The organism is Paraburkholderia sp. Cpub6, assembly GCF_014201065.1.
GTDB lineage: Bacteria > Pseudomonadota > Gammaproteobacteria > Burkholderiales > Burkholderiaceae > Paraburkholderia > Paraburkholderia tuberum.
In genome coordinates, this window is the sequence record NZ_JACHDM010000028.1 from 1 (window position 1) to 57,671 (window position 57,671).

44 protein-coding genes and 8 pseudogenes (1 of these 52 running past the window's edge) are annotated in these 57,671 nt (G+C 62.8%); 36 read left to right on the top strand and 16 right to left on the bottom strand.

The window, feature by feature from the left end; genetic code table 11:
• Positions 1–164 precede the first annotated feature (164 nt).
• Genes HDG33_RS30775 through HDG33_RS30785 form a run of 3 tightly spaced genes read right to left on the bottom strand, consistent with a single transcriptional unit; the run spans position 165 to position 4,724 of the window.
• Positions 165–1,424 carry a lipocalin-like domain-containing protein gene (locus HDG33_RS30775; RefSeq protein ID WP_409259097.1) on the bottom strand — a complete coding sequence of 420 codons (1,260 nt, stop codon included), beginning with the start codon at positions 1,422–1,424 and terminating at the stop codon, positions 165–167.
• A complete protein-coding gene (locus HDG33_RS30780) occupies positions 1,424–4,003 on the bottom strand; it encodes an FtsX-like permease family protein (RefSeq protein ID WP_184038224.1) in 2,580 nt (859 codons plus the stop codon). Before HDG33_RS30780 ends, HDG33_RS30775 begins: the two co-directional genes overlap by 1 nt.
• On the bottom strand, positions 3,993–4,724 hold the full coding sequence (locus tag HDG33_RS30785; RefSeq protein ID WP_184038227.1) for an ABC transporter ATP-binding protein: 732 nt from the start codon (positions 4,722–4,724) through the stop codon (positions 3,993–3,995). Before HDG33_RS30785 ends, HDG33_RS30780 begins: the two co-directional genes overlap by 11 nt.
• 686 nt (positions 4,725–5,410) lie before the next feature.
• Here HDG33_RS30785 and HDG33_RS30790 point away from each other — a divergent pair.
• The 8 genes from HDG33_RS30790 to HDG33_RS30825 all read left to right on the top strand — a co-directional run bounded on the left by HDG33_RS30790 (position 5,411) and on the right by HDG33_RS30825 (position 18,288).
• Positions 5,411–6,967, top strand: coding sequence for an NADH-quinone oxidoreductase subunit M (locus tag HDG33_RS30790; RefSeq protein ID WP_184038230.1), 1,557 nt, complete (start codon positions 5,411–5,413; stop codon positions 6,965–6,967).
• Positions 6,968–7,358: 391 nt separating this feature from the next.
• Positions 7,359–8,252 (top strand): ubiquinol oxidase subunit II, encoded by an 894-nt coding sequence (gene cyoA, locus HDG33_RS30795; protein WP_184038233.1) that lies wholly within the window; start codon positions 7,359–7,361, stop codon positions 8,250–8,252.
• A gap of 3 nt (positions 8,253–8,255) precedes the next feature.
• A complete protein-coding gene (gene cyoB / locus HDG33_RS30800) occupies positions 8,256–10,277 on the top strand; it encodes a cytochrome o ubiquinol oxidase subunit I (RefSeq protein WP_184038236.1) in 2,022 nt (673 codons plus the stop codon).
• The gene (gene cyoC, locus HDG33_RS30805) at positions 10,277–10,882 is read left to right on the top strand and encodes a cytochrome o ubiquinol oxidase subunit III (protein ID WP_018425052.1); all 606 of its coding nucleotides are present in this window, start codon (positions 10,277–10,279) and stop codon (positions 10,880–10,882) included. The genes cyoB and cyoC overlap by 1 nt, the downstream gene beginning before the upstream one ends.
• Positions 10,883–11,224, top strand: a complete 342-nt coding sequence (gene cyoD / locus HDG33_RS30810; protein ID WP_090805900.1) for a cytochrome o ubiquinol oxidase subunit IV — start codon at positions 10,883–10,885, stop codon at positions 11,222–11,224.
• Between the two features lie 461 nt (positions 11,225–11,685).
• On the top strand, positions 11,686–13,872 hold the full coding sequence (locus tag HDG33_RS38145) for a rhamnan synthesis F family protein (protein ID WP_184038239.1): 2,187 nt from the start codon (positions 11,686–11,688) through the stop codon (positions 13,870–13,872).
• A 4-nt stretch (positions 13,873–13,876) separates the two neighbouring features.
• The gene (locus HDG33_RS30820; protein ID WP_184038242.1) at positions 13,877–15,538 is read left to right on the top strand and encodes a glycosyltransferase; all 1,662 of its coding nucleotides are present in this window, start codon (positions 13,877–13,879) and stop codon (positions 15,536–15,538) included.
• A gap of 59 nt (positions 15,539–15,597) precedes the next feature.
• Positions 15,598–18,288, top strand: a complete 2,691-nt coding sequence (locus tag HDG33_RS30825; protein WP_409259098.1) for a glycosyltransferase family 4 protein — start codon at positions 15,598–15,600, stop codon at positions 18,286–18,288.
• Between the two features lie 128 nt (positions 18,289–18,416).
• On the opposite strand, the pseudogene HDG33_RS30830 reads toward HDG33_RS30825, so the two are convergent.
• A pseudogene (locus HDG33_RS30830) lies at positions 18,417–18,626 on the bottom strand (IS5/IS1182 family transposase); the annotation flags it as partial.
• Positions 18,627–18,869: 243 nt separating this feature from the next.
• On the bottom strand, positions 18,870–20,087 hold the full coding sequence (locus HDG33_RS30835) for a sulfotransferase family 2 domain-containing protein (RefSeq protein ID WP_184038245.1): 1,218 nt from the start codon (positions 20,085–20,087) through the stop codon (positions 18,870–18,872).
• An 82-nt stretch (positions 20,088–20,169) separates the two neighbouring features.
• Here HDG33_RS30835 and HDG33_RS30840 point away from each other — a divergent pair.
• From HDG33_RS30840 to HDG33_RS30855, 4 pseudogenes are all read left to right on the top strand, one after another.
• Positions 20,170–20,379 (top strand): annotated as a pseudogene (locus HDG33_RS30840) (UDP-3-O-acyl-N-acetylglucosamine deacetylase); the annotation flags it as partial.
• 23 nt (positions 20,380–20,402) lie between these two features.
• Positions 20,403–21,719, top strand: a pseudogene (locus HDG33_RS30845) (aminotransferase class I/II-fold pyridoxal phosphate-dependent enzyme).
• Positions 21,720–21,747: 28 nt separating this feature from the next.
• Positions 21,748–22,272: pseudogene (locus HDG33_RS30850) on the top strand (N-acetyltransferase); the annotation flags it as partial.
• Positions 22,273–22,274: 2 nt separating this feature from the next.
• Positions 22,275–23,186 (top strand): annotated as a pseudogene (locus HDG33_RS30855) (sugar phosphate nucleotidyltransferase); the annotation flags it as partial.
• A gap of 475 nt (positions 23,187–23,661) precedes the next feature.
• Here HDG33_RS30855 and HDG33_RS30860 read toward each other — a convergent pair.
• The 4 genes from HDG33_RS30860 to HDG33_RS30875 all read right to left on the bottom strand — a co-directional run bounded on the left by HDG33_RS30860 (position 23,662) and on the right by HDG33_RS30875 (position 28,243).
• Positions 23,662–23,916 carry a hypothetical protein gene (locus HDG33_RS30860; protein WP_184038248.1) on the bottom strand — a complete coding sequence of 85 codons (255 nt, stop codon included), beginning with the start codon at positions 23,914–23,916 and terminating at the stop codon, positions 23,662–23,664.
• 208 nt (positions 23,917–24,124) lie between these two features.
• On the bottom strand, positions 24,125–24,811 hold the full coding sequence (locus HDG33_RS30865) for an HAD family phosphatase (protein WP_184038250.1): 687 nt from the start codon (positions 24,809–24,811) through the stop codon (positions 24,125–24,127).
• 99 nt (positions 24,812–24,910) lie between these two features.
• On the bottom strand, positions 24,911–26,356 hold the full coding sequence (locus HDG33_RS30870; RefSeq protein WP_184038253.1) for a cytochrome-c peroxidase: 1,446 nt from the start codon (positions 26,354–26,356) through the stop codon (positions 24,911–24,913).
• A 162-nt stretch (positions 26,357–26,518) separates the two neighbouring features.
• Entirely contained in the window at positions 26,519–28,243 is a 1,725-nt protein-coding gene (locus HDG33_RS30875) for a phospholipase C (protein WP_184038256.1), read from the bottom strand.
• 292 nt (positions 28,244–28,535) lie between these two features.
• On the opposite strand from HDG33_RS30875, the gene HDG33_RS30880 reads away from it, so the two are divergent.
• The 6 genes and pseudogenes from HDG33_RS30880 (at position 28,536) to HDG33_RS30905 (ending at position 33,379) form a co-directional block, all read left to right on the top strand.
• Positions 28,536–28,853: a YXWGXW repeat-containing protein gene (locus tag HDG33_RS30880; protein ID WP_184038259.1), complete on the top strand. Its 318-nt coding sequence runs from the start codon at positions 28,536–28,538 to the stop codon at positions 28,851–28,853.
• 244 nt (positions 28,854–29,097) lie between these two features.
• Positions 29,098–29,688 (top strand): annotated as a pseudogene (locus tag HDG33_RS30885) (RNA polymerase sigma factor); the annotation flags it as partial.
• A complete protein-coding gene (locus tag HDG33_RS30890; protein ID WP_184038265.1) occupies positions 29,685–30,101 on the top strand; it encodes a hypothetical protein in 417 nt (138 codons plus the stop codon). The pseudogene HDG33_RS30885 and the gene HDG33_RS30890, both read left to right, overlap by 4 nt.
• Positions 30,098–30,610 (top strand): periplasmic heavy metal sensor, encoded by a 513-nt coding sequence (locus tag HDG33_RS30895; RefSeq protein WP_184038269.1) that lies wholly within the window; start codon positions 30,098–30,100, stop codon positions 30,608–30,610. The genes HDG33_RS30890 and HDG33_RS30895 overlap by 4 nt, the downstream gene beginning before the upstream one ends.
• A gap of 82 nt (positions 30,611–30,692) precedes the next feature.
• A complete protein-coding gene (locus HDG33_RS30900; RefSeq protein WP_184038272.1) occupies positions 30,693–32,225 on the top strand; it encodes a DUF1800 family protein in 1,533 nt (510 codons plus the stop codon).
• A 5-nt stretch (positions 32,226–32,230) separates the two neighbouring features.
• Positions 32,231–33,379, top strand: coding sequence for a DUF1501 domain-containing protein (locus HDG33_RS30905; RefSeq protein ID WP_184038275.1), 1,149 nt, complete (start codon positions 32,231–32,233; stop codon positions 33,377–33,379).
• Between the two features lie 463 nt (positions 33,380–33,842).
• Here HDG33_RS30905 and HDG33_RS30910 read toward each other — a convergent pair whose 3' ends face one another.
• A complete protein-coding gene (locus HDG33_RS30910) occupies positions 33,843–34,421 on the bottom strand; it encodes a DUF1349 domain-containing protein (RefSeq protein WP_184038278.1) in 579 nt (192 codons plus the stop codon).
• A 45-nt stretch (positions 34,422–34,466) separates the two neighbouring features.
• Entirely contained in the window at positions 34,467–35,447 is a 981-nt protein-coding gene (locus HDG33_RS30915; protein ID WP_184038389.1) for an AraC family transcriptional regulator, read from the bottom strand.
• Between the two features lie 426 nt (positions 35,448–35,873).
• On the opposite strand from HDG33_RS30915, the gene HDG33_RS30920 reads away from it, so the two are divergent.
• From HDG33_RS30920 to HDG33_RS30935, 4 genes and pseudogenes are all read left to right on the top strand, one after another.
• Positions 35,874–36,680, top strand: coding sequence for an SDR family NAD(P)-dependent oxidoreductase (locus HDG33_RS30920; protein WP_184038281.1), 807 nt, complete (start codon positions 35,874–35,876; stop codon positions 36,678–36,680).
• A 108-nt stretch (positions 36,681–36,788) separates the two neighbouring features.
• A complete protein-coding gene (locus HDG33_RS30925) occupies positions 36,789–37,085 on the top strand; it encodes a YciI family protein (protein WP_184038284.1) in 297 nt (98 codons plus the stop codon).
• Positions 37,086–37,195: 110 nt separating this feature from the next.
• Positions 37,196–37,969 (top strand): SDR family oxidoreductase, encoded by a 774-nt coding sequence (locus HDG33_RS30930; RefSeq protein ID WP_184038286.1) that lies wholly within the window; start codon positions 37,196–37,198, stop codon positions 37,967–37,969.
• A 216-nt stretch (positions 37,970–38,185) separates the two neighbouring features.
• Positions 38,186–39,633, top strand: a pseudogene (locus HDG33_RS30935) (Tn3 family transposase); the annotation flags it as partial.
• A 32-nt stretch (positions 39,634–39,665) separates the two neighbouring features.
• Here the strand turns inward: HDG33_RS30935 and HDG33_RS30940 are convergent.
• Together HDG33_RS30940 and HDG33_RS30945 are read right to left on the bottom strand one after the other, a co-directional pair.
• Positions 39,666–40,229 (bottom strand): flavin reductase, encoded by a 564-nt coding sequence (locus HDG33_RS30940; protein WP_184038289.1) that lies wholly within the window; start codon positions 40,227–40,229, stop codon positions 39,666–39,668.
• Positions 40,230–40,276: 47 nt separating this feature from the next.
• Positions 40,277–41,671: an LLM class flavin-dependent oxidoreductase gene (locus HDG33_RS30945; RefSeq protein WP_184038291.1), complete on the bottom strand. Its 1,395-nt coding sequence runs from the start codon at positions 41,669–41,671 to the stop codon at positions 40,277–40,279.
• 294 nt (positions 41,672–41,965) lie between these two features.
• On the opposite strand from HDG33_RS30945, the gene HDG33_RS30950 reads away from it, so the two are divergent.
• The 3 genes and pseudogenes from HDG33_RS30950 (at position 41,966) to HDG33_RS30960 (ending at position 43,199) form a co-directional block, all read left to right on the top strand.
• Complete coding sequence (locus HDG33_RS30950) at positions 41,966–42,256, top strand: nucleotidyltransferase family protein (protein ID WP_184038294.1); 291 nt, start codon at positions 41,966–41,968, stop codon at positions 42,254–42,256.
• Positions 42,257–42,498: 242 nt separating this feature from the next.
• Positions 42,499–42,615, top strand: a pseudogene (locus tag HDG33_RS37745) (recombinase family protein); the annotation flags it as partial.
• Positions 42,616–42,629: 14 nt separating this feature from the next.
• The gene (locus HDG33_RS30960) at positions 42,630–43,199 is read left to right on the top strand and encodes an XRE family transcriptional regulator (RefSeq protein ID WP_184038297.1); all 570 of its coding nucleotides are present in this window, start codon (positions 42,630–42,632) and stop codon (positions 43,197–43,199) included.
• A gap of 18 nt (positions 43,200–43,217) precedes the next feature.
• Here HDG33_RS30960 and HDG33_RS30965 read toward each other — a convergent pair whose 3' ends face one another.
• Together HDG33_RS30965 and HDG33_RS30970 are read right to left on the bottom strand one after the other, a co-directional pair.
• The gene (locus HDG33_RS30965; RefSeq protein ID WP_184038300.1) at positions 43,218–43,595 is read right to left on the bottom strand and encodes a BON domain-containing protein; all 378 of its coding nucleotides are present in this window, start codon (positions 43,593–43,595) and stop codon (positions 43,218–43,220) included.
• Between the two features lie 245 nt (positions 43,596–43,840).
• Positions 43,841–44,263, bottom strand: coding sequence for a hypothetical protein (locus tag HDG33_RS30970; protein ID WP_184038303.1), 423 nt, complete (start codon positions 44,261–44,263; stop codon positions 43,841–43,843).
• 281 nt (positions 44,264–44,544) lie between these two features.
• Between HDG33_RS30970 and HDG33_RS30975 the strand changes: the two genes are divergently transcribed.
• The 5 genes from HDG33_RS30975 to HDG33_RS30995 all read left to right on the top strand — a co-directional run bounded on the left by HDG33_RS30975 (position 44,545) and on the right by HDG33_RS30995 (position 49,395).
• Entirely contained in the window at positions 44,545–44,856 is a 312-nt protein-coding gene (locus HDG33_RS30975; RefSeq protein WP_184038306.1) for a hypothetical protein, read from the top strand.
• Positions 44,857–44,923: 67 nt separating this feature from the next.
• Positions 44,924–46,051 carry a VIT1/CCC1 transporter family protein gene (locus HDG33_RS30980; protein ID WP_184038308.1) on the top strand — a complete coding sequence of 376 codons (1,128 nt, stop codon included), beginning with the start codon at positions 44,924–44,926 and terminating at the stop codon, positions 46,049–46,051.
• A gap of 260 nt (positions 46,052–46,311) precedes the next feature.
• On the top strand, positions 46,312–47,487 hold the full coding sequence (locus HDG33_RS30985; protein ID WP_184038311.1) for a glycine betaine/L-proline ABC transporter ATP-binding protein: 1,176 nt from the start codon (positions 46,312–46,314) through the stop codon (positions 47,485–47,487).
• On the top strand, positions 47,480–48,382 hold the full coding sequence (gene choW / locus HDG33_RS30990) for a choline ABC transporter permease subunit (RefSeq protein ID WP_184038314.1): 903 nt from the start codon (positions 47,480–47,482) through the stop codon (positions 48,380–48,382). Before HDG33_RS30985 ends, choW begins: the two co-directional genes overlap by 8 nt.
• A gap of 20 nt (positions 48,383–48,402) precedes the next feature.
• Positions 48,403–49,395, top strand: coding sequence for a GlxA family transcriptional regulator (locus HDG33_RS30995; protein ID WP_184038317.1), 993 nt, complete (start codon positions 48,403–48,405; stop codon positions 49,393–49,395).
• Between the two features lie 31 nt (positions 49,396–49,426).
• Here HDG33_RS30995 and HDG33_RS31000 read toward each other — a convergent pair whose 3' ends face one another.
• Positions 49,427–50,509 carry a GlxA family transcriptional regulator gene (locus HDG33_RS31000; RefSeq protein ID WP_184038320.1) on the bottom strand — a complete coding sequence of 361 codons (1,083 nt, stop codon included), beginning with the start codon at positions 50,507–50,509 and terminating at the stop codon, positions 49,427–49,429.
• Between the two features lie 325 nt (positions 50,510–50,834).
• On the opposite strand from HDG33_RS31000, the gene HDG33_RS31005 reads away from it, so the two are divergent.
• The 6 genes in view from HDG33_RS31005 to HDG33_RS31030 are tightly spaced (at most 39 nt apart) and all read left to right on the top strand, a layout consistent with a single transcriptional unit that may run on beyond the window.
• On the top strand, positions 50,835–52,229 hold the full coding sequence (locus HDG33_RS31005; protein ID WP_184038323.1) for an L-serine ammonia-lyase: 1,395 nt from the start codon (positions 50,835–50,837) through the stop codon (positions 52,227–52,229).
• Positions 52,230–52,268: 39 nt separating this feature from the next.
• Complete coding sequence (locus HDG33_RS31010) at positions 52,269–53,513, top strand: sarcosine oxidase subunit beta family protein (protein WP_184010042.1); 1,245 nt, start codon at positions 52,269–52,271, stop codon at positions 53,511–53,513.
• A 17-nt stretch (positions 53,514–53,530) separates the two neighbouring features.
• Positions 53,531–53,866: a sarcosine oxidase subunit delta gene (locus HDG33_RS31015; RefSeq protein ID WP_184038326.1), complete on the top strand. Its 336-nt coding sequence runs from the start codon at positions 53,531–53,533 to the stop codon at positions 53,864–53,866.
• Positions 53,863–56,865, top strand: coding sequence for a sarcosine oxidase subunit alpha family protein (locus HDG33_RS31020; protein ID WP_184038329.1), 3,003 nt, complete (start codon positions 53,863–53,865; stop codon positions 56,863–56,865). Before HDG33_RS31015 ends, HDG33_RS31020 begins: the two co-directional genes overlap by 4 nt.
• Positions 56,855–57,511 (top strand): sarcosine oxidase subunit gamma, encoded by a 657-nt coding sequence (locus HDG33_RS31025; protein ID WP_184038334.1) that lies wholly within the window; start codon positions 56,855–56,857, stop codon positions 57,509–57,511. Before HDG33_RS31020 ends, HDG33_RS31025 begins: the two co-directional genes overlap by 11 nt.
• Positions 57,512–57,542: 31 nt before the next feature.
• Positions 57,543–57,671, top strand: the 5' end (the start) of a protein-coding gene (locus HDG33_RS31030) for a hypothetical protein (protein ID WP_018425089.1). It continues 135 nt past the right edge of the window; the window shows 129 of its 264 coding nt (coding positions 1–129); its start codon is at positions 57,543–57,545; its stop codon lies off the right edge, out of view.

Below are 57,671 nucleotides of genomic sequence, written 5' to 3' on the forward strand. Positions count from 1 at the left end.
TCCCACCCCTTCCCATCCCGAACAGGACCGTGAAACGACTCCACGCCGATGATAGTGCGGATTGCCCGTGTGAAAGTAGGTAATCGTCAGGCTCCTCCCCAGTCAGAAACCCCACCCGCCGCGGTGGGGTTTTTGCGTTTACGCGGCCGACTTTGCGCGCTTCACTACTTTCCGATCCGCAACGCATCCGCGTAACCCGTCAGTTCCAGATAGGCTCGCCCTACATCCGCATTCTGTTGACTCACCCGTACCGCGCCTTCCCAATACACGGCACCGGTCGACTGTCGTGAGTCGAGTTCCTGATCGTCCATCAGCGGATCGAGTTGCCATGTCAGCGTTCCCGCTCTAACCGTCATCGAGACCGGATACGAAGTATTCGTGTGCGGCGAGCGCCACATGCGACGCGGCGTGAAGTCGACTTCACCGGGGTCGAAATTCGTTACCTGACCATCGGGTCTGCGAAGCGTCGCGTGGGCCCATATTGCATGTCCGTCGCGGCTGCGGATCTTGAATGCCATTAGCGCCGAGCCGTCCGTCAAATTGGCCCCGAGCCAATCCCAACCGACCGCATTGGCGGCGAGCAACGTGCTCGACCACTCGTGATCGAGCCACGCGGTCCCCGTCACTGCTGCATCGCGCGTCGTGTCGTTTCCACCTCCGGCTGGGCGCACCACAGTGCCCGTCACGCGGAGTTGCGGTTCGCTGTAGTAATAGCTCGCCTGTTCGGGCCGCGGTCCTTTGCGCGAGTAACCGCGCTCGCCCTGAATCAGCGGAGGCTGCGTTGGCGTGAGTTGGAGGTGTAGCGAGAATCCACTTGCATCGACGGTGACGTCGTAGTGGCCGTCCGCGGCGCGAATCATTTTCCAGGCGTCGAGTTTGACGTCGGTGTTGGCGGTCTTCGCGTAGGCGAGCCCGAGACCCTGCCGAGCGATGCGTTGATCGTGAACGAGGTGTCCGATGGCCGGATCGCTCAGCGCAGCGTGCGCGATGATCAGTTGCGACGGGGCGAAATCGCTTGGATCGGCGGCATCGTGACCAGTCGCCGTACGGAAGAACGTGATCTGGAATCCGAGCGGTCGGTTGTCGGGCGTCGTGAGCCAGCCTGTCGCGTACCACCATTCGGTGCGGAAAGCCGGATGAGCACCGCTGTCCCGCGGAAACGAGATCGGATGGTCTGGCGTGACTGCCGCGAAGGCGACCGGGGTGGATCCAGTGGAGTCGCTACTAGCGGCGAAAGAGGGCGACACAGCGGCTATGCCAATCCAAAGTAGCCCTCGGAAAAAAAGCTGAAGGCGCCGCGGAGGTGACCCGCCGTGTCGGCGCGCGATGCACGTCGCGCAGCCATCAAGCGCAGAGCAAAGCTCGCGAATGGCCGCGCTATCCCGGATCAACCGCATTTTCCACGCACGCCGCGCAGCTGGCATCACCAGTCCTCCTTCACCGCGCGCACTGCATCCACCGACACCGCGCCGCGTCCCGCGACCACCGCCGTCGTACACGACAGCACCAGCATTACCAACGCGACTGTGCCCAGCACGAACCACGGTACATGCAGCGACATGCTCCAGTGAAACGACTGCGGATTGACGACGAACACGAGAATCAGGCTGATCGCGAAACCAAGCGCGAAACCGAGCGCAATGCCGCATGCGGTGAGCAGACCGCCCTCCGAAGCGAGGATCGCGAGAATCTGCGCGCGCGTCACCCCGACGTGGCGCAACATCCCGAACTCACGGGCGCGCGCGAGCGTCTGCGCGGAAAACGTCGCTGCGACGCCGAACAATCCGATCACGATCGCCACCGCCTCGAGCAGATACGTGACCGCGAAACTGCGATCGAAGATCACCAGCGTGCGCGCTCGGATCTCGCCCGGTTGCGACACCTCGAGCGAAGCGCCGAACGGCAGCGCCTTCAAACTTGCGACGACGCGTTCGACATTCACGCCCGGCTCGACGGTCACGGCGACATCGGTTGCGGTGGAGTCGCCGGTCAGCCGCCGATAATCGGCAAGCCGTATCTGGATCGCGCCGCTCTGTCGCGCGTAGTCGCGCCAGACGCCGGCTACGACGAACGTCTGGCCATGCTCGCCGAGCGACAACCGCACACGTTGACCTAACTCATACCCATACAGGTCGATCATTGCTTCGGAAACCCAAATAGGTATGTCGCCGGCGCGAAGCGCGGACGGCGGCAGCACCGCGCCGGTCATCTGCAGAGTCGCGCCCGGATCGTTCGCGTCGATTTCGCGGGCGAGCAGCGCGACATCCGGGCGCGCGGGATCGAGCGTCAGATGTGTGATGCGCGCGAACGCGGCGTTGCCGATGCCGGGCACCGTCGCGATGCGCGTCTGTTCGTCGGGCCGCAAGCCGCCACTGTCGCCGCTATTGCCGCCCGACGCTACGCGCACATACAGATCGGCGGACAGCAGATGCGTGATCCAGTCGTCGACAGACACGCGGAAGCTGGCCACCATGATCGCCATCGCGACGATCAGCGCGAAGCTCGACAGCACGCCGCCCATCGCGATTGACGCCTGCCCCGGCGCATTCGCGAGACGCGCAATCGCGAGCGTGCCCGTCGCGCCCGCGCGGCGTCGCGTGCCGCGCGCGCGGCCTGCCGCGCCGAATATCAGCGCGGTCACGCGCGGCATCAGCGCAATGCCGCCGACGAGCAGCAACGCGACCGCCAGATAACCGGCGATCGGCGCATCGAACCACGGCGGCACGCGCGTCAGCGCGGCGGCCGCCAGCAAACAGCCGAACGCCGGCCACGGCGTGGCGAGCCGCGCCAATGCGCTTTCCTCGGCACCGGCCTTGAGTGCCGGGGCAGGCCGTGCGCGCGCCGCGTCGATAGCGGGCGCTACGCTGCCCAACACCGACACCGCGACCCCGAGCGCGAGAAACACGGCGCTCGCGAGCGGCTCGAAACCGACTCGCGGTTGCACGCCCGGAAAATAGCCGCCGCCGAGATCGCTGCCGAAGAAGCGCAGCGCACCGCTGGCCATCGCGTAGCCGAGCGCAAGTCCACACAACGAGCCGAGCAACCCGAGCAGCGCGCCTTCAAGCAGGATCTGCCGCAATAGCTGAGCGCGCGTGAGGCCGAGCACGCGCAGCATCGCGAATTGCGATCGGCGTCGCACGACACCGAGTGCCTGAGTCGAAAACACGAGGAACGCGCCCGTGAACAGCGCGACCAGCGCGAGCACGTTCATGTTGATCCGGTAAGCACGCGACAGGCGATCGGTGCGGCTCTCAGTGTCGCGCGTCTCGGCGACTACCCATGTGCTGCCGAGCAGCTGTTGCAGATCGCGTTTGAAGCGTTGCCGATCGACGCCGCGTGCGAGTTGCACGTCAACGCGCGTCAGCTTGCCCACCTTGCCGAATCGCCATTGCGCGGCGGCGATGTCCATCACGGCGAGCCGTTGACCCGGGCGCGTGCGCACGAGCCCACCCGCGACGCGCAGATGCAGATCCGACGTACCGCTGCGTAGCGTGACGTCGTCGCCGGTCTTGACGTTCAGCCATTGCTGCGCGGCCGTCGACAGAAATATCGCATCGGAGGCGAGCGTGTCGAACGGGCGATCGGGCGAGGGCACGCCGATCAGATCGGGCGTGATCGACCTCGCCTTGAAGACGTCGATGCCGAGAACGGGCAGTGCACCGGTGCGGCCCGGCACCGCGACGTCGAGCGCGAGCACGGGACTCGCCAGCACCACGCCCGGTTCGTTGGCGAGTCGCGGATAGAGGGACTCGTCGACGAAAGGCTGCGCGCCGCGCACCTGCAGATCCGCTTCGCCTGACAGACTGCGCGCGGCCGCCGAGAATTCGTTGAAGGCGGCGCTGTTGATCAATTGCACCGCGTAGCCGAGCGCGACGCCTAGCGCGATCGTCGCGATGGCGACGAGTGCGCGTCCGCGATGACTGCGCCATTCCGCGACCATCAGCCAGCGCGCGAGAACACGATATCCCGGCGCGCGCGGCAGTGGACGAAGGTCAACGGCCATCGTGGGTCGAGCGGGCCGCGGCGTGCGCGACGTTCGCGGCCTTATCGCGCGCGCCATGCAAGCCGCCCTCGCTGAGGATCAACACGCGGTCCGCCACGGCGGCCGCGGCCTCCGAATGCGTGACCATGATCGTCGCCGCGCCGGTCGCCTTGCTTTGCGCGCGGAACAGGCCGAGCACGTCGCGCGCGGTGGCAGGGTCGAGGTTGCCGGTCGGTTCGTCGGCGAGAAGCAGCGTCGGACGATGCACGAGTGCGCGTGCAATGGCTACACGCTGCAACTCGCCGCCGGAGAGATCGCGCGGAAAGTCGTCGCCGCGTCCACCGAGGCCGACCGCCGCGAGCATGTCGAGCGCGGCGGCCGTCGGTAGATCATTGAGCAGCAGTGGCAGCGCGACGTTCTGCACGAGCGTCAGATGCGGCAGCACGTGAAACGCCTGGAACACGAAGCCGAGCTTCTGGCGCCGCAGTCGCGTCGCGGCGTTGTCGTCGAGTTGTTCGACCGGGCGTCCGTCGATTAGCACGCTGCCGCTATCGGCGCGGTCGAGCCCGGCGATCAGGTTGAGCAATGTCGACTTGCCGACGCCCGAGTCGCCCATGATCGCGACGAACTCGCCCGCAGCGAGTGTGAAGTCGAGCTGCGCGAGCACGATGCGGCCGGTGCCGTACCGCTTGCTCAGGCCGCGGCATTCGAGTGCGGGTACGACGTCGTCACGAAGCGCCATGCGAGGAGGTCCGGAAAAGGAGTCGGGCGAGGGGAGCCCGTTGCGCGAATTGAGTGTGCCTCGCCGCGCGAGTTTCTGCAGCAGTTACAATCGCGCGGCGCTGGTCTGCGTAAGGAAAATGGAAGATTCGTGCGCCTGGAGCGGAACAGTTTCGGCGCACCTTGATCGAGGCGCGCGGCACCGCTAGCGACCTCCTCGCCGGTCGGTTTAGACCGCCCGCACTAAAATTTTTTTATCGCCGGCGAGGCAAATTTTTGTTTGGCTGCCGCTCGTGCCCGACCGTCAAAAAGCACTCGACCGCACGATCCGTTCCAGTCGAACCAGCCCCATAAACAGCGAATGTCTAACAGCGGCCAACCTCCGGCTAATTGCCAGCTTTTGCTGCCAAACTGCCAAGGCCTAACGACGCCTTTGTAACAATGTGCAAGCGCACATTTCGATGCATTTTGCAAGCGCCCACGTCGCAACAATGTATTGTGGCGCGGATTTCGCGGCTGTTGCGATGCAAAATTATTCTTATCTTGGTAATCTCCCACCCTTGGTCAGTTGGCTGCGGGTAAACGTGTAGCGGGAATCCCCTCCACGCGTCAATTTCAGCGAACCCAAACTTACATTTCCATTTCAATGTCTGCTTGTTTCAGGGGGCGTTGACGCGGCGTTTTGTACTTCAAGTTTTGACAGAGCACATGCCATTGCCTCTCCTAAGTCTTCTCATCTGGATCCCCATCGTCGCCGGGTTCGTCGTTCTGCGCGCCGGGTCGGACGCGGCGCGTGATCGCACGCGCTGGCTCGCGCTGATCGGCGCGGTGGCGGGTTTCTTGCCGGTGATCCCGCTCGTGGCCAGTTTCCGTAACGACGTGACCTCGATGCAGTTCGTCGAGAACGTCCGCTGGTCGCCGACGTTCGATATCGCATGGCATGTGGGAATCGACGGGATTTCGCTGTGGCTGGTCGCGCTGACCGCGCTGACGACGATCATCATCGTGATCGCATCGTGGGAGTCGATCACGCAGCGCACCGCCCAGTACTTCGGCGCGTTCCTGATGCTATCGGGCTTCATGCAGGGTGTGTTCACGTCCCTCGACGGCATGATGTTCTTCATTGCGTTCGAGGCGACGCTGATCCCGCTGTATCTGCTGATCGGCACCTACGGTCACAAGAACCGCACGTATGCGGCGGTGAAGTTCTTCTTCGTGTCGTTCCTCGGTTCGCTGATGATGCTGATGTCGCTGCTCTACCTGTATAGCCAGACGCATAGCTTCGACCTCGCCGTGTGGCGCGAAGCGCACCTCGACATGGTGCCGCAGGCGCTGATCTTCCTCGGCTTCCTTGCCGCGTTCGGCGTGAAGGTGCCGATGTGGCCGCTGCACACGTGGCTGCCCGACGTGCACCTCGACGGCCCGACGGGCGCCGCGGTGATGATCGGCATGCTGAAGATCGGCGGTTACGGTCTGCTGCGTTTCGCGCTGCCGATCGCGCCGCAAGCGAGCCATTTCTTCGCGCCGATGATGATCACGCTGTCGCTCGTCGCGGTGATCTATTCGAGCCTGCTCGCACTCGTGCAGACCGACATGCGCCGCCTGCTCGCGTATTCGACGGTCGCGCATATGGGCCTCGTCACGCTCGGTCTGTTCGTTTTCAACCGCTTCGGCCAGTCCGGCGCAATCGTGCAGATGATCTCGTACGGCGTGGTGTCCGGCGCGATGCTGTTGTGCACCGGCATGCTCTACGACCGCACGAAATCCGCGTCGATCGCCGAATACGGCGGCGTCGCCAACACGATGCCGCGCTTTGCCGCTTTCGTGATGCTGTTCTCGATGGCCAACATCGGTCTGCCGGGCACGTCGGGTTTCGTCGGCGAATTCATGGTGCTGATGGGCGCGATCCGCTTCAACTTCTGGATCGGTGCGATCGCCGCGACCACCCTGATTCTGAGCGCGGCCTACACGCTGTGGATGTACAAGCGCGTGATCTTCGGTGCGATTGCCAACGCGCGCGTGGCGAAGCTGAAGGACCTCGGCAAGCGCGAGTTCGCGCTGCTCGGTGCGTTGGCGCTGCTGGTGCTTGCGATCGGTCTCGACCCGAAGCCGTTCACCGATGCGATCGATCCGTCGGTCGGCACGCTGCTCGCACAATCGGAACGCTCGCCGCTGCCTTCGGACTCCGTGCCGACGGAGGGCGGCGAGCATCTGCAGGCAGCGGCGCCCGGACCGGCTCCCGTCGCCACGCAGACTCCGGGTTAAAAGAACAGAGCGCAAGAGTCGTTGTCGCATCCGCGCGTCAGGATGCGGCGACGCTCTTGCGCTTTTGCGCGTCGTTATCAATCCCTTTGTGAATGCATGCGTGTTGCAGTACGTCGAAAACCGCTGCGCGTCCAGCGATTTTTAGCGCTTATTTCAGGGGACTTTTGCGATGCGTCAGCTTTTCGATGCTTCGTTTCGAAGCGTCGCAAACGACGCTGGTGAATAGGGTGCGCGGGGAAATGCGGCAACGTGTCGCACTGCGTCGCGACGCAATAGTTCGTTGCTAAATCGAGTGTTTATTAGCATCCGTTGCCCCCCTATTATGCGAGCGCTTATTAATGGAGAGCCGTCGAATGACGTTCGTTGAAGTCAAAAAAACGAGGCAGTGGATATGAAAGGACGGACGCTGAGAAGGCCGGCAAGTTTCATTTCCGCCGGCCTCATGTTGCTGCTTTCGGGTTGCAGCAACCTCGATATTCTGAATCCGAAGGGGAGTGTGGGACTCGCGGAGCGTGATCTGATCGCGACTTCGGTGTGGGCCATGCTGATCGTCGTGGTGCCGGTCATTCTGATGACACTGTTTTTCGCGTGGCGTTATCGCGCGTCGAACAGGAACGCCGACTACCAGCCAGGGTGGACGCACTCCACCGCGGTTGAAGTCGTCGTCTGGACGATTCCGACTTTGATCATTCTGTTCCTCGCCGTGTTGACGTGGCGGACGACGCATGAACTCGATCCGTATCGTCCGCTCGAATCGCAGGTCAAGCCGATCAACGTCGAAGTCGTTGCACTCGATTGGAAGTGGCTCTTCATTTATCCGGACCTCGGCATCGCGTCGGTGAACCAGCTCGCGATCCCGGTCGGTACGCCGGTGAACTTCCGGATCACGTCGGACACGGTGATGAACTCGTTCTTCATCCCGCAGCTGGGCGGCCAGATCTACGCGATGGCGGGCATGCAGACGCGCCTGCACCTGATCGCCGATCACGCCGGCGACTACGCGGGCACCTCGGCAAACTTCAGCGGCAAGGGCTTTTCGGACATGAAGTTCCGCACGCTCGCCAGCTCGCCTGAAGACTTCAACGCGTGGGTCGCTAAGGTTCGCGCTTCGTCGGACCGTCTCGACATGGACCGCTATCACGCGGTGTCCGAGCCGAGCGAAAAGGACCCGGTGCGGTACTTCTCGACGGTCGATCCGAAGCTCTTCAACAACATCATTGCCCGCTACAACAACGGCAACGTCATCGACAACATGAAAGACGCCAACTGTGCGCCTAAGGGGTAACTCATGTTCGGAAAACTAACGCTCGATGCGATTCCGTATCACGAGCCAATCATCGTTACGGCGGGCGCGGGGATGATCCTCGCCGCGCTGGCTGTGCTCGGCGCAATCACGTATTTCGGCAAATGGCGCTACTTGTGGACCGAATGGCTGACCTCGGTCGACCACAAGAAGATCGGTGTCATGTATATCGTCATTGCCTTCATCATGCTGCTGCGCGGCTTTGCCGACGCGATCATGATGCGTATGCAACTGGCCCTGTCGTACCTCGCCCCGGGCTTTTTGCCGCCGCATCACTACGACCAGATCTTCACCGCGCACGGCGTCATCATGATCTTCTTCATGGCGATGGCGTTCATGGTCGGTCTGATGAACCTCATCGTGCCGCTGCAGATCGGCGCACGCGACGTCGCGTTCCCGTTCATCAACTCGCTGAGCTTCTGGATGACGGCAATCAGCGCGATTCTGATCAACATCTCGCTGGTGATCGGTGAATTCGCGCAGACGGGCTGGCTCGCTTATCCGCCGCTGTCCGAATTGCAGTTCAGCCCCGGGGTCGGCGTCGACTACTACCTGTGGAGCTTGCAGCTCTCCGGTATCGGCACGTTGCTGACCGGTGTGAACTTCTTCGTGACTATCGTGAAGATGCGCGCGCCGGGCATGTCGTTCATGAAGATGCCGGTGTTCACCTGGACCGCGCTGTGCACGAACGTGCTGATCATGGCGTCGTTCCCGATCCTGACCGTCACGCTCGCGCTGCTCGGTCTGGACCGTTACCTCGGCATGCACTTCTTCACGAACGATGCCGGCGGCAACGCAATGCTGTACCTGAACCTGATCTGGGCATGGGGACACCCCGAGGTGTACATCCTGATCCTGCCGGCGTTCGGTATCTTCTCGGAAGTCGTTGCGACCTACGCGAAGAAGCCGCTGTTCGGCTACAAGACGATGGTGTGGGCGACCTGCGCGATCATGGTGCTGTCGTTCCTCGTGTGGTTGCACCACTTCTTCACGATGGGTTCGGGCGCGGACGTGAATGCGTTCTTCGGTATCGCGACGATGATCATCTCGATCCCGACCGGCGTCAAAGTATTCAACTGGCTGTTTACGATCTACAAGGGCCGTCTGCAGTTCACGACACCGGTTATGTGGACGATTGGCTTCATCATCACTTTCACGATCGGCGGTATGACCGGCGTGATGATGGCGATTCCGGGCGCGGACTTCATGCTGCACAACAGCCTGTTCCTGATCGCTCACTTCCATAACGTAATTATTGGTGGCGTGCTGTTCGGCTATCTGGCCGGCTTCAACTACTGGTTCCCGAAGGCGTTTGGCTTCAAGCTGAACGAGAAGCTCGGCAAGGCCGCGTTCTGGTTCTGGCAGATCGGCTTCTGGGTTGCGTTCACGCCGCTGTACGTGCTCGGCTTCATGGGCATGACGCGTCGTCTGAACCACTACGACAACCCCACCTGGCATCCGTGGCTGATCGCCGCCGCGTTCGGCGCGGTGCTGATCGCAATCGGTATCGCTTGCCAGCTGCTGCAACTGGTCGTCAGCATCCGCGATCGCAACCTGAAGGAAAACCGCGACTTCACGGGCGATCCGTGGGACGGTCATACGCTGGAATGGGCGACGAGTTCGCCGCCGCCGGCTTATAACTTCGCGCACATCCCGGAGGTCCGCTCGCTCGACGCATTCACCGAAATGAAGTCGCGCAAGGGCGGTGTGAAAGTGCCGGCGTATCGCGACATTCACATGCCGTCGAATACGTCCGCGGGTCTGTTGGTGGGTCTGTTCTCGCTGGTGCTCGGTTTTGCCGGTGTGTGGCACATCTGGTGGCTTGCGATCGTTGGCGCGGTCGGCGCGATCGCCACCGTGATCATCTACAGCTTCATGGACAACGACGGCTATTACATTCCTGCCGACACTGTCGCGCTGATTGAAGAGAATCGCAACGGCGGTGCTGGTGCCGTGGCCGGTGTCGGCGCAAGCGCCGGCAAGCAGGTCGCGCTGGAGGTGGACTGATGTTACAGAAGACAATTGCGGTTGAGCCGCAACTCGCGCCGGACCACGTGCCGTCGCACTCGGTGTTCGGTTTCTGGCTGTACCTGATGACCGACTGCATCATCTTCGCGGCGCTGTTCGCGGTGTTCGCGGTGATGAGCCACCAGTTCGCGGGCGGTCCGAGCGGCAAGGACCTGTTCGAGATTCCGGGCGTCGCACTTGAAACGACGATGCTGCTGCTCTCGAGTATCACGTACGGCTTCGCGATGCTCGGCGCGCACAAGAACCGCAAGGGCGTGCTGCTCGGTTGGCTCGGCGTGACGTTCCTGCTGGGCCTCGCGTTCCTCGTGCTGGAAATGCGCGAGTTCTCGCACCTGATCGCCGAAGGCGCGGGTCCGAGCCGCAGCGCGTTCCTGTCGTCGTTCTTCACGCTGGTCGGCACGCACGGCCTGCACGTGACGTTCGGCCTGATCTGGATGGTCGTGCTGGCGCTGCAGGTGATGCGTCATCGCGACCTGACCGAACGCGACATGATCCGTCTGACGTGCCTGAGCCTTTTCTGGCACTTCCTCGACGTCGTGTGGATCGGCGTTTTCACCTTTGTCTATCTTGCGAGCGTGATCTAAATGGACCATAGTCATAGCGCCCATGGCGCACACTCGGAAGGCGGTCACGGCAGCTTCGGCAGCTATACGGCGGGCTTCGTGCTCTCCGTCATTCTGACCGTCGCGGCCTTCGCGATCGTGATGACCGGCACGTTGACGGGCCAGAGCGCGTTGCTCGCGATCGCGGGTCTCGCGTTCGTGCAGATCCTCGTGCATCTGGTGTTCTTCCTGCACATGAACACGTCGTCGTCGCAGCGCTGGAACGTGACGGCGTTTGCGTTCACCGTGCTGACCGCTGTTATCGTGGTTGGCGGGACGTTGTGGGTGTTGCATAACGTCAGCATGAATATGATGTCGCGGTAGGCGGATAACGCTTTAGCGTCAGCCTCGAAAAAAAGCCCCGCAAGATTTCGATCCTGCGGGGCTTTTGTTTTGTCTGGACGGTTTATTTTTTTACTAATTAAATTCAAATGATCTCTTGGTCAATTCGAGCCTATTGATATCATTGAGAAAATTTAAGAATGGTATTCCAGATCTTTTTGTTCACCACTGGTGACTGGCGGCCGTAAGGTTTGGAAGGCGGGACTATTGGAGGTTGCTTCTTGAGAGTTGGAAGAGGTTTGTCGGTGATTCGATCGGCAAATTTAACTGGTGACCGACGGATGCCAGTTGGCCCACTGCGGTCGCGTTTGAAAATCTGCAGCAGATCCTCAGGTACAATGCAGCCGGCCTAATTGAGTTGGGGGTCGTTGACTCTTGGGCGGCCGGTCTTGCATCAGGCCATACAGTTTCGGTCTCGCATATTCCACAACTTTTGCTATCGCATGAATTCGATTACAACGGAACAGGATCCTGTGTTCTCCTCGCTTGCAGTAGCGACTGAAGAGCGCCCGGACGCGCCAAATACCGTCACAAACACGGGATCCTTAGATACAGCCCAGCACTTCTGGCGCAAAGACGAGAACCGTCTAATGCTGCGCGACATGATTCTGGACGAGCGGCGCAGAATCAAAGCGATCGAAAGCCGATATCGCGCGATCGCGGATGCGGCAGCGGCCGAAGTGGCGACAATGCGCGAGACATCTGCGCAGTCCATCGCAGGGCCACGCCGTTCATGGACGCGATTCCTGCATCCTCTGACCAAGCACTTGAAGCGGGTCATGCCGTCCGTTCAGTTAGAAGGCGCTCCACTGCCGCCGGTGACGCCTCCGGAGGCAGGTCGTGCTATCGAAGTCGACTATAGCGTCAAGGTTCCGTTTCAGTTTCCGACGTTGAATCAGATAAAAACGGAGCGCGTCGCTGCGATCATTCATTTGTTTTATCCTGAACTCGCGCCAGAGTTCCGTGTGTATCTAAACAACATTCCGGTCGGTGTCGATGTATATATATCGACCTGTGATTTATTCTCGGCCGGATTAATCCAGAATGCTTTCAAGGGCTGGACGAAAGGCACGGTCGAAGTTTGTGTTGTCCAGAACCGCGGTCGCGATATCGCGCCAAAATTGCTCGCGTTCAAGAGCGTTTTCGAGCGCTATGACTTCGTTCTATGTCTGCATGGCAAGCGTTCACATCATGCAAGTGCATTGGCTCAATGGCGTCACTTCCTTCTCGAAAGTCTTTCCGGTTCAGCCGAAGTCGTCAGCAGTGTCCTTTACGCATTCGAGCATGATCCCAACCTGGGGATGGTCGCCGCCCAGCATTTTGAAACAATGCGGCACTGGACCAATTGGGGGGGCAACTTCGACGGCGCGCAGGGGCTTGCAAACCGTCTCGGTTTCGCTATAGACAAATCGACACCGCTCGATTTTCCATCGGGATCGATGTTCTGGGCGCGGACGGCGGCCCTGAAAAATCTCGTCGAGTTGAATCTGAGTCTCGAAGATTTTCCGGCTGAAGCAAATCAGACGGACGCCACGCTCGCGCATTCAATCGAGCGGCTTTTCTTCTACGCTTGCGAGGGTGCAGGTTTTCATTGGATGAAAATTGCGCGGCCCGAGCTGTATGAGAAAACTCCGGCGATGATCGCCATTGCCTCCGCGCGGGAGTTGAAAGCTTTTGCAAAGCATTATGTTTTTCATCTTCTTGACCCAAAGGGTGTCAAGATCCGCGCCGTTCGGCCGACACCGATCGCAGAACCGCCTCGACGATTGGCCGACATCATTCAGCAACGCGCTCTCGGTCTGCAGGTCAAAACGCCACACAACGCAAAGGTCGTTATCGGGATCGTTACCTATAACAATGACCGGGCGGAACTTCAGCGTACGGTCGAAGCGGCTCGTATCTCTCTCTCCGAGGCCGACCTGCCAGTAGCGAACAATCTCTTCCTGCTCGATAACGGTGACCCCACCGAACATTACGATTTAGACCGCCGCTTCCTGAGACGTTTTCAATCCGAGGGCAATGTTGGCTTTGGCGCTGGTCACAATAGGTTGATGCGTGCGGCTTTCGACGACGGTGCTGACATCTATATTTGCCTCAATCCGGATGGAGTTTTGCATCCGGACGCGATTGGCAGCCTAGTTAAAGCCGTATTGACGGCAGACGGAAGATCATTGGTCGAAGCACTTCAATTTCCTTCAGAACACCCAAAACCCTACGATTCATTGACGCTCGAAACTCCTTGGGTTTCGGGTGCGTGCCTGGCAATTTCCAAGACGTGCTTCGAGGAAGTGGGTGGGTTCGATGAGAGCTTCTTTATGTATTGCGAGGATGTCGACCTTTCCTGGCGTGCCAGAGCGCTTGGATTCAGTCTGAAAACTTGTCCGCAGGCACTTTTCCTTCATCGTGTCACCAATCGCAAGATGAGCGCGTCGACGGTAGAAATGATCTACACAGCTGCTTGCCTGTTGGCGAGGAAGTGGCGTGGCGCGGAGTTCGAGCAGTGGTTGCAGAGCGAAATGGATGGCTTGGGGAAGCAATTACCTCAGCATTATCCAGAGCCTGTTCCCGTTGAGTGGAGCAAGATCGCCGATTTCACCGCACACACAAGCTTCGCGAAACCGCGTTGGTAAAACCATGATTGAAGATCAAGTAGACTGTATCGTTAGGCTTCACGACGTCAAGCGCCTTAATGAGCTGGAACGTTGCGTTTTCTCGCTTGTCGGTCAAACCTATCGTCCACTCAATATTATTGTGGTGTTACAAAGGTTCTCGCCTTCTGATATCGCACAGGTCGAGGCATCGCTTGCTCGCTTGCTCAAGATGCACGACGCTCCTTCGCTGGAGTTAGTGAATTTCACTTCGGAAGAACCAAAAGATGCGCGAACAGAACTGTTGAATCTGGGCCTATCCAAGGCTAGCGGTCAGTATGTCGCTTTTCTTGACTACGATGATGTGTTGTATCCGGAGGCTTACAGTCTTCTGGTCGACCGATTGAAGACAAGCAACGCCGCAATTGTCTTCTCATCTGTCAGAGTGGTGCACGCCGATGTATCCCCGCAATTTATCGTGGCTACGCGCGCAGATTCTGCGGTTTTTCCTGGCGAAGGTATCGAGGATCTGTTCGTGGCTAACTTCTGCCCGATTCATTCCTATATGATCGATAGATCGATTACTTCTGCCGAACTCTATTTCGATCCTCTGCTGACTTGGGAGGAAGATTACGATCTTCTGCTACGCATTACGGCCGCATATCCCTCAGATTTCAAATTGGTTGGCACCATCGTCGGTGACTATTACATCAAATCTGATCTGAGTAATTCGACAGGCGTTGCAGGGGCGGAAGGCAAGCTGAGTGGCGAGCGCTTACGCGAATACGAGCAGGTCGCCGCGTTGATTGAGGCTCGACGCAGAATTACCCGACTCAGTGAGACTGTTAAAAATCAGCTGGGTCTGCGAGACCGTGCCGAAAATATGACAATCCGAAATGCTCTGAAAGAATTAGGTGTCGATGAGGTATTCGCCGAGTCTGTCGCCGCCGGCGCCGCCGATAGACCGAAAGTCGAAATCGCAGTTGCGGCACCGATCCACCCCAACGACGACGTGTTCGAGGGTTCTATAGCCCACTATGAATCGGCCGGTTCGCAGATGGCGGAATTTGTGGAGCGAGCTGCCAGGTTGGTCGGTAGCACAAACCCGACAATCCTTCAGCTTCCCTGTGGTTACGGACGCACCACCCGGCATCTCGTTAAGAAGTTCACGTCATCTGATGTCCACGTTGCAGATATCGTGGCACCGGCTGTCGACTTTTGCCGTTCGACCTTCGGCGTACACGGGCATCACATCATTGCCCCGCTCTTTGAATTTGCCTCAATCGAAAACGCAAAGTTCGACGTCGCTGCACTGGAGTCCCTCGTCACCCATCTGTCGCTGGCAGACGGCCGATCTGCAATGAAGCATTTGTTCGGCAAGCTTCGGTCTGGCGGCATTGCTGTCGTAACCACACACGGCGCGCGGTCGAGAGAGCGGCTAAGTGAAACCGATTGCTATTCGGTAGGAGAAGAAGCGCGAAAACGCCTGCTTTCTTCTTACGATGCTGGAGAATACGCTTTTGTTGAATCTCAACCTAAAAATTCGTCGCGAGCCAGAGTCGCCAAAGATTTCGGGGAAAGTTACGGTGTTTCGATGATTCCGGAACGCTGGTTTCGGACTTTCTGCGAAGAAAACAAACTTACGATCGTGGAACGTATCGTTGGCGGCTGGGACGACAACCAGGACGTTTATTTCATTCGCAAATAACTACTCGGCGCTGAAATAATCGCATCACGCTGGCGAGCACGGCCCACTTCGTCCGCCTGATGAACAACGACATCGAAGTCATCAACGCCGACTGGCTCGAAAAAATGATTTCGTTGTCGCTGCAGGCGAACGAGGGCGCGAATCGGGCGTACCCGGTTCAGCACAGCAGCGTGGTGCTCGGCGTCGGCGATTTGCGAACCCATACGCCGAAAAAAATCAGCCGCTTCAATCAGGAACCCGAGTTGGTCCGGCAGCGCCGGGGCGATCTGGTATTGAGCGCCCACCATTGCTCGCCCAAACTGACGCTGACCGCCGACGACTTTCCTTCGCATGGCCTTCAGGGATTGCAAAACTTGATTAATCTGGGACCGAAAAACAAGACAGAGTGGCTGGCAGAGTACTGGCACCCGTCGCCGGCAGAGCAGTTCTGCCTGCCGAGCGCGATCTACTTTCTGGTGAAATTCAGAGCCGACCTCGCGCCCTTCGATTCGAATACGCTGGACGATCGGGTCACGCTGTACTTCTGGTGGGAAATGACGGCGCGTGAGACATACCCGGATTTCCACTGGGCGCTTCGTCAGGAAGATCTTGAATATCTGCATCAACTCGATAACGATACGCTGATCGATCAGCATCCGGACGCAGTTACATACTGGCTGGCCGCGACCGCACCGAGCGTGCTCGACACAAAGCACCTCGCCGAAACCTTGCTCGAACCGATTTCCTGGCCCGAACTGCTGGAGCCGATCGACTCGCCCCAGTCCAGCAACATACCGTTTCCGCGCTTTCTCGCGCTCATTACGACCGGGCGCCCCGATCTGCGCAGCGCCTTCGACCTGACTACGCTGACCGGCCGGCTCGCTTGCCTGAGCTGGTGGGCGGAGCACGGCCACCTCGAGTACAAGCGGATCAAGTGGACCCAGCCGCCTATCGGCGGCGGGCTACTCGAACCCACGCAGCCCGCCGTCGACGACGGCCCGCACGTGCCGCGCTTTCTGTCACAGATCGTCGGGGAACGGTCGGACCTCCACGCCGCGTTCGGTTCGCTGCACACTTTTGTCGGTCGGCTCAATTGCCTGTCGTGGTGGCTCGAACATGGTCAGTCCCAGTATCGCGTGATCAAGTGGGTACCGCCCACGATGCCCGCGTCGCTGTTCGAGATGGAATGGGGCGAGCATCCCGACTGGCTGCCGGTGCCGCGCTTCCTGCGAATGATCGTCGAGGAGCGAACGGATCTGCAAGAGTTCTGCTCGCTGGACAGCTTCGTCGGACGCATCAAGTGCTTGTCGTGGTGGGACAGAGACGGACAACACGAGTATCGCGCCATTAAATGGTCGGCTGTCCGTCTAGCCGACGTGCTGTCCAGCATCGACAACGAGCAGCAGGCTGATACCTCGTTGCTGCCGCGCTTTCTGATTCTGATCGCGAATGACCGTGCCGATCTGCGCAGCGTCTACGACATGAACACGGAAGCGGGTCGCGCTCAGCTCGTGAGCTGGTGGAACGAGTGGGCCGAAGTCGAATATCCGTTGCTTGGATCGCTCAAGATACGGCGGGTCGAGAGCGCCGAAGACGACAGCGATGACCACGAGCGCGAGCCGGCCCGCTATCGCGCGCGTCTCGAAGGGGTCGGCTATGACCACGGCGTGAACGTGATCGGCTTCCCGCAAGGCGTGCTCGGCCTGGGCGAAGATGCCCGCATGGCCGGGCGCGTGCTGCAACTGTCGTCCACGCCGGTCACGCTGATCAACGCGCCAATGGCGGGACCCGCGCGCCTCGAACACTCGGTCGATCACCTGATCAGCGACGAGCTCAGATATCGCATCAGCCTGATCTGCCTGCCGGCGCCGGAAATGGTGCGCCTTGCGCTGGAGGGCGGCCGTAAATTGATCGACGCACCGACGTACAAGATCGGCGCGTGGCCGTGGGAACTGCCTCGCTGGCCGAGCGCGTTCGGCAAGGTGCATCAGATGGTCGACGAGATCTGGGCGCAGAGCCGGTTCGTCCAGAGCGTCTACAGCCCGCTCGGCGACACGCCCGTCTATCACATGCCGATGGCGGTCGAGGTGCCGGCGCCTGTCGAGCCGAAGCGCGAGCGCTTTGGCCTGCCGACCAACGGATTTTTGTTCTACCTGATGTTTGACGGCAACTCTTGGCTCAGCCGCAAGAACCCGCTCGCCGGCGTGCGGGCGTTCAAGTTGGCGTTCGGCGATCATTCGGCAGGCGTCGGGCTCGTCATCAAGGCGATGAATGTGCGCGACGACGACACGGTGTGGCGCGCCGTGCTCGATCTGGCTGCGGGCGACAGCCGCATCCACATCGTGTCCGAGCGCCTGAGCCGCCAGGACTCGACCGACCTCATGGCCTGCTGTGATGCCTACATTTCGCTGCACCGTAGCGAAGGCTTCGGCCGCGTGATCGCCGAGGCGATGGCGTTGGGGCAGCCCGTGGTGGTCACGAACTTCTCGGGCAACGTCGACTTCTGCGAACCCGACACCGCGTTCCTCGTGGATGGCGAACTCGTGCCGCTGCGCCCCGGCGACTACCTGTTCGCCGAAGGTCAGTACTGGTGCGATCCGGAGGTATCGATCGCGGCGGAACAGCTCAAACGCATGATCGACGATGCGCCACTCCGTGAGCGCATCGCACTGGCGGGGAAGGCACGCATCGAGCGCGACTACTCAGTTGAGGCAGTCGCACGCGCGTATGCGCGACGGTTGGCCGACATTGCGGAGGCGAAGACGATATGACGCTGCGGGTATGTGCTCCGGACATTTTCTCGGGCGATGCGGTGAGTAACCACCGCATCGGCTTCGTTTGAATGGCTGAGCGTCTTGGCTTCCAGGCCGAGCTGTATGCAATTGGCTTCGATGCCCTAGATGTAGATCCTAAGCAGCACGCCAAGATGGTAGGACGGGCGTCCGGTGACTGCCGGAGTGGTACCGTTAAAACCGAGGTCGTCAAGGTTTAGCTCGTCGACAAAAGCATCTATGACCCTGACCGGATTGTCCTGTCGGATGTAGCCATCGACGCATTCGGGAAGCAGTGCGACCTGCTTGCGGTCATCGCCTTCAACAAATCGCTTCATGACTCACCCGGTCTCAGTGCGTTGATTCAGTTTAGGCGATCAATGCGTTTTCGCACACTCTGGGTCCGGCTACGGTCGACCGCGTGGGGCGACAGTTGGCCAGAAACGGTTCGGTGTCCGATTGTCCTTGGAGAGGCCGACAAGCCTCATACCTCGCGTGGCGAGCGGTACATCAGCGCGCTTTGAGGATGATTCGTTGAAGTGCTCAAACGCGAGTGGGCACGACCGGACCAGGACGGCGTCTCACGCCATATGCCAACCCCGCTGCCAGGTCCCCGCACATTGTATCGTTTGCACAGATCCTGCAATCTTAACCCTGAATCCCTCCTGCGCCTCCTCCGGTAACCGAACAGCAAAGCCACAACGATCGGACCCATAGCCCGCAGCAGCCACATCCGGCCGCGGGTTGCCAGTCAGCGTCGTCGCAACCAGCTTTTCCCGTACCCATATTTCAATCGGTACGGATTTGTCCGGTACGCTCAGATTCACCGCCCAGCCGTGCACCATGTCGTCATTCACTGCGTCCACGAAACCATCGAACAGGTCGCCGCATTCGCGGCGACGCGAATGCGCCAGCTCGATATATGCATCGATCGGAGAGAGATCAGCCGAGGTAGCGACTTCGCGCACCATGCGCAAATGATTTTCGTCGAATCCGAACATGTTCGACTTACCGGTATAAATATAGGGATTGTCGAGAGCATCGATCCGCCGCTGAATCAGGCGAACAGCGTCTATGGCCCGGGTATAAACAGCGCCGTACGACTCCCTTTCCCGTGTGATGTCATCGCACACATATTGGTACAACTCGTAGTCCAGTTGGTTGTCTTCGACAAATTTTTTACGGGCTCGTTCGGACAGCGGCGAGCGCTCCTTGGGCACGCCTTCCGTCACATTCGTCCGGATGAAGAACGGCAAACGCATTCCGGTTCTACTGCAAAGACGAAGCAGAAAATCGCTCATGTCTTCACAGAGACCGACTGTCGGGATATGTTGCCGGACGTTCTCAATCGCGATTTCGAGGCTTTCACGGTTCACGCGGCCATGACCGCTCAGCATTTGCACGAACAGATTCTTGCCGCTGCACGATTCGCTCACCCAGTCGTCCAGCGACAATTCACCGCCTTGCGCCAGCGCTTCAGCCTCGGAAACCGAAACTCCGCGCGCGACGCCCCCGTTTTTTCCATTACGCGCGAACCAGTAATGCGAGGTCTGCCGACTGAGCGGGTTGCGCAAAATACTGCAATATTCCAACGGCATCTTGAGGTCTCGATGAATGCCGATAGGATCATGACCGCCGCCGATTCCGCTTGCCAAAAATCGCTCTCGCGTTTTTTCCCGAGATACCCCACTCCACACGAAATTGATGAATTTATCGCGATCGAGATTAAGGTCAAAAAATGAAATGACAGTGGAACCGCCGCATTTCGGCGGATGTATGAAGAACAGAGGTTTGTTCACGTAGGACATCGGTATGTGTTGGGGAGCCTCAATCTTAAATCCAATGGCGGACTCAAGGTGTAACAACCAATTGTGACATGAGGTCGGCAATCGGGTGCTCGGCGGCATGCGCGTGCCCGACGAGTTCGTGCGGCACCGCGTGCTCGATCTGGTCGGCGACATGGCGATGGCCGGCGCGCCATTGCTGGGCCGCGTCAGCGCGTTGCGGCCGAGTCACGAAATGAACTACCGGCTCGTCGCCGCGCTGCTCTCGGATCGCGACGCGTGGGAAGGGGCCGAATTCGCGGGCTGAACGTACAGGATTAGCGGAACACTATGGGACTGGGCGATCACCTTCGCCAGCAACTCGCCGCGAAGGCATTGATGAGGCTGCTGGAGCGCGTGTCCGACGAGGCGCGCGAGCCAGGCGCGCCGCTCGCGCCGAGCAGTGCAGCTTCGAAAGCATGCCGGGTTATCAGCAGTTCGAGATACTGCGGCAGATGGGCGACAAGCTGCAGGTTCAGTCACCGTTTTTTCGCGTGCATGAGGGCGTGGCCGGCGCGACGACGCGCATCGGCGGCGCCGAGTATCTGAACTACGCGAACTACAACTATCTCGGCCTCGCCGGCGATCCGCACGTATGTGCGCGGTCGAAAGAGGCGATCGACCGCTATGGCACGTCGGCGTCCGCGAGCCGCATGGTGGCGGGCGAGCGGCCCGTGCAGCGCGAACTCGAAACGGCGCTCGCGTCGTTCTACGAGGTCGACGATTGCGTCGTGTTCGTCAGCGACCACGCGACCAATGTGACCGTGATCGGCTCGCTGTTCGGTCCCGGCGACCTGATCGTGCACGACTCGCTCGCGCATAACAGCATCGTGCAGGGCGCGCAATTGAGCGGCGCCAAACTTGAGCGGCGCCAAACGGCCGAGCTTTGCGCACAACGACTGGCAGGCACTCGATGCACTGCTCGCGCGCGTGCGGCGCGACTACCGGCGCGTGCTGATCGCCATCGAAGGCCTGTACAGCATGGACGGCGACATTTTCGATCTCGCGCAATTCGTCGACATCAAGCGCCGTCATGCGGCGTTCCTGATGGTCGACGAAGCGCATTCGCTCGGCGTGCTCGGCGAGCGCGGCAAGGGCGTGCGCGAGCATTGCGGCGTGGAGAGCGGCGACGTCGATATCTGGATGGGTACGCTCAGCAAAACGCTGGCCGGTTGCGGCGGGTTTATCGCGGGCACGCAGGCGTTGATCGATATCCCGCGGCACCTCGCGCCGGGCTTCCTGTATAGCGTGGGGCTCGCGCCTGCGTTGGCGGCGGCGTCGCTCGCGGCGCTCGAGCGTCTGATCGCCGAACCCGAGCGGGTCGCGCGCTTGCGCGCACGCGGGCGGCAGTTCATCGACGAGGCGCGTGCCGCCGGTCTCGATACCGGCAAGAGCGCGGGGTATGCAGTCGTGCCGATCATTTCCGGCAGCACGCTGAAGGCCGCGCAATGGGCGAACGCGATGTTCGGCGAAGGCATCAACGTGCAGCCGATCTTCTATCCGGCCGTCGAGGAAAAGGCGGTGCGCCTGCGCTTTTTCATCTGCTCGACGCATGAACCCGAACAGATCAGCCGCACGATCGTCGCGCTCAGGCGCATCGCTCGCTAACCACACCGCAAACACGGTGCAGCCTGTCATGTATGCCGTAGATCCCGCGCGCCCGGACTCGCCAGATCGCGAACACGAACCACCCGCGCTGCGCTGTCGTGCCGCGCGCGCCTACGATGCCGAAGCGTGCGCGCCGCTGATCTTCGCATCGGGCGTTCGCGAATTCGGTTTCTTTCTCGGCGAGCCAGCCGATGCGTGCACCGAGTTTCTCGCGTTTGCGTTTGCATCGAAGCTCGGGCGCTTTTCGTATCGACGCCACCGTGTGGCCGTGACCTGGGACGACCAGCCGGTCGCGGTGCTCGCACTGCATGACGGAGGCCGCACAGGGTTCGACGATCCACACGTCGCGCTGATGCTGCTGCTGTTCTTCGGCTTGCGCCGCACGGTTCGCATGCTGTTGCGCGGCCTCGTGCTCGAAAGCGAATTGCCGGCGCCGAAATCGTCGCAGACGCTGATCGCTCACTGCGCGACGCATGAGCGCCTGCGCGGCACGGGTGTTTTCAGCACGCTCTTTGCGGATGCGATGCGCACGGCAGAGCTGATGAGTGTGCAGACTCGCGCGGCGGCTACCCGAAGCAGTACCTAGCACTAACCGGCGAACACACGCTCGTCCAGCAAACCGCGTTGCGGCTTCGTGGCATCGATGGTGTGACCGCGCTGATCGACGGCACGCAGACGTTCGCGGTCGACTCGTTGGTCGAGAAGCCCGATGCCGCGACCGCTCGGCGCTTCATCGATGAGGGCCGCTACTACTGGAATAGCGGCATGTTCATGCTGAAGGCGTCGATCTATATGGACGAGCTGCGCCGCTACGAGCCGGAGATCGCGCGTCAGGCCGAGCTGTCGCTGCAGAACGCGAAGCAGGACTACGATTTCGTGCGTCTCGATGCCGAGGCGTTCGCCGCCTGCCCGAACATTTCCGTCGACCACGCTGTGATGGAGAAGACGCAGCGCGCGGCCGTCGTCGCGGTCGCCGATCTTGGCTGGAACGACATCGGTTCGTGGACCGCGCTCGCCGACATCGCCGAGCGAGATGCGCAGAACAACACGCTGATCGGCGACGTGAAGAAGATCGTCGCGCAGCTCAATGCGATGGGGCGTCACGAGTCGGTCACGCATCGTCGCGTGGTGCAGCCGTGGGGGTCGTATGAAGGCATCGATAGCGGCGAGCGCTTCCAGGTCAAACGCATCGTCGTCAATCCGGGCGCGCAGCTGAGTCTGCAGATGCATCATCATCGCGCGGAGCACTGGATCGTCGTGAAGGGCACCGCGCTCGTGACGAACGGCGACAAGGAAATCATGCTGACCGAAAATCAGTCGACCTACATTCCGCTCGGCGTCACGCACCGGCTGCTGAACCCCGGCAAGATTCCGCTCGAGTTGATCGAGGTGCAGTCGGGCGCGTATCTCGGCGAGGATGACATCGTGCGGTTCGAGGATACGTACGGGCGTGTGGCGAAGGTTTAACGCCGTCGACGTTTAGCCTCGGCGACGTGTTTCAAAGGCCACTGGTTGAAGGACCGGTGGTTTTTTTCATTTGCGTGAGCGCATCCGGAACCCGACTTACCGCACGCGAAGGGGCAGTGTCGAACAGATTATCTGCGTGCCGAAACGTAAGCAGACTTATGCAATAGAAATGATATGGTTGAAACCATCAGAATCGCCTGAACAGGTCAGCCGTGTCGAGATTGAGCTATCTCCCGGTTGTCCTGGCAATTGCTGCGACGGAAAGTAAGGTCAAGACTCCCGGCACAAGGCGCGCTCTTCAAGATCCGCTGTCGGGTTGCCTAGCGAAACGAACCGGCTTGCGGTCGGCTATCGCGTGCCGATCGATTCGGCCTTCGAGTAAGCAGACGAAACGCGATGCGGCCCGATCGTACCAACCCGGGCCGCAACCCATGCATGATTGCGCCGTCGTCCGCAGCGGCGCTGAGCCTCGTGCTTACAGCGGCACGATTTTGCCCGGCTCCGGATGGCAGACCGGAGTGTAGACCGGCCCGCAGCCGTAATGCACGGGCTGGCAGGGATTGTAGGAGGGCGGGTTGTAGTACGACGGGCCGCGAACCGGCGGTTTTTCGCCGTAACACGAAGGCGGGTATTCGTGCGGGAAACACGAGTGGCCGCCGCGCACGGACTGTGCAGCTGCGTGGTCGAGGTCGTCGCAGCGCGACAGGTCGGCAAGGGTCAAGTTCGACATGATGAATCTCCGGCAACGTTGGATGGGTAGCGAGCGCGCAAATGCTTTGCGCCCGGGCGTTCCAGTTGCACGCACCGTGCCATGCGGCGGGATTCAACGTCTGTGCTGGGTCGAGCGCTGATCGACCGTATCTGCGCAGTCGAAAACTGATCGGCGCTGGCCAACTTGCGGGAAGCCGGTGTCGTTCAACCGCCAACACGTCGGTCGATCAGCGCATGCCCCATCCCGCGAGCAACGCCGGTAGCTCGGCCATCTCCCTGAACACGTGCACCGCGCCCGCGCCATGCAACGCGGTCGCGCTGCTATGGCCGAGGTGCGTCGGGCAATAGCCGAATACCGTCGCGCCGGCCGCGACGCCCGCAGTCGCGCCCGTCACCGTATCCTCGATGACCGCACAGCGTGTCGGCTCGACGCCGAGTGCCGCGGCCGCGGCGAGGTAGACGTCGGGAAACGGCTTGCTGCGCGGCGTTTCGTGGCCGCTGAAGATGCGTCCGTCGAAGCAGTCGAGGATGCCGGCCTTCACGAGCTGCAATTCGATCTTGATGCGATCCGCGCCCGACGCCACCGCGATGCGTCCATTCAACCTCTGGTGCAGCGCGCGGATCGCGAAAGGCGCGCCGTCGATCGCGCGCAACTCATTGTCGAGCGCCACGTTGCGACGCGCGCGGAACTGCGCCAGCCACTCGGCCGTGATCGCGAAGCCGGTGCGCGCCTCGATCAAGGCGGCTTCGTCCCTGACCATCTTGCCGACGAAAATGCGCATCGTCTCTTCGACGCTCAAATGCCAGCCGAGCTCGCCGAGCATCTCGGTGAGCACGCGGTTCGTGATGGGTTCGGAATCGACGAGCACGCCGTCGCAGTCGAAGAGCACGGCGTCGAAAGGAAAATCGGCCATCGGGGATGGGTAGGGATAAGGTCGCGGACCGGCAAGGATACCGCACCGCGCCGCGTGCCGCAGCCTGGAAGCTGCTGCGGCGGCGTCCAGCGCGGCTGCTCAGTCCTTGTACCCGTCGCTCAGCGTCTTCATGAACGCGATGATGTCCTGGATGTCTTGATCGGTCATCGCGGGCTGGTCGCCGAACTTGCGGTCGAACGGCGCATCGGCCACATCCACGTTCGCATGGTATTGCGGCGGCAGATCGTCGTACTTCTGCACCTTGCCCGACGCATCGCTCGGATAGATTCTGTCCGGCGACGTATTGCGCTGGTTGTAGAAGTCCAGCACCTGCTTGAGGTCGTGATACACGCCGTTGTGGAAGAACGTCTTGCGTTCGGCGGCATTGCGCAGTGTCGGCGTCAGGAACATGCCGCAATACTGCGTCTGCCTGGCCATGTCGGTCCGGAATGGCCCACAAATGCCCATGTCGTAGAACTTCGGATTCCTGTTCTGCGCAAGTTCGCGATTGCGCGGCACGCCGAGCGCTTCATACTGCGTGTCGGTAAAAAGAGGTGGAAGGCCGTCCGACGTCGGCTGGCTCAGGTGGCAACCCGCGCAATTGGCCTTGTCCTTGTCGTTGAACAGACGCAAGCCACGTAGTTCGGCTTGCGTGAGGCGTGCATGTCCTTCGAGCCAGGCGTCGTATTTGCTCGAGAATGGATGGAACGCCGGGTCTTCGAATTCATACCGGCCGATCGCGAACATGGCTTCCGACACGAGCAGATTGGGATCGTTGACGACGTGCGGACCGAAAAGTTGTCTGAGCGTATCGATGTGCTTCGAGTGCCTTAGCTTGTCGGCGACCGAAGCCAGATCGGGGTTCGCCATCTCGACCGGGTTGGTCAGCGGCCCAAGCGCCTGGTCCTGCAGCGTGCTTGCCCGGCCGTCCCAGAAGAGTCCCCCTTGCGGCACCATGGCCGGCGCGGCAGGCGCAACGCCCGCGGTTTTCTGGGCGCGCTGCACGCCTAGCGCGGCCGATGCCTGCGTATCGAGGCTGACCGGTGCGGCGTCGGTATCGCCCTGATCGGGACCGATGCTGAACGGCGCCTGGCGATACAGGTACGCGAGCGATGGCACCGGCCGATAGCCCGCTTCCGTCATGTGAAGGCCGCCTGGTTGTACCGTCAGGTCGTTGGGAGGCGAGAAAGCGTGCGCGGCGCTGTGGCACGACGCGCACGACTGTTTGCCCGACGCCGAAAGCGACGGATCATTGAACAGGTCCCTGCCGAGTACCGCGACCGCGCTAAGGGGCGCGACGGGGGGACGCTGGAGCTTGACCGGATGGGCGTTGAGGCCCGTCAGATTCTCGACCGTATCGCCGATCGGCGCGGGCATACGCTCGGGATAGATCAGCGCGTAGCCAACCAGAGCGGCGCCCAACAGCACGATGCCCAGCACTATCCGGAGGATCAGGCGACGCCACGCGCTGCTCGCAGCGCGAGGGGACGGGCCGCTTCCGGTGGGTAGTTGCGAAGACAAGATGGCGTTCGAACGACGATTCATGGCGATAGCGGTAGTCAGGCTGAACTGCAAACAAGCACGTCGAGCCACCGTACCGGCTGGCTCGACGTCATCACTGATTGACGGGCATCAACAGCTCCGTTCCCTGAACGTCACACCGCGTACTTCCCTGTGCGGCAGAACGGACGGATAAACGGTGGCTCCTTAGTTCGTTGCAGGAGGAGCCGACAGCTTGGTGCCAAGGTTCGTGTCGAGGTACAACGCCGGCGTTTTGCCACCGTTGGTGAAGTCGAACAGCGACGCGATGCTCCCCGTCGTCGCATCGTGCGATCCGTTGCCGATGCGGGTGCCGCCGAGCCAGTTGTCTTCGATGAACCTGACAACCGAAGCCTGAGTGATCGCCGTGTGGTCAACGTAGTTGCTACGTGCGTACGGCGAGATCACCAGAAGCGGAACACGCGTTCCCGGGCCGCAACGGCCGTTGACAGCCGCGCCTGTCACGCCGACGCCTTGCTTCGCGCCCGTCGCGTTGCAGGTGCCCGTGTTGTTCAGCTGGTCGGCGGTGGCGTCAAACGACGAAGTCGTCGGCGTCGCATAAGCGTGGTCGTACCAGCCATCCGAATCGTCGTACGTGATGATGACGGCGGTGTTCTTCCAGTCCGGCTGTTGCTGCAGGAAGTTGACGACCTTCGTGATGAACGCCTGCTCGTCGATCGGATCCGAGTTGCCCGGGTGCGCATCGCCGACGGCCGGTGCCTTCAGGTAGCTGACCGACGGGAAGTTGCCCGCCGAGACGGCCGTGAAGAAGTCGTTGACGTCGTATTGATGGTGCACCGGCGTAGCCGTCGAATCGAGCGGGTCGGTCTGTCCAATCTGCGCGGTCGACGTCGGGCGCGTGTGCGCCAGGTTGGCCGTCGTAGCGTAGTACTGGAACCAGTTGTGGTGAGGTATGTAGTCCGTCTTCGTTGCGCCGAGGACCGACGAGTAGGTACTGCGCTTGCACGCCGTGGTGCCGTTCGAGTTGGTGGCGCTCAGGTCGAAGCCGCCCATGAAGCCGCCCCACGTAATGCCTTTCGCGTTGAGGAGGTCACCGATGTTTTTGTTATTCGAGCTCAGCGTGGCCTGGCCGCTCGACGTCGAGGTGTTGCACACGTCCCCGGTCGGGTCGGAATCGCCGTTCATCGTGAAGCTGCCCGCGCCGTCGCCAATCACGTTGTCGCCTTGAGCGATACCGTTCGCAGGAATAGCGCCGTTGGTCTGGCCGGAAACCACCTCGAGCGCGCCCGGTGTCGACGGACCGTACGTGTCGGTGTACATGTTGTCGCTCATCGCGAAGTTCTGCGCGTAATTCCACAGCGCGGTGACCGTGTTGCCGTCGAAATAGCCCATCACGAGACCCGGCGTGCCGAACGTCGAACCGCTGCCGGCGCTGTTGTTACCCGTGTACTTGGGGAACAGGTCCGCCGCGCCATTGTTGTAGGCGAGCTGTTCCTTCATGTAGTCGTGCGACTGGCCGTTGGTGTTGGCCTGGCTGCGGTCGAGGCGGAACGGATTGATACCGCTGCCTGCGGAGGCCGCGTTGTTCGCCGTGTTCAGGAAGTTCGGGTTGCTCGTCAGAAGCGAATTCTGATTCAGATTGTTGATCTGGGCCGGCGTGTTCGCCGCCGTGAACGCCGGTTCACCGGCCGGGTTCTGCGCGTTCGGATAGGTGCCGAAGTAGTGATCGAAAGAACGATTCTCACCGAAGATCACGACGAGGTGCTTGATCGGCGTTGCCGTGGCCAACGCGTCCTGGGCGGATACGGTAGCAGTCGGTGTGGAGGCCGGCGCGGATGCAGTCGAAGGAGAGCTGACGCCGCTGTTTCCGCATGCGCTCAGCACGAACAGTGCGGCGGCAAACGGAATGGGCAAAAGGGCTTTACGAAACATTCTTTGGTGGCTCCACATTCGCGGTCCAGCCCTTCCATCGATAGGTATGAACGGTGCTGGAAATTGTTGTTAGAAGCGTAACGGCCGACGCCAGTGATTGCAGCCCGGGCATTGGACCATCAAAAAATGAAAATTTTCGGGCGAAACGCCGACTATTGCCTTACGTGAACCCGACTGTATTCGTGCATTTTTTTCGCAAATAGCGCGACGGATTTCTCCCGCTGCCGCGTTCAAGTAGAAACGGGGCCGTCCTGGGCGCCGACTTGTCCCAGCCTTGAAGGGAGAAATCGACATGAACACCAACCGCATCAGTCGCTTGCTCGGTTCCACGCTGAGCGCCGCGCTGTGCTGCGCGGCCACGCTGACGGCCGCGCCCGCCTCCGCACAAGTGATGATCGCGCCGATGGCACCGCCGCCGCCGCGCGTCGAAGTCGTGCCCGCGCCACGGGACGGCTATGTGTGGGATCAGGGCCGCTGGCGCTGGGAGCACGGCCGCTATGCGTGGGTGCCGGGCCACTGGCAGCCGGTGCGCGTCGGCTATCACTGGGTGCCCGGGCATTGGGCGCAACGTGGGCCGCACTGGCGCTGGATCGAAGGACATTGGGCTTGAACGAGGCTTGCGATGAAAACACTCGTGATGATTCTGCTGGCGGCCTCGCTCGCCGGCTGTGTGGTCTATCCGGCACGCCCGGCCTATTACCGGCCGGCGGTCGTCGTATATTGACCGCGTACGTGATACCTGGCCGGATAGCGGCGTAGCGGCACGACAACATAACGACACGACAGCTGAAGGAGCGGCGGCAAGTGAACGACGTTGATCCCGTGATGCGGTCCTCACGCGAAAGCGCGCGCGTGATGTCGCGACCGAGCCGCACGCCTTGAGCGACGCACCAGCCGATCCGGACGCCGAGCTGATCGCGCGGGTGGGCCGCGCGGAGCCCGGCGCGGTCCGCTCGCTGGTCGCGCGCAAGCTGCCGCGGCTACTTGCGCTCGCCACGCGCATGCTCGGCGATCGCATGGAAGCGGAGGACATCGCGCAGGAGGTCTTCGTGCGAATCTGGAAACAGGCGGCCCGCTGGCGTGAAGGCGAAGCGAAGTTCGACACGTGGATGCATCGGGTTGCGCTCAATCTCTGCTATGACCGTCTGCGCGGCCAGCGCGAAGACCCGAGCGACGAACTGCCCGATTCGGCCGATCCAGCCGCGCCGCCCGACGCGCGGCTCGAAGCACGTGCCGACCACGCGCGCGTGCGCGCGGCGCTCGCCGCGCTGCCGGCGCGACAGCGCGAGGCACTCGTGCTGACCTACTACCAGGAGATGTCGAACCTCGACGCTGCCGCCTTGATGGGCGTCAGCGTCGATGCGCTGGAGAGTCTGCTGAGCCGCGCGCGCCGCGGTTTGCGCGCCCAACTGGCCGGCTGCGGCCTTAGCAAGGACAAGTCATGACGCCCGAAAGATTCCATCAGATCGTTGCAGCGTACGGCGCCGACGCGCGCCGCTGGCCGGAGCGCGAACGCGAAGCTGCGCAGGCGTGGGCGCGCGCGCATCGCGACGAAGCCGATGCGGCGTTGAGTGACGCGGCCAGCCTCGACGCGTGGCTCGCCGCCGACGAGCTCGAGCCGCCGAGCCTCGAACTGCAGCGTCGCATCATCGACCGCGCGCCGTCGCGACGCCCAGCCGCGCGCTGGCGTTTGTGGTGGTCGGGCGCGGCGGTGGCAGGTGTCGGGCTGCTCGGCGGCGTGGCGGGGGCGTTCGCGGTGTCGTTCTTCGTGCTGACCGGGAACGCGCCGGTCGTGCATGAATCCTCGTATCTGACTTCGAGCTTCGGCGGCAGCTCCGCCGATTGGAGCGGCGAATGAACGGGCGCTCGTGGAAATTTGCGCTGCTGGGCTCGGTGGTGCTCAACGTGTTTCTGCTCGGCGCGATCGCCGGCGGCGCGTATCAATGGTTCGCCGCGCACGGTGCGAATCCGCCGGCGGCGGCGCAGGACCAGCGCGCGCTGCGGTTTGCCGCCGAGCCGCTGTCGGCGCAGCAGCGGCAGGCGTTTATCGACGGCCTGAAGAGCGCGCGGCGCGACGGGCGCCAGTATGCGCGCGACGCTCGCGAAGGGCGTCGTGAGGTGCTGCGTCTGCTGGCCGCGCCGCAGTTCGATCGCGCCGCACTCGATGCGGCGCTCGCGCGCACGCGCGCGGCCGACGTCAGCCTGCGCGCGATGGTCGAAGCGAGCGTCGCCGATTTCGCGGCGACGCTGACGCCCGAGGAGCGCGTCGAATTCGCCGAGAGTTTGAAGTTGCGCGGGCAATGGCGCGAAGCGCAGCCGGCGCCGAACGCGAAAAAACCGGCGGTGAATGCCGCATCGAGCGATTAAAAAATGCGCGCGATGGCGACGGATTTCAGCGTGTCGGCCGTTTAACGGACATGCAGGTGTCCTACCTGCCGACGAGGAGCGTATGGCCAACTCACCGAACCTGAATGCCGCGGCGATCGCACTGAACCGCTTCGGCCTCGGCGCGCGCGCCGACGACACGCCGCCCGCCGATCCGAAGGGCTGGCTGCTCGCGCAGTTCGAGCAGTATCAGCCGCGGCCCGACGCGTGGGCGAACCAACCCGATTCGATCGCATTGTCGACACAGCTCGTGCAGCAGCGCATGCAGATGGAACAGCAGTCGAAACAGAAGGCGGGTAAGGAGACCAACCCGAGCCAGAATGCGAACCACGGCGCAAACAACAGTGCAAACAACAGCGCCAGCAACACCGCAGCACCCAGCCAGACCGACGCGCAAGCCGCCAGGCAAGCCGAAAGAAAAGCACTCCGCGTCGAAATCCTCGACATGTATCGCTCGTCGGTCAATGCGCGCGTCGCAAGCGCGCTGACCACGCAGACGCCGTTCATCGAACGCCTCGTGCATTTCTGGGCGAATCACTTCGCGGTGTCGACCGAAAAGCCCGGCGTCGCGGCGCTCGCCGGGTCGTTCGAAGCGGAGGCGATTCGCCCGCACGTGCTCGGCCGTTTCGAGGACATGCTGGTCGCCGTCGAGCGTCATCCGGCCATGCAGCTGTTCCTCGACCAGACCCGCTCGGTCGGTCCCGACAGCATGGCCGCGCTGCGCGCCGCGCAGCGCAATCCGGACAACAAACGCGGACTCAACGAGAACCTCGCGCGCGAGATCATGGAGCTGCATACGCTCGGCGTGCGCAGCGGCTATAGCCAGGACGACGTGACCGAGTTCGCGCGTGCGCTGACCGGCTGGAGTCTCGTCGGCAATCCGGGGAACGGCGGCGCCAATGCAAACCGCCGCGCGCTGGAACAGAACGGCGAACCCGGCAGCTTCGTGTTTCGTCCCGCGCTGCACGAGCCCGGCTCGCGCACGATCATGGGACGCCGCTACGACGAAGCCGGCGAACAGCAGGCGCTCGCGATCCTGCACGACCTCGCGCACGCACCGGCCACCGCGCAGCATATCGGCACGAAGCTCGCGCGCCATTTCGTCGCCGACAATCCGCCACCTGGCGTCGGCGAACGTCTGGCCGCTGCGTTCACGCGCAGCGACGGCGATCTGCCGACCGTCTATCGCGCGTTGATCGATACGCCGCAAGCGTGGTCGCCGGCCGCGGTGAAGTTCAAGACGCCGTGGGAGTGGACCATCTCGTCGATGCGCGGACTCGGCTGGCACGAGCCCGGCAATCTGCAGAGCGCGCCGATCCTCACGCAGCTTGGCCAGCCGGTGTGGCGGCCCGGTTCACCCGCCGGCTACGACGATATCGCCGCGAGTTGGGCCGCGCCCGATGCGCTCGTGCGCCGCGTCGAAGTCGCGCAACGCTTCGCCGCGCGCGTGGGTGACCGGCTCGATGCGCGCTCGCTCGGCCAGACCTTGCTGGCTGGCTCGCTCAGCGAGCCGACGGCCACGGCGGTGTCGCGCGCGGAAAGCGCATCGACGGCGATCGCGCTGCTGCTCGTATCGCCCGATTTTCAACGGAGATGAACGCCATGCTGTCACGCCGTCAGTTTCTGAGCGTCGCCGCCGCCGGTGCCGGCGCAATGCTCGTGTCGCCGCGGATTGCGTTCGCGCATGTCGCGACCGACCGCCGCTTCGTGTTCGTGATCCAGCGTGGCGCGGCCGACGGGCTGAACATCGTCGTGCCGTACGCGGACCCCGCGTACGCGACGCTGCGCGGGCCGCTCGCGATCGATGCGTCGAACGCGCCGCATCTGGACGGCACGTTCGCGCTGCATCCGGCGCTCGCGCAGATGGCAAAGCTGTACGCGCAGCGCGAGGCGTTGTTCGTGCACGCGGTCGCCTCGCCGTATCGCGACCGCTCGCATTTCGACGGACAGAACGTGCTGGAAACCGGCGGCACGTCGCCGTATCAGACGAAGGACGGCTGGCTCAACCGGCTCGCGGCGCAACTGCCCGCCACCCGCGAAAACGCGATCGCGTTCGCGCCGACCGTGCCGATGGCGCTGCGCGGCCCTGCGGCGGTGACGTCGTATGCACCGTCGGCCTTGCCGCAGGCGCCCGATGATCTGCTCGCGCGCGTGTCGCAACTGTACGAGCAGGACGTGCAGCTGCGTGCGCTGTGGGAATCGGCGATGGCGGCGCGCGGCCTTGCGGGCGACGCTGGCGCGCGCCAGGACCCGGCGAGCCTCGGCAAGCTCGCGGCCAGTTTTCTGGCGCGCGACGACGGTCCGCGCATCGCGATGATCGAGACCGGCGGGTGGGACACGCACAGCGCGCAGAACGCGCGGCTCGCGAATCAACTGAAGGCACTCGACACGATGCTCGCGGCGTTGCGCGACGGCATGGGTTCATCGTGGAGCAAGACCACGGTGCTGGTCGCGACGGAGTTCGGCAGGACCGCCGCCGCGAACGGCACGGGCGGCACCGATCACGGCACCGGCTCGGTCGCGATGGTGCTCGGCGGGTCGGTGCAGGGCGGACGCGTAATGGCGGATTGGCCGGGCCTCGCGCCGCATCAGCTGTATCAGTCGCGCGACCTGAAGCCGACCGCCTCGCTCGATGCGTTGATCGCCGGCACCGCGAGTGAAAGTCTCGGGCTCGATCCCGAACGGACGGCGGCAGCGCTGTTTTGCCGGACCATGGCGGGCAGACCGATGACGGGCGTCGTGCGGGCGTGACGCGTTGATCGAACGACGGCGTGCAATGACGATGGCACGCAGGCGTGATGGGCGATCGAGGATTCCGTGGGCGAGCGACGTGCGATCGCGGCGGACGGGGGTTCGCGTCGCATCGGCATGGCGAGTCGCGTGAGCCGACGCTGACTGCTTTGCTCGACGCGTTGATCGTCGGTGCAGCGAGCGAAAGTATTGCGCTCGATCCGGAGCGCACCGCGGCCGCGCTATTCGGGGTGCCGTCAAGATTCGGACTTTTACGTACGCCAAGCGGGCCACTCATGATGGTTCAGCGCAGTCCGATTGCCGGCCGTAACCTCTGTTGGTGGTGCGTAGGGGTGCAATCCATGAACATGGAATTGATATCGCTGCGAGGAAGTGCTCGTGACTCACGGCACTGCAACGATCGGCGAAGGCCGGGTCACCCCGTCGAAAACGGATGCTGAATAGCACCACAACCACAATGCGCTCACTCGTGAAGTTGCCGTGAGATGGGAGCGCCGATCGTCAGCCCGCGGAACACCACTTCGAACCCCTCCCGCTCAGGGGAACAACACATCACACCCACGTCGGCAGACGAGGACGGCGGCAGATACGCGAGGCGGGCCATTTGCCAGATGTTGTTCGTGGAGTCGAGATACTCGACTCGAATCGACTCGCCATGACGCGTTAAACGCAACCGCAGTTCCGGCCCAGCATTAAGCATTTTCAGGACCGACCAGTCAGACGTATCGTTTGTCACGACCACCGAGAAACACAATTGCCCATCGGTGTATTCAATCCCGGCCTTGATCCAGTGTGTTTCGCTCAGGCGGATCATCAGCCCGGCCTGATCGTAGAGCGCTTCGTAGCGGCCTTCGATCGTCACGTCCGCCGTAAAATCGCCCTCAACCGAGCGATACGCGAAATGCCCGCTGTCGCGCCGGAATCCATAGAAGGTCTCACGCCAGAAGTCGGTTTTCAAATCGGTGCGCACAAACAGATCGCTTCCGCGAACCTCCGACCTCGCGGGCGCATTAAGCCATCTGAGACCGTCGATGTTCAGCATCTTGCTCTCCCTCCGTCAGATTGAACGCGAACTGGCACGACCGGTTCAGGGGCCCGCTTTGCTGTGAGCCGTCCGAACCGCCTGCGGTGTCTTTCCGGTCCACGCCTGAAACGCCCGGATGAACGAGTTGGGATCCTCAAAACCGAGCAGAAACGAGATCTCCGCGCCAGACATGGACGAGTTGAGCAGGTAGTGGTGCGCGAGCGCCTCACGCAGGGCATCCAGCGTCTCCTGGAAGCTGCTACCTTCATCCTTCAACCTGCGTTGCAGGGTCCGGGTACTGACACCTAGTTTGCGGCAGACCGCATGCATCGACAGCTCACCTGCCGGCAGCGACTCGAGCAGCACGCTGCGCAGACGCTCCACCATGCTTGCAGTCCGGTCCAGATGCGCGAGCCGCTGGCGGAGGGCGGGCTCGAAGAACGACCACATCTTGTGATTCTCGGTCAGGAAGGGCCGCTCAACGTCCGTCGCCGCAAAAACCAGGGTGGCCAGCTCGGTGCTGTCGACTTGAACGCCGAAGTAGGCCTCGTACAAACGCAGGTCCGATTCCGATCCTTGCGGCGACGGCCAACCCACCCGCAAAGGTTGCACGTGGCTGCGCGTAGCGAGTCGCGCAAGTTGCACGAAGAACACAAGCTTGAACGCCAGGAACACGTCCGGTGGCGGCTCGGTACGGTCAAGGAAGTCGATGGTGACGGTGGAGTGGGCCGCCGCGCGCTCCACGTTGATCGCGATCGGCGCGACCAGCCTGACGTACTTACCGATGCGATCCAGTGCCCCTCCCATGTTGGCACTGCAGAGCGCGGCAAAAAGCTCCGGGTCGAACCAGTCGGAAGACATCACCTTTGCAATGCGCAGTGGCGCCGGACAGTCTGCCTGGACAGCCTCGGCTTCGGCCGCGATGGCCCGCCAGAGCTTGAAGAAGTCCGCTGAGTCCAGACGTACGTTCTCGCGCGCGAACAGATCGGCAGGGAGCTGCGCGCGACGCAGCACGCCGGGGGTCGTCAATCCCGCGTCCTGCATCAGCAATCGCCAGCCAGGCCACACGGCGTAGCTTAAAGCGGGAACGCGGCGCCCGTTTAGAGGGTTTTTGTGTTCGGTAGACATGGACGAAGTTTAAGCGGTCGATCGCGACAACGCACTCGCCGGACGCGCCAATTACGTACTTCGCTTTTTGGCGCGTTTCGCTACTCGATTGGCGCGTTCGGCGAGTGTACATCGGGCGCGTCAGCGGCAAAGTACTGCATGGGCTTCGGCGCGCCATCGCAGACCGCGGCATTCACCCGCCCACGCGGCCACATATCGGCTGCTGAGCGCGGGAGAGCCGATCGGCGCTGATTGCCGCGCCGTTGCGGTAGCCGTCACAGCCTGAACTGACGAGTTCCAAATGCGAATTCCCGATCGAGAACTGCATTCCAACAAACACGCGGTATCTTTGGAGAGGTCAAAGTGAAAAAGACTGTCCTGATTACAGGCGCATCGTCGGGTTTTGGACTGATGCTTGCCAACCACCTTCACCAGCAAGGTTTCAATGTCATCGGCACCAGCCGTGAACCCGAAAAATATGCGGGCAAGGTGCCGTTCAAATTACTGCGTCTGGATATTGACGATGACAACTCGATCAGGTCGTTCACGGACGAGTTGTTCCAGAACACCAGACAGCTGGATGTACTGGTCAACAACGCGGGTTACATGGTCACCGGCATCGCCGAAGAAACACCCCTCGATCTGGGTCGACAGCAGTTTGAGACCAATTTCTGGGGCACCGTCAAGGTGACCAACGCCTTGCTGCCCTATTTCAGGGCGCAGAAGGGTGGGCAGATCATCACGGTCAGTTCCATCGTGGGCCTGATCGGTCCGCCGAATCTGTCCTATTACACGGCGTCGAAGCATGCGGTGGAAGGCTACTTCAAGTCCTTACGGTTCGAGCTTGATCAATTCAATATCAAGGTCAGCATGGTTGAGCCCGTCTGGTTTAAAACCAACCTTGGCCATAACGCTGTTTCAGCCGCCAGCGATGGCATTGCAGACTACAACGCATATCGGAAGAAGGTAAACGCCGCGACGAAAAAAGGTATCGACGAAGCAGAAGCGCCCGACGCGGTTGTCAACACCATTACCAGGCTCATTAATACGAAGGCGCCGAGATTCAGCAATCCCGTGGGGAAAATGACGGGCATGATTCTTTTCCTGCAAAGCTACGCACCCCGGATGTTTGAAGGTTCGATACTGAAAAGCGTCCGAACTGCCGGATAAGCAAAGCATCTCCTGCAGGGTTCCGGTCATGCTATGACGGCTGGCAGGTCAGCATCAGGCATCGCCGGTCGCCGTTGAATATTTCCATTCTTCAATGAGGCTTTATCTATGAAGTACTACCTGTGCAAATTTATTCCGCCGCGCGCCAATTTCCTGGCGACGATGTCTTCTGATGAACAGGAATGGATGAGACAGCATGGCGTTTTCCTTGATGATCTCCTCGCTAAAGGGATGATCGTCGCGCACGGCCCGGTGATTGATGAAGCCGGCGGCTATGGCGTCTCCCTCTACAGGATCGCCGATGACGAGGATATTGCCGCATTCACCTCAGAAGACCCCATCGTGAAGAACGGCGTCGGCCATTACGAGCATTACACCATGCTTCATCTGAAGGCACGCGGCTGATACCGCCGCCACGCCTTACCTGGGCATGTCAGCCACCCGTATTTTTGAATTTTCACCACCAGTCGCCAGCAGCGCACCGAGCTGCTGGGAGCTCAACCCGGAATACCTCTATGACAACCGCACTCATTACCGGCGCCTCGAGTGGCATCGGCGCAGTTTATGCCCGCCGTCTGGCCGCACGTGGCCACGATCTTGTCCTCGTTGCGCGCGCGACTGATCGCCTCAACACGCTCGCTACTGAACTGCGCCAGGCACACGGTATCGCGATCGAGATCATTACTGCCGATTTGACCGAGGGATCCCAACTCGAACCGGTACTTCAGCGCCTTCGCTCCGAACCGCCGATCGACGTTCTCGTGAACAACGCTGGTGCCGGGCTGATCGGTGATTTTGCCTCTGCCGACCCCACGCAGATGCACAAGCTGCTGCGTCTGAATGTCCTTGCGCCCACCTTGCTTGCTTCTGCCGTTGTCGGCGGAATGGTGGAGCGTGGCAGCGGTTCGATCATCAACATCGCGTCGGTGCTCGCGCTTCTGCCCGAATACTCGCATGGCATCTACGCGGCCACAAAGTCCTACGTGCTGACACTATCGCAGAGTCTCGCGGCCGAGGTCACAGGGAAGGGCGTCTATGTGCAGGCAGTTCTGCCAGCGGCCACGCGCACGGAGATTTATGAGCGCGCGGGCGGGGACATCAGCAAGATACCCGACGTGATGGAAGTTGACGATCTGGTGGACGCGGCGCTGGTCGGCTTCGATCGCAAGGAGCTGGTAACGATTCCGCCGGTGCCTGACGTCGCGGCGTGGGAAGCCTTCGAGCAGGCGCGCGGTGTCCTGGCGTCAGGCTTCAGCAATTCTGAACCGGCACCCCGTTACCGCTCCTGAGGGGAACGACGTCGGTGACCAGCCGAGGAAACGGCCTACAGGGGTTATTGCTCCCGAAAAAAGATCTCAAAGTTCTTTGTGGCGTCGCCCACGGTCGAGCGTCGACCTTGAATTGCCGCGGGCGGCCCGATCTTTTAAATGGTTTGTTCGTCGGGTTGGGCTATACCCCATCCTGACGTCAGATAAACCTGTCAAAAACGTCAGAATAGGGCCGTCCTGACCTGGCTGCGGCAATCGCCGGGAGAGCCGAGCGCAAAGGCAGTTCTGGCTCATATCGATCGCCTGCAGGCGATCCGCGCGCTCGACCTTCCGCTGGACATCGGCCGCAACATCCATCAGAACCGCCTGCTGCGCCTCGCACGTGAAGGCGGACAGACGGCCGTCTATCAGATCGAGGAATATGAAACGGACCGGCGTCACGCCACGCTCGTTGCGATCCTGCTTGACACGACCGCGACGCTGACAGATGAAATTCTGAACCTCCACGACCGGCTGATCGGTTCGTTCTTCACCAAGGCGAAGCACAAGTACGAAAAGCGTTTTGCGGCCGAGGGCAAGGCGGTCAATGACAAGGTGCGCCTTTACGCGAAGGTTGGCGCGGCATTGATCGCCGCGAAGGAAGCAGGCGTCGATCCATTCCAGGCCATCGAAGCCATCGTGCCGTGGGAGTCCTTCACGGCCAGCGTCCGTGAAGCGGAGCAACTCGCACGTGACGCCGAATCGTCATCGGACGGCCAGCGCTTCCGCGCCGGGGGCACGGTCACGCCGGTGGGTATCGGAACGCGAAGTACGGCAACGAGCCGGGTGTGCTGTTCTATACGCACATCTCCGATCAGTACGCGCCGTTTCACACCAAGGTCATCAATTCGCCGGTGCGCGACGCCACGCACGTGCTGGATGGCTTGCTGTATCACGAGTCTGAGCTGCGCATTGAAGAGCACTATACGGACACAGCCGGCTTCACTGATCACGTGTTCGCGCTGTGCCATTTCCTCGGTTTCGAGTTCGCGCCGCGCATTGCCGATCTGGCCGACAAGAATCTGTACGTACCCGGCAAACCGGGCGACTGGCCGGCGCTGTCGTCGCTCATTGGCGGTTCGATCAGCCGCAAACTGATCGAACGGGAGTTCGACGACGTGGTGCGCCTGGCCGCGTCGATTCAGCAAGGCACGGTGACGGCCTCGTTGATTTTGCGCAAGCTGAGCGCGTATCCGCGGCAAAACGGTCTTGCGGTCGGCCTGCGCGAACTGGGCCGCATCGAACGTACGCTGTTCACGCTGAAATGGCTGCAGGACCCCGCCTTGCGGCGCCGCGTGTCCGCCGGACTGAACAAAGGAGAGGCTCGCAATTCACTCGCACGGGCGGTGTTCTTCTATCGGCTGGGCGAGATTCGGGATCGCTCGTATGAAAGCCAGCGCTACCGGGCCAGCGGCCTGAACCTCGTGGTGGCAGCGATTACGCTGTGGAACACGGTGTATCTGGAGCGGTCTGTTGCCGCCCTACGGCAGCAACGCGAAATCGACGACAGCCTGATCTCGCACGTCGCGCCGCTTGGCTGGAATCATATTAACCTCCCCGGCGACTATGTGTGGCACGTGAACAAACGGGTTGCCAAAGGGCGATTCCGGCCGCTACGCGTCAGAAAATCGACCGGGCCGTCTTAGCGTACGAAAAAATCGGTTTCTTGAGGGCTCCCCTATTCGGCCGGACGATCGCGGCCGGGCCGTTGGCGAGGCTGGGGCGGGGCAGGTGAAGCGGCGGGCGTCGCGTGAACCGAGCGCTCGCCGACGCGATGATAGCGGCGGCCGTAGTAGATCAGCGCATCGCCCGCGCCCTGCGTGCGCGCGGCTTTCACCGCGCAGAAGAACACCGTGTGCGTGCCGACTTCGGTCACCGACTCGATCTCGCAGTCGAGCGACGCGAGCGCGTCCTGCAACACCGGCGCGCCGGTTGCGAGGTCGTCCCATTGCGCGGCGGCGAAGCGCTCTTCGATCGCGAGCGCGCTCTTGGCGAAGTGCGCGGCAAGCGCCTGCTGCTCGGCGCTCAGCACGTTCACGCAGAGCTTGCCGTTGCTGCGAAACGCCGCGTTGTTGCGGCTGCTGCGGTTGATGCAAACGAGCAGGGTGGGCGGCTCGTCGGTGACGCCGCAGACCGCCGACGCGGTGCAGCCTGCAAGGCCGGCTTTGCCGTCGCTGCTGATGATGTTGACGGCCGCGCCAAGCCCGGCCATCGCGTCGCGGAACGTGCTCTTGTCAAGCATGGGGGCCTCTGCTGGAAGTCGGGTTCGCCAAAACAACGGTGGTCGAGTTAGCCGCGAGGCTCGTCGTCCGGCGCCGCCGCGCAAGCCGGCGAACGGAAGCGCGCCGCTGTGTGGCTCTCAGGCAGCCGCGCGTGGCCGAACAGCTTTTCGCGCAGCGTGCCGTCACGATACGCGCGCTTGTACGCGCCACGTTCCTGCAGCAGCGGCACGACCAGTTCGATGAAATTGTCGAAGCACTCGGGCACGACGGTGCGCGACAGATTGAAGCCATCGACGCCGGTTTCCTCGGTCCACGCGATCAGATCGTTGGCGATTTTGTCGGCCGAACCGACGAGCGGCTGCTGGCGGCTGCCGAGCACCATCTGTTCGAGCAGCTTGCGCTTCGTCCATTGCGGACCGGCCGCGCGCGTCATCGCTTCGACGTTCGACACGATCGCCTGGCTCTTGCCCGTTTTGATCGGCTCGTCGAGGTCGTAGCGCGCGAAGTCGATGCCAAGCGATGCGGCCGCATGCACCAGCGCCGCCTCCGAGCTCACATAGCGGCGGTACTCCTCGAATTTCTCCCGCGCTTCCTGATCGGTGCGGCCCGTGATCACGGTCTGGCCTAGCAGTACCTTGATGTCGTCGGCGCGGCGGCCGCCGGCGACCGCGTGCGCGCGGATGTCGTCGACGATCGTCTTGACCGCCGGCTTCGCCTGGCCGTTGACGAACACGCACTCCGCGTGTGCCGCCGCGAACTGTTTGCCGCGCGCGGACGAACCGGCCTGATACAGCACCGGCGTGCGCTGCGGCGACGGCTCCGCGAGATGCATCGCATCGACGCGGTACTGCTTGCCGTGGTGATGGATCACGTGGACTTTCGACGCGTCCGCATAGACGCCGCGCGCCTTGTTGCGCAGCACCGCGCCGTCTTCCCAGCTGCATTCCCACAGCTTGTACACGAGCTCCATGTACTCGTCGGCGAGATCGTAGCGGTCGTCGTGCGCCATCTGGCCGCTCAGGCCGATCGCGCGCGATGCGCTGTCCAGATAGCCGGTCACGATGTTCCAGCCGACCCGGCCGCGCGTCAGATGATCGAGCGTCGACATGCGGCGCGCGAACAGAAACGGCTGCTCGACCGACAGATTCGACGTGACGCCGAACGACAGATGCCGCGTGAGCGCGGCCATCGCCGGAATCAGCAGCGTCGGATCGTTGACCGGCACCTGCACGGCGCCGCCGATTGCCGCGTCCGGGCTGCCGCCGTAGACGTCGTACACGCCGACCACGTCCGCGAAAAAGATGCCGTCGAACAGGCCCGCTTCGAGCTTGCGCGCGTAGTCGGTCCAGTACTGCAGATCCGTGTAGCGCGTGGACTGATCGCGCGGATGGGTCCACAGCCCTTGCTGGATGTGGCCTACGCAGTTCATGTCGAACGCGTTGAGAACGATTTCCTTCGGCATGGTGTGTTCCGGCTGACGAGCGGGTTCGGGCGATGGCGCTTCGTTTAATATAGTGGACGAAAAATCACTATGCAAGACATGGTTGGCTGGCTGTGCCGGTTGCGGTGGTCGTAGCGGCCGGAACTGGTCGGCGCTGATCCTGGCGCTGCTGCGTCAAAGGTAATCTGCTTGGCGTAGGCCGTGCCGGGGCAGCAAGCCCGCCAACGCAACCGGCATGGCACGGGAGGTGAAGGCATTGCGAGTCTCGACTCAATCGCTTATCGTCTCGATGAGTTTCGATAAGAAAGGATGCCCATGCGACCGTCCATTGTTCTCGACATGAAGCGCAGCGTAGTGCGCGAAGCGACGAGTCGCTTCCGCGCAGCGAACCCGCGCGTGTTCGGCTCGGTGCTGCACGGCACCGACCGGGACGGCAGCGACCTCGATCTGCTGGTGGATGCGCTGCCCGGGGCGACGCTGTTCGACCTTGGGGGGTTGCAGGATGAACCGGAAGCGCTACTCGGCGTCCACGTCGATCTGCTGACCCCGGCCGACCTGCCGCAGAAGTTCCGGGCCAAGGTGCTTGCGCAGGCGCAGCCGGTATGAACGAGAACCGCTTGCCGGACTACCTCGACCACATGCAGCAAGCCGCAACCGATGCTTGCAGTGCAAACGGCGCTACCAGAGCTACTGAAACAACTGCCTGCCGCGTGCCAGGATGCCGAAGATGAAGACCGCAAGGACGATGGAATGAAGCAATGACCGAGCGGATGGAGTTAACGGAACTGAAGGCAACTATCTCGGCCGCCGGCGGCAACGAACTCGTCAATCGGCACTGTCACGCCACGATCATCGGCTACCCCCGTGTCTCGGCGCAGGATCAGAACCTTGAGTTGCAACAAGAGGCCTTGACCAAGGCCGGTTGTCGGAAGGTCTTTGAGGATAAGGTGCCCCCCACTTGCGCAACGACGACCCCGCCATGTCCGAAACTTCCGCCATCGATCTGACCCAGGCGATCTCCGCACGCGTGAGGACCGAGCGTGAGGCACGCAACTGGTCGCTCGCCGAGCTGGCCGAGCGCTCGGGTGTATCGAAGGCGATGATCAGCAAGATCGAGCGTGGCGAGGCGAGTCCGACCGCGACGGTGCTCGGGCGGCTGTCGGGCGCGTTCGGGCTGACGCTGTCCACGTTGCTCGCACTCGCCGAGCAGACCGGCGAGCGGCTCGTGCGTCATGCGGACCAGTCGCTGTGGGAGGACCCCGAAACCGGCTATACGCGGCGGCGTATTTCACCGCCGACCGGCGGCGTGCTGGAACTGCTCGAAATCGAATTGCCGACTGGGGTGAGGGTGCCTTATCCGTCGGATGCATTCGTGTTTCAGCATCAGCAGATCTGGGTCACGCAAGGGGTGCTGACGTTTCGCGAGGGCGCGCTGACGCACCGGCTCGAAGCGGGGGATTGTTTGCAACTCGGTGCGCCGGTCGAATGCGAGTTCTTCAATGCGGGCACCGAGGTTTGCAGATACGTGGTGGGCTTGGTGCGGCGCTGAGTTGCGTCCAGCTTGTGCTCAGCTCCCGCCACTCCCGCGGGATGGCAGGCCCAGGGTGAGCCTGTTGGTCACCGAGGTCACGCCCGGCACGCCTTTCGCAACATCGCCGGCCTGCTGGATCATGTCGCCCTGAGGCACCGAGCCGGTCAACGTCACCGCGCCGCCGCGCGCCCGCACGAACACGTTCGATACATTGAAGCCCGGTGCTTTACCGAGCGCGCGCCGCACGTCGCGGCCGAGCTTGCGATCCGCCGCACGCGTCGATTGGGCGGTCGTGGCCGGCGCGGCTGCCGTGGCGGCGGGCGCTTGCGCGTCGCTTGCCTGGGCATAGGCGCTGGATGCAGTTGCCACGCACAATGCCATACCGAGCGCCTTCAAAAGATTGACTGTTTTCACGGATTCACCATCCTCGATAAGTTGATGTCGCTTCGTTGCATGTTAGAAACTTCGCGCTTTGTCGAGCAGGTCTGGACTCTGGGAAGCGTCTGTCTTGTAGAGGAGTGGTGGTGTTGGCGCTTCCGGCGCGGTTAAACGATACTCCTGACGGCGCGGACATGCCAAAAAACTGAATCGCGGAAGGAAGTGCGTGCGCCTTGATTCCAGCACGGTGAGACACAGGCACCGGCATACGACGCAGCCGACTATAAGCGCGGGCGCGCGGCGGCTAGTTTGTCCCAGAACGACGGAGGTAACGAAATACTCGAATCTCCTTCACCGCCATCTCCGCGGGAAAATTCGACGGACGGACCGAGATAACGGGGCGGCGAATACGGATTCAGCGAGTATCGCAGACCCGTTGACCAGAAAAGGTCGGGGACAGGCGTGCTGAACGTGCGCAGTGCAAGCAGCTTCCCAGTTTTTGCATCGAATAGCCTGCCGACATATTCAGGGCTTCCACCGCGGCCCGGAATCCATCGCAATAGGCAAAGCTCTGCCGTGTACAGGCCGTGGGCAGGTGCCGAATGGCGACACTCGCCTCCTTGCGGAGTATGGTCGAACAGGCCGAGATAAAGCACGGCGATGAGACCCGCGAACAATGCGACACGCGCAGGGATGCGTTTCATAGACAGAGCACGATCGGCGGAAAGAGTGGAACGAAGCGACGGTCCGAGTAGATGATGAAATCGATCCGCGCCACTATTGTTCATGAGTCAATCTCAACAAAACGCGGAGAATTCTGAAAACGAGGCCGCAGGGGTCGTCCACGCTCCCGACCCGCCTCCCGCTATTTGGCTGTAAGCTCCCGTTGACGGGTTCGCGTGGAGGCTGCGCGACCCGGCGTGTGGTTCACGATTCGCAGACGCAACTCGTACGTTATTGCCAATTTTTTCAGGGGATATCAGTGATGAAGAGCTTCGCCATTAAACGAATCATGGTGGGTGTTTCGGCCGTCGCACTGATGGCCGGTACGATTCCGCTCGCGCTCGCGCAGGGCTCGACGGATGCCGCAGCCCAGGAAGGCGCGACGACGACCACCCCAAAGCCGACCAAGGCCGAGCGGAAGGCAGAGCGCAAACAGGCCCGCGCGAAAAAGAACGCCGAACTGAAGAAACTCGAAGACGCGGGCTACCAGCCGGCGCAGAACGATCCGAACTATCCGGACAAGTTGCAGGCAGCCCAGAAGAAGGCCGGCGTTGGTGCGCCTGCCAGCCAGTAACGGACAGGCGGACGCCCGGCGTGGCATTCATCGTTGATGAGGCGCCGGGCAGTTGCGAGGCGCGATCATGGCAACGAAACATGAAGTGAAACGCTACAAGGCGAATCTCTCCGACGAACTGCACAGTGCGGCCCTCTATGAGACGCTCGCGCAGGTCGAGAAAGACGAGACCCGCAAGCAGGTTTATCAGGATCTCGCGCAATCCGAACACAGCCACGCGCAAGTGTGGGCCGACAAGCTCAGAGCCAATGGCATCGAGCCGAAGGGCCGTGGCCATGCGGTCAAGACTCGTCTGATGAAGGGGCTCGTGCGCGTGTGCGGCGCGGACTTCGTGCTGCCGACGCTCGCCGCAGCCGAATACGCGGACCGCAACAAATATCAGGGCCAACGCGACGCGGGCCACATGTCGGCCGACGAACATCATCACGCGGCAGTCGTGCAGACGCTCGCGAGCACCGGCAATGCCAACCTGTCGTCCGGCGCGCGCATTGCCGCGGCCGAGTCGTGGCACAAGGGCGCCGCGTCGGGCAACGATCTGCGCGCGGCGGTTCTCGGCGCGAACGATGGCCTCGTGTCCAACTTCTGCCTGATCATGGGCGTTGCCGGCGCGGGCACCGGCAACCAGGCGATCCTGTTGACCGGCCTCGCCGGGCTGATCGCCGGTGCCTGTTCGATGGCGCTCGGCGAATGGCTGTCGGTCACCAATGCGCGCGAACTCGCGAGCACGCAGATCGCCAAGGAAGCCGAGGAGATCGAAGAACAGCCCGAAGCGGAGGAGCACGAACTCGCGCTGATCTACCGCGCGAAAGGGCTCGATGCGAACGAGGCGAAACGCGTGGCCTCGCAGATGATGCGCGACAAGGACAAGGCGCTCGACACCCTCACGCGAGAGGAGCTCGGTCTCGATCCGGCGGAACTGGGCGGCAATCCGTGGTCGGCGGCGGGTGTGTCGTTCTGCTTGTTCTCGCTCGGCGCGATTTTCCCGGTGATGCCGTTCCTGTGGACGCGCGGCGTCAGCGCAATCGTGCAGTGTGTCGTGCTGAGCATGCTGGCGCTCGCGTCGATCGGCGTGTTCACGTCGTTGTTCAACGGACGTAGCGCGGGGTTTTCGGCGCTGCGCCAGATCGTCATCGGGCTCATCGCGGCAGGGTTCACGTTCGGCGTCGGGCGCTTGCTGGGCGTGTCGATTTCCTGAACCCGGCGCCTCTCAGGCGCCTCGCGGTCGCCGCTGTCCGGGAGCGCCGCTTGCTATGTCGCGACACGCTCCGCGCGCGGGCCAACCCGCGTCAATCCTTTGTCCCACAAGGGTTTGCTCGCCGCGCCCGAGCGTCCACGGCATGGCCGGGTGTCGCATTTCCTCATGTGGTTGTCGGAATTAGTCGGTTAGCCGCACTTTTTTCTGGCAACTATGTAGGCACAGCGCGGACGGACGTCCGCAAGCGAGGAGAGCACTCGATGAATTCCCCCAAGGTCGTGGTCGAAGGGCTATGCAAGGTGTTCGGCAGCAACCCGAAACAGGCGCTCGCGATGCTGGCCAGCGGCGCCACGAAAGAAGAGGTGTTTGCCCGCACCGGTCAGATCGTCGGCGTCCACAACGCGTCGTTCGAGGTTCGCGAGGGCGAGATCTTCGTGCTGATGGGCCTGTCCGGCTCGGGCAAGTCGACGCTGATTCGCCTGATCAATCGGCTCGTCGAGCCCAGCGCCGGCAAAGTGCTGATCGACGGCCGCGATGTCGCGGGCGTGCCGCGCGCCGAGCTGACCGCGTTGCGCCGCAAGGACATGAGCATGGTGTTCCAGTCCTTCGCGCTGATGCCGCAGCGCAACGTGCTGGCCAACGCGGCGTTCGGCCTCGAAGTCGCGGGCGTCGGCCGTAAGGAGCGCGAGGCGCGGGCGCTGACGGTGCTCGAACAGGTCGGCCTTGCACCGTTCGCGCAGAAACTGCCGGCCGAGTTGTCGGGCGGCATGCAGCAGCGCGTCGGGCTCGCGCGCGCGCTCGCGGTCAACCCGTCGCTGATGATCATGGACGAGGCGTTCTCCGCGCTCGACCCGCTCAAGCGCAAGGAGATGCAGAACGTACTGCTCGATCTGCAACGCGAGCAGCAGCGCACGATCCTGTTCGTGTCGCACGATCTCGAGGAGGCGATGCGCATCGGCACGCGCATCGCGATCATGGAAGGTGGCCGTGTCGTGCAGATCGGCACGCCGCGGGAAATCATCAAGAACCCGGCCGACGACTACGTGCGAGCGTTCTTCGAAGGCATCGACACGAGCCGCTATCTGACGGCCGGCGATCTGATGCAGACCGACGACGTGCCGCTGATGCACGCGCCGCAGATCGACGCGTCGAGTGTCGCCGCGACGCTCAACGGCAGCGCCGACTACGCGTTCGTGCTCGATAGCGAGCGCCGGATTCGCGGCTTCGTATGCCGCGATGCGACGGGCAGCGCGTCGCCGAAGCTCAACCAGATCGAATGCATCCGCCGGAGCACGCCGCTCGACGACGTGGTCGCGCGCGTGGTGGCGAGCCGCGCGCCGCTGCCGGTCGTCGAAGCGGACGGCTCCTACTGCGGTTCGGTCAACAAGACGAACGTGCTGAACGTTCTCACGCGCCATCGAGGTTCCCATGTCTGAAGTCATTCCACTTGGCGCCTGGGTCGATCGCGGCGTTCACTACCTGCTCGATCATGATGCGCAGACCTTCGACACAATCGGCAAGGTCATCGAGAGTTTCGCCGCGGCGGTCGAGCACGGTTTGCAGGCCGTGCCGATGTGGGCGCTGATGGCGTTTTTCGTCGGCATCGGCTTGTGGCGCGTCGGCTGGCGCTTCGCGCTGTTCACGCTGGCGGCGCTGCTGCTGATCTACGGCACCGGCTTCTGGGATCAGATGGTGATCACGCTCGGCCTCACGCTGTCATCGACGGTGATCAGTCTCGTGCTCGGCGTGCCGCTCGGCATCTGGATGGCGAAGAGCCGCGCCGTCGAAATGATCGTGCGCCCGGTGCTCGATCTGATGCAGACGATGCCCGCGTTCGTCTACCTGATTCCGGCCGCGATGCTGTTCGGCCTCGGCCGCGTGCCGGGCATCCTGTCGACGGTGATCTTCGCGATGCCGCCCGCGGTGCGTCTGACCGCGCTCGGCATCAAGCACGTGAATCGCGAAATCGTCGAAGCGGGACAGGCGTTCGGCTGCACGCCGTGGCAACTGCTGTACAAGGTGCAGTTTCCGAACGCGCTGCCGTCGATCATGACCGGCGTGAACCAGACCATCATGATGGCGCTGTCGATGGTGATCATCGCGTCGATGGTCGGTGCGGGCGGCCTCGGTAACGACGTGCTCGCGAGCATCCAGCGGCTCGATATCGGACTCGGCTTCGAAAGCGGCATGTCGGTCGTGATGCTGGCGATCATTCTGGACCGCATCACCGAGAGCTTCGGCCGGGCGCCGGGCAAGGTACGCGCCCCCTTGCTCGCCGGTTTGCGCAATGCGATGAAAGTGCGCCGCGAGCCGGCGGCGCAACACGGTTGATGGCCTGATTCGATACCTCCATGAAGCGCGACGCAATCGCCTCCGCCGAAGCCGATGCGCGGCTGTGCGCCGTCGCGCACGTCGGCTTCCTGACGCTGCCGAACTTCTCGATGATCGCGTTCACGAGCGCAGTCGAGGTGCTGCGCATGGCGAACTACGTGGGCCGCGCGCAGCACTACCGGTGGTCGGTGATCACGCCGGACGGCGAGCCGGCGCGCGCGAGCAACGGCATCACGGTGAAACCGACCACCACGCTCGCCGAGGCCGGCATGCCGGACCTGCTGTTCGTGTGCGCGGGCTGGCACGTGCGCGAGTATGTCAATGACGCGGTGATCGCGCTGCTGCGCGAGGCGGCCGCGCACCGCGTGCCGCTCGGCGGCATCTGCACGGGTCCGTATGCGCTGCTCGCGGCCGGGCTGCTCGACGGCTATCGCGCGACCGTGCATTGGGAGGACATGTCGCCGTTGCACCAGCGCTATCCGCACGTGCATTTCGACGACGAACTGTTCGTGATCGACCGCGACCGGCTGACCTGCACCGGCGGAACCGCGCCGCTCGATCTGATGCTGCATCTGGTGGGCATGCGGCTGGGGGCCGCGGTGGCCGCGCAGGTGTCCGAGCAATTCATCGTCGAGCGGATTCGCGGCTCGACCGATTACCAGCACATTCCGGTCGACGCGCGGGTCGGCCTGTCGCGCACCGAACTGATCGAAGTGGTGCGGCTGATGGAAGCGAACATCGAGGAGCCGCTATCGCTCGACGAACTCGCCCGGCTCGTCAACCTGTCGCAGCGTCATTTGCAACGGATGTTCAAGCTATTCCTGAACGTGTCGCCGACGCATTACTACCTGAGCTTGCGGCTGCGCCGCGCGCGCGATCTGCTGCGCAATACCGACGCGTCGATCGCGCGCGTGACCATGGCGTGCGGTTTTCATTCGCCGTGTCATTTCAGCAAGGCCTATCGCGCGCAGTTCGGACATGCGCCGAGCGTCGAGCGGCGCATGGCGGAGTAGCGGGTGCCGCGGCCTCGCAGGCCGCGCGGATTCAGATCGCCTGCGCGCGGCCCGGAAACGTTTCGTCGTAGCACGCGCCGTCGTCGGCTTGCTCCGCCGTGCCGCGCTGCTCGCGATACATCATCGGCGGCACGCCGAACTGTTTGCGAAATTCCCGTCCCAGGTGCGAGGCGTCCGAAAAGCCGCAACTCGACGCGATATCGGCGACGGTTTTGTCTGAGCTCGTCAACAACCACGCGGCGGTGCGCAGGCGCACCTGCTTCGCGTAGGCTTGCGGCGCCTTGCCGGTCTGCGCCTTGAACAGCCGTTCGAGCTGACGCGGCGACAGATCGAGCTTGCCCGCCAGTTCGTCGAGCGGCAGCGCGCGGCCCACGTGCTGCTCCATCAGCAGGATCGCGCGCTTGACCTTTGGATGCGAGGCCGGCGCGAGACCGGGGGGATGAGGCTGCGGCGCGTTGCCTTTCTGCAGGTCGTCGACGAGCAGGATGCGCAGCGCCTTCTGCACCGTCGCCGTTTCGAAATGACGCAGCAGGATCGCGGCGGCGACGTCGATCGACGCGCGGCCGCCGGAACAGGTGATGCGCCGCCGGTCGATCACGAACAGCCGGTCGGCGACCAGCATCTGTTCGTCGACCGACGGAAAGCGCTCGATGAAATCCCAGTAGTGAAACCAGCTCACGCAGATCCGATGGCCGTCGAGCACGCCCGCGCGCATCAGCGAGAACACGCCGGTGCACATGCCGACCAGCGTCGTGTCGCGGGCGGCGGCGCGGCGGATGAACGCGAGCGTCGCCTCGCTCGCGGCCGGCCCCGAGTGCAGCAGTCCGCCGACCACCACCACGTAGTCGAACTTCCCGGCGGTCTCGAAGGTTTCCCACGGCGTGATCTGGATGCCGCAACTCGCCCGCACCGGGGCCAGGGTTTCCCCGATCACGCTCCACGAACAGCGCACCGGCTTGCTGAAGTCGCCTTCGTCGGCGGACAGGCGCAGCAGGTCGACGAAACCCGAGAATGCGGTCAGCGTGAAGTTCGGCAGCAGGATGATGCCGAAGCGGATGCGCTGCTTCGTAGCTGTGTCGAGTGAGGGAGGGGCAAGCGTTTCAGCGGAATTCATGCGCGCGGCGGGTCGGTGAAAAGAACGGCGAAAGAGGAACGGACGTTGACCGAAACGGTGAAGCCGAGGATAGCACCACGGACCTTCAGCATTGCCGGCCGCAATCGGGCCGCCTGTCGCAAATGCGTCCCAAGTCATCGCAAATGCGCCGGGAGACCCGCGTGGCGGCTCACTTGACGACGCCATCCCATTGCGATGCCGTTTTTATTCTATCGATCCGGCCCGGCGTGCGGTGCAATAGACGCACATTCCATCCGGGCGCATGAGTCGAGTCGAAGCGCTTCCGGCCATCGCAACACGCAAGACACAACGCACAAGGCAAGCCATGAACGTCAGCGTCTTCGATCTGTTCAAGATCGGCATCGGTCCATCCAGCTCGCACACGGTCGGGCCGATGATCGCCGCATGCCGCTTCGCATCGCACATCGAGGACGCGAATCTGCTCGGCTTCGTGCGGCGCGTCAGAGCCGAGCTGTTCGGCTCGCTCGGCGCGACCGGCAAGGGCCACGGCACCGACAAGGCGGTGCTGCTCGGCCTCGAAGGCAATCTGCCCGACAGGCTCGATCCTGAGCTGATCGAGCCGCGGCTGCGCGCGATCCGCGAGACCCGCCAGCTCGTGCTGCTCGGCAAGCATCCGGTCGCGTTCGACGAGCGCGAACATGTCGGCTTCTTGCGCAAGCTGATGCCGGGCGCGCCGGGCTCGGGCGTCGTGCATCCGAACGGCATGCGCTTCCAGGCCTTCGACGAGAACGGTCAACTGCTCGTCGAAAAAGAGTACTTCTCGATCGGCGGCGGCTTCGTCGTCAATCGCGACGGCGACCGCGTGAACGGCCGGCGCGCCAACGCGGAGGTGCCGTATCCGTTTCGCACCGGCGACGATCTGATGCGCGTGTGCCGCGAAAGCGGCCTGTCCATCGCCGAAGTGACGTTGCGCAACGAATGCGCGACCCGGCCCGAGCCCGAAGTGCGCGAGGGCCTGCTGGCGATCTGGCGCACGATGGCCGCGTGTGTCGAGCGCGGTTGCAAGGCGCGCGGCGAGTTGCCCGGCCCGATGCACGTGAAGCGTCGCGCGGCCGAGCTGCGCGAGCGCTTGCGCGCACGCTCGGAGGAATCGCTGCGCGACCCGCTGTCGATGCTCGACTGGGTCAACCTGTACGCGATGGCCGTCAACGAGGAGAACGCCGCGGGCGGCCGGGTCGTCACCGCGCCGACCAATGGCGCGGCCGGCGTGATCCCGGCAGTGCTGCACTACTACGTGAAATTCATGCATGCGGCGAACGACGCCGGCATCGTCGACTTCCTGCTGACCGCCGCGGCGATCGGCATCATCTACAAGGAAACGGCGTCGATCTCCGGCGCCGAGGTGGGCTGCCAGGGCGAAGTGGGCGTGGCCTGCTCGATGGCCGCCGCGGCGCTCGCGGCCGTGATGGGCGGCACGCCCACCCAGGTCGAGAACGCCGCCGAAATCGGCATGGAACACAACCTCGGCATGACCTGCGATCCGGTCGGCGGGCTGGTGCAGATTCCGTGCATCGAGCGCAACGCGATGGGCGCGATCAAGGCGATCAACGCGGCCCGCCTCGCGATGAAGGGCGACGGCAAGCACGTGGTGTCGCTCGACAGTGTGATCCGCACCATGCGCGAAACCGGCGCCGACATGAAGACGAAATACAAGGAGACGTCGCGCGGCGGACTGGCCGTGAACGTCATCGAGTGTTGAACCGCTACACCGCATCTGCAAAACCGCAAAGGAACGACGATGAGCCGCTATTCGATATTCAGCCTGCTACGCAACGGGATGTCGTATCACGAGAACTGGGAGCGGCAATGGCGCAGCCCCGAGCCTAAACGTGAATACGACGTCGTGATCGTCGGCGGCGGCGGGCACGGTCTCGCGACCGCGTACTACCTCGCGAAGGAGCATGGCGTGCGCAATGTTGCGGTGCTCGAGAAGGGCTGGATCGGCGGCGGCAACACCGCGCGCAATACGACGATCGTGCGGTCGAACTACCTGTGGGACGAATCCGCCGCGCTCTACGAGAAGGCGATGAAGCTGTGGGAAGGGCTCGCGCAGGATCTGAACTACAACGTGATGTTCAGCCAGCGCGGCGTGATGAATCTCGCGCATACGCTGCAGGACGTGCGCGACACCGAACGCCGCGTCAACGCGAACCGCCTGAACGGCGTCGACGCCGAATTTCTCACGCCCGCGCAGATCAAGGAACTCGAGCCGACCATCAATCTGAACAGCCGCTACCCGGTGCTCGGCGCATCGATCCAGCGGCGCGGCGGCGTGGCCCGGCACGATGCGGTGGCGTGGGGCTTCGCGCGCGGCGCCGATCAGGCCGGCGTCGACATCGTGCAGAACTGCCAGGTCGTCGGCATTCGCCGCGACGGCAGCCAGGTGACGGGCGTCGACACGACCAAGGGTTTCATCAAGGCGAAGAAGGTCGCGGTGGTCGCGGCCGGCAACACGTCGACGCTCGCCGACATGGCCGGCGTGCGGCTGCCGCTCGAAAGCCATCCGTTGCAGGCGCTGGTGTCGGAGCCGATCAAGCCGGTCGTCAACACGGTCGTGATGTCGAATGCGGTCCACGCGTATATCAGCCAGTCCGACAAGGGCGATCTCGTGATCGGCGCGGGCGTCGATCAGTACACGGGCTTTGGGCAGCGCGGCAGCTTCCAGATCATCGAGGGCACGCTCGAGGCGATCGTCGAAATGTTCCCGGTGTTTTCCCGCGTGCGGATGAACCGGCAGTGGGGCGGCATCGTCGACGTGTCGCCGGACGCGTGCCCGATCATCAGCAAGACCGATGTGAAGGGACTGTATTTCAACTGCGGTTGGGGGACGGGCGGCTTCAAGGCGACGCCCGGCTCGGGATGGGTCTATGCGCACACGATCGCGAAGGACGAACCCCATCCGTTGAACGCGCCGTTTTCGCTGGACCGGTTCTATACCGGTCATCTGATCGATGAGCATGGCGCTGCCGCCGTGGCCCACTAGTCGACAAGGAGACACAGATGCTGCTGATCGAATGCCCCTGGTGCGGTCCCCGCGCCGAAACCGAATTCTCGTGCGGCGGCGAGGCGGACATCGCCCGCCCGCTCGACACGGACAAGCTCACCGACAAGGAATGGGGCGACTACCTTTTCATGCGCAAGAACCCGCGCGGCGTGCATCGCGAGCAATGGTTCCACACGCAGGGCTGCCGCCGCTGGTTCAAGGCGCAGCGCGACACCGTCAGCTATGGGTTCCAGGGTTATCAGACGTTCGAGCGTCCGTTGCTGACGCTGGACAGTACCGATACACAGGCAGCAAACGCACAGGTAAAGGCACAAGAGGGAAAAGCATCATGAGCCAGAAAGACCGACTCCCGACCGGCGGGCGCATCAATCGCGCGATCGCGCTGAGCTTCACGTTCAACGGCGTCGAGTATCAGGGTTATCAGGGCGATACGCTCGCGTCCGCATTGCTCGCGAACGGCATGCATTTCGTCGCGCGTAGCTGGAAATATCATCGGCCGCGCGGCATCGTGACCGCGGGCGTCGAGGAGCCGAACGCGGTCGTGCAACTGGAGACCGGCGCCTACACGGTGCCGAACGCGCGCGCCACCGAGGTCGAGTTGTACCAGGGGCTCGTCGCGAGCAGCGTGAACGCGAAACCGAGCATCGAGAAGGACCGCATGGCGATCAACCAGAAGATCGCGCGCTTCATTCCGGCGGGCTTCTACTACAAGACCTTCATGTGGCCGCGCAAACTCTGGCCGAAGTACGAGGAAGCGATTCGCGACGCGGCCGGCCTCGGCACCGCGCCGCGACAGCGCGACGCGGACCGCTACGACAAGTGCTTCGCGCATTGCGACGTGCTGGTGGTCGGCGGCGGCCCGACCGGGCTCGCGGCCGCGCACGCGGCCGCCTTGTCCGGCGCGCGCGTGACGCTCGTCGACGATCAGCCCGAGCTGGGCGGCTCGCTGCTGTCCTGCGGCGCGGAGATCGACGGCAAGCCCGCGCTGCTGTGGGTGCAGAAAATCGAGGACGAATTGCGGCAGTTGCCCGATGTGAAGATCCTGAGCCGCAGCACCGCGTTCGGCTATCAGGACCACAATCTCGTCACGGTCACGCAGCGCCTGACCGATCATCTGTCCGTGTCGCAGCGCAAGGGCACGCGCGAACTGCTGTGGAAGATCCGCGCCAAACGCGTGATTCTCGCGACCGGCGCGCATGAACGGCCGATCGTGTTCGGCAACAACGATCTGCCTGGCGTGATGCTCGCGTCGGCGGTGTCGAGCTATCTGCATCGGTATGCGGTACTGCCGGGTCGCAATGCGATCGTGTTCACGAACAACGACGACGGCTATCAATGCGCGCTCGACCTGAAAGCGGCCGGCGCGCAGGTCAGCGTCATCGATCCGCGCGCGGGCGAATCGAAGGGCACGCTGCCGGCGCTCGCGCGCCGCCATGGCATCAAGGTGCTGAACGGCACGGTCGTCACGGCGGCGCATGGCAAGCTGCGCGTCGCGTCGGTGTCGCTCGCCTCGTATGCGAAAGGGCAAATCACCGCTCAGCAGGGCCAACTGCCGTGCGATCTGCTCGCGATGTCGGGTGGCTGGAGCCCAGTGCTGCATCTGTTCGCGCAGTCGGGCGGCAAGGCCCATTGGCATGACGACAAGGCCTGCTTCGTGCCGGGCAAGGCGGTCCAGCCTGAGACCAGCGTCGGCGCCTGCGCGGGCGACTTCACGCTCGGCCAGGGCATCCGCTTCGCGCTCGACGTCGGCGTCGAAGCGGCGCGCGCGGCCGGGCACATCGTCGCGCGGCCAAAGCCGGTACAGGTCGCCGAACTGAGCGAAACGAAGCTGGAACCGCTGTGGCTCGTGGGCGGACGCGAGTTGGCCACGCGCGGGCCCAAGCAGTTCGTCGATTTCCAGAACGACGTCGCGGCGGCCGACATCTTCCTCGCGGCGCGCGAAGGCTTCGAATCCGTCGAACACGTGAAGCGCTACACCGCGATGGGCTTCGGCACCGACCAGGGCAAGCTCGGCAACATCAACGGCATGGCGATTCTCGCCCAGGCGCTCGGTAAGACCATTCCCGAGACCGGCACGACGACGTTCCGGCCGAACTACACCCCGGTCACGTTCGGCACTTTCGCCGGCCGGGAATTGGGCGAATTGCTCGATCCGGTGCGCAAGACGGCGGTGCACGAATGGCACGTGGAACACGGCGCGGCGTTCGAGGACGTCGGCAACTGGAAGCGTCCGTGGTATTACCCGAAAGCGGGCGAGGATCTGCACGCGGCGGTTGCGCGCGAAGCGCTCGCGGTGCGCACGAGCGTCGGCATCCTCGATGCGTCGACGCTAGGCAAGATCGATATTCAGGGCCCCGATTCCGCGAAACTGTTGAACTGGGTGTACACGAATCCGTGGACCAGGCTCGAAGTCGGCAAGTGCCGCTACGGCCTGATGCTCGACGAAAACGGCATGATCTTCGACGACGGCGTGACCGTGCGCCTCGCCGAGCAGCACTACATGATGACGACCACCACCGGCGGCGCGGCGCGTGTGCTCACATGGCTCGAACGCTGGCTGCAAACCGAATGGCCCGATCTGCGCGTGCGGCTCGCATCGGTCACCGATCACTGGGCAACTTTTGCGGTAGTCGGCCCGATGAGCCGCAAGGTGCTGCAAAAGGTCTGCGACGACATCGACTTCGCGAACCCGGCGTTTCCGTTCATGACGTATCGTGAAGGCACCGTCGCGGGCGCGGCGGCGCGCGTGATGCGCATCAGCTTCTCGGGCGAACTCGCGTATGAGGTGAACGTGCCGGCCAACGTCGGACGCGCGGTGTGGGAAGCGTTGATGGCCGCGGGCGCGGAGTTCAACATCACGCCGTACGGCACCGAGACGATGCACGTGCTGCGCGCGGAGAAGGGCTACATCATCGTCGGCCAGGATACGGACGGCTCGATGACGCCGCACGACCTCGGCATGGGCGGGCTCGTCGCGAAGTCGAAGGACTTTCTCGGCAAGCGCTCGCTCGCCCGTTCGGACACCGCGAAGGCGGGACGTAAGCAACTGGTCGGGCTGCTCGCGGAGGATGCGTCGTTCGTGATACCCGAGGGCTCGCAGATCGTCGCCGGTCCGTTCCAGGGCGACACCGCGCCGATGCTCGGGCACGTCACGTCGAGCTATTACAGCCCGATTCTGCAACGCTCGATCGCGATGGCGGTCGTCAAGGGCGGTCTCGACAAGATCGGCACGACCGTCACGATTCCGCTCGCGAGCGGCAAACAGATCGCGGCGAAGATCGCGAGTCCGGTGTTCTACGACAGCGAAGGAGCACGTCAACATGTGGAATGAAACAGGCGGGACGGTGTCCATCGTGGACCGCACGCTCGGGCGGCAAAGCGGCGCGTGGCAGGAGTCGCCGCTGGTCGGTGTGGATGGGCTGCTGAAACAGCATCAGGCCAACGCGACTGCCGCGTTCCGGCTCGGCGAGCGGCCATTTCTCGAACTCGTGAACGTGCGCGGCGATACGCGCGACGCGGCGTTCATTCGCGCGGTGGAACAGGTGATCGGCTGCAAGCCGCCGGAGAAGCCGAACACGGTCGCGCGCGGCAACGGCTACGACATGGTCTGGCTCGGCCCGGACGAATGGCTCGTGCGTTCGGAGACCGCGCACGATGCGACGCGCACGGCGCCGTTGCAGGCGAAGCTCGGCGCGGCGTTCGCGGGCGTGTTCGCATCGGCGGTCGATGTGGGCAGCGGCTATACGGTGCTTGAAATCACCGGCACGCGCACGCGCGACGTGCTCGCGCGCGGCTGTCCGCTCGATCTGCATCCGAAACTTTTCGGCCTGGGGCAGTGCGCGCAGAGCCACTATTTCAAGGCGTCGATCACGTTGCTGCCCACGGGCGCCGACAGTTTCGACATCGTCGTGCGTCGCAGCTTCGCGGATTACTTCGTCAGGATCATGCTCGACGCCGCCGAGCCGTTGATGTGCTGAGCGACGCGCGGTTCGCTTTGCTGATTTCGCCATGACGTCGGCACGCGCGGCCACCTCGCTTCTCACGGCACGCGCGTGCGATGAGCGCGATGCCGGTGCCGCGCTCGCGCTGCTCGATCAAAGTATCGCGCTGCGTCATCGGCGCATTGCGCTGATCCGC

What these genes read in the sequence shown, in the direction of transcription:
- HDG33_RS30820 (WP_184038242.1), top strand. Translation starts at nt 13,877, where the DNA reads ATGATTGAAGATCAAGTAGACTGTATCGTTAGGCTTCACGACGTCAAG.
- HDG33_RS30925 (WP_184038284.1), top strand. Translation starts at nt 36,789, where the DNA reads ATGAAGTACTACCTGTGCAAATTTATTCCGCCGCGCGCCAATTTCCTG.
- cyoA (WP_184038233.1), top strand. Translation starts at nt 7,359, where the DNA reads ATGAAAGGACGGACGCTGAGAAGGCCGGCAAGTTTCATTTCCGCCGGC.
- HDG33_RS31015 (WP_184038326.1), top strand. Translation starts at nt 53,531, where the DNA reads ATGCTGCTGATCGAATGCCCCTGGTGCGGTCCCCGCGCCGAAACCGAA.
- HDG33_RS30880 (WP_184038259.1), top strand. Translation starts at nt 28,536, where the DNA reads ATGAACACCAACCGCATCAGTCGCTTGCTCGGTTCCACGCTGAGCGCC.
- HDG33_RS30895 (WP_184038269.1), top strand. Translation starts at nt 30,098, where the DNA reads ATGAACGGGCGCTCGTGGAAATTTGCGCTGCTGGGCTCGGTGGTGCTC.
- HDG33_RS30775 (WP_409259097.1), bottom strand. Translation starts at nt 1,424, where the DNA reads ATGCCAGCTGCGCGGCGTGCGTGGAAAATGCGGTTGATCCGGGATAGC.
- HDG33_RS30870 (WP_184038253.1), bottom strand. Translation starts at nt 26,356, where the DNA reads ATGAATCGTCGTTCGAACGCCATCTTGTCTTCGCAACTACCCACCGGA.
- HDG33_RS30890 (WP_184038265.1), top strand. Translation starts at nt 29,685, where the DNA reads ATGACGCCCGAAAGATTCCATCAGATCGTTGCAGCGTACGGCGCCGAC.
- HDG33_RS30780 (WP_184038224.1), bottom strand. Translation starts at nt 4,003, where the DNA reads ATGGCCGTTGACCTTCGTCCACTGCCGCGCGCGCCGGGATATCGTGTT.
- HDG33_RS30940 (WP_184038289.1), bottom strand. Translation starts at nt 40,229, where the DNA reads ATGCTTGACAAGAGCACGTTCCGCGACGCGATGGCCGGGCTTGGCGCG.
- HDG33_RS30995 (WP_184038317.1), top strand. Translation starts at nt 48,403, where the DNA reads ATGAAGCGCGACGCAATCGCCTCCGCCGAAGCCGATGCGCGGCTGTGC.
- HDG33_RS30985 (WP_184038311.1), top strand. Translation starts at nt 46,312, where the DNA reads ATGAATTCCCCCAAGGTCGTGGTCGAAGGGCTATGCAAGGTGTTCGGC.
- HDG33_RS30980 (WP_184038308.1), top strand. Translation starts at nt 44,924, where the DNA reads ATGGCAACGAAACATGAAGTGAAACGCTACAAGGCGAATCTCTCCGAC.
- HDG33_RS30930 (WP_184038286.1), top strand. Translation starts at nt 37,196, where the DNA reads ATGACAACCGCACTCATTACCGGCGCCTCGAGTGGCATCGGCGCAGTT.
- HDG33_RS30900 (WP_184038272.1), top strand. Translation starts at nt 30,693, where the DNA reads ATGGCCAACTCACCGAACCTGAATGCCGCGGCGATCGCACTGAACCGC.
- HDG33_RS30860 (WP_184038248.1), bottom strand. Translation starts at nt 23,916, where the DNA reads ATGTCGAACTTGACCCTTGCCGACCTGTCGCGCTGCGACGACCTCGAC.
- HDG33_RS30785 (WP_184038227.1), bottom strand. Translation starts at nt 4,724, where the DNA reads ATGGCGCTTCGTGACGACGTCGTACCCGCACTCGAATGCCGCGGCCTG.
- HDG33_RS31025 (WP_184038334.1), top strand. Translation starts at nt 56,855, where the DNA reads ATGTGGAATGAAACAGGCGGGACGGTGTCCATCGTGGACCGCACGCTC.
- HDG33_RS30945 (WP_184038291.1), bottom strand. Translation starts at nt 41,671, where the DNA reads ATGCCGAAGGAAATCGTTCTCAACGCGTTCGACATGAACTGCGTAGGC.
- HDG33_RS31000 (WP_184038320.1), bottom strand. Translation starts at nt 50,509, where the DNA reads ATGAATTCCGCTGAAACGCTTGCCCCTCCCTCACTCGACACAGCTACG.
- HDG33_RS30905 (WP_184038275.1), top strand. Translation starts at nt 32,231, where the DNA reads ATGCTGTCACGCCGTCAGTTTCTGAGCGTCGCCGCCGCCGGTGCCGGC.
- HDG33_RS30910 (WP_184038278.1), bottom strand. Translation starts at nt 34,421, where the DNA reads ATGCTGAACATCGACGGTCTCAGATGGCTTAATGCGCCCGCGAGGTCG.
- HDG33_RS30950 (WP_184038294.1), top strand. Translation starts at nt 41,966, where the DNA reads ATGCGACCGTCCATTGTTCTCGACATGAAGCGCAGCGTAGTGCGCGAA.
- HDG33_RS31005 (WP_184038323.1), top strand. Translation starts at nt 50,835, where the DNA reads ATGAACGTCAGCGTCTTCGATCTGTTCAAGATCGGCATCGGTCCATCC.
- HDG33_RS31010 (WP_184010042.1), top strand. Translation starts at nt 52,269, where the DNA reads ATGAGCCGCTATTCGATATTCAGCCTGCTACGCAACGGGATGTCGTAT.
- HDG33_RS31020 (WP_184038329.1), top strand. Translation starts at nt 53,863, where the DNA reads ATGAGCCAGAAAGACCGACTCCCGACCGGCGGGCGCATCAATCGCGCG.
- HDG33_RS30915 (WP_184038389.1), bottom strand. Translation starts at nt 35,447, where the DNA reads ATGCAGGACGCGGGATTGACGACCCCCGGCGTGCTGCGTCGCGCGCAG.
- cyoC (WP_018425052.1), top strand. Translation starts at nt 10,277, where the DNA reads ATGTTACAGAAGACAATTGCGGTTGAGCCGCAACTCGCGCCGGACCAC.
- HDG33_RS30875 (WP_184038256.1), bottom strand. Translation starts at nt 28,243, where the DNA reads ATGTTTCGTAAAGCCCTTTTGCCCATTCCGTTTGCCGCCGCACTGTTC.
- cyoD (WP_090805900.1), top strand. Translation starts at nt 10,883, where the DNA reads ATGGACCATAGTCATAGCGCCCATGGCGCACACTCGGAAGGCGGTCAC.
- HDG33_RS30790 (WP_184038230.1), top strand. Translation starts at nt 5,411, where the DNA reads ATGCCATTGCCTCTCCTAAGTCTTCTCATCTGGATCCCCATCGTCGCC.
- HDG33_RS30975 (WP_184038306.1), top strand. Translation starts at nt 44,545, where the DNA reads ATGAAGAGCTTCGCCATTAAACGAATCATGGTGGGTGTTTCGGCCGTC.
- HDG33_RS30865 (WP_184038250.1), bottom strand. Translation starts at nt 24,811, where the DNA reads ATGGCCGATTTTCCTTTCGACGCCGTGCTCTTCGACTGCGACGGCGTG.
- HDG33_RS30970 (WP_184038303.1), bottom strand. Translation starts at nt 44,263, where the DNA reads ATGAAACGCATCCCTGCGCGTGTCGCATTGTTCGCGGGTCTCATCGCC.
- HDG33_RS38145 (WP_184038239.1), top strand. Translation starts at nt 11,686, where the DNA reads ATGAATTCGATTACAACGGAACAGGATCCTGTGTTCTCCTCGCTTGCA.
- cyoB (WP_184038236.1), top strand. Translation starts at nt 8,256, where the DNA reads ATGTTCGGAAAACTAACGCTCGATGCGATTCCGTATCACGAGCCAATC.
- choW (WP_184038314.1), top strand. Translation starts at nt 47,480, where the DNA reads ATGTCTGAAGTCATTCCACTTGGCGCCTGGGTCGATCGCGGCGTTCAC.
- HDG33_RS30825 (WP_409259098.1), top strand. Translation starts at nt 15,598, where the DNA reads ATGAACAACGACATCGAAGTCATCAACGCCGACTGGCTCGAAAAAATG.
- HDG33_RS30960 (WP_184038297.1), top strand. Translation starts at nt 42,630, where the DNA reads ATGTCCGAAACTTCCGCCATCGATCTGACCCAGGCGATCTCCGCACGC.